Genomic DNA, 56,726 nt, shown 5'->3' with positions numbered 1-56,726 from the left:
GATCAGGTCGATCAGTCGGTGCAGCGGTGCCGGGTCGGTCGGCGGGGCCCATCGGTAGACCGGCACCTCGATCACCGTGGCGCCCGCCGCCTCCAGCGCGAGTGTGCATTCGGGCTGCCGCTCACCGTGCAGCTGCATGGCGATCACCTGCCCGGCCACGCCGCGCCGGCGCAGGTGATCGACCACCTCGTCGCAGCTCTCCGAGGCCGGCGACCACTGGTCGTGCAGCCCGGCCGCACGGATCGCGCCGCGTGCCTTCGGGCCCCGCGCCACCACGTACGAACTGGCCAGCACCGAGCGCAGCGGCTCGGCCAGCCCCCAGCCCTCGGCCGCCTCCAGCCACCCGCGCATGCCGATGCCGGTGTTGGCCATCAGGATGTCCGGCGGCTGGTCGAGGCAGGCGCGGGTCGCCTCGCGCAGCTCGGTGTCGTCGGACAGCGGCACGATCCGTAGCGCCGGAGCGAGCACCACCCGGGCGCCCCGCCGTTCGAGCAGCGCGGCCAACTCGTCGCGCCGCCGGTCGGCGGTCACCCCGATGGTGAAGCCGGCCAGTTCCTCCCGCATCAACCCTCCTGTCGCAGCCGCACCTCGACCAGCCCGTCGCGGCAACGCGCGTCGTGCCGTGTCACGGCCACCCCCGGCAGGTCGAGGCAGTGCCCGCTGCGCAGGTCGTACACCTGCTTGTGCAGGGGTGACGCGACCGTCGGCACTCCGCCGCGGCTGCCGACGATGCCCCGGGACAGCACGTACGCCCCGGAGACCGGATCGCGGTTGTCGATGGCGAACAGCCCGTCCGCCGTCCGGAAGAGGGCGACCTGCGCCCCGTCGACCAGGGCGGCGACGCCCCGGTCCGGTTCGAGCCGGTCGAGGGGGCAGACGGCGATCCAGCTCAGCGTGGTGGTCTGGGTCATCGCCGTACCTCCGGTAGGCCCAGGGTGACCGGTTGCCGGCGGTGCCCGTCGGCCAGGTGTGGTCGGGTCGGCGGAGAGCCACCCGCCGGCACCGGCTGGCCGCGTTCCCGGGCGAAGGTGATCGACGGGTCGGGCACGTCGGGGGCGTTGACGAAGGAGGTGTAGCGGCGGAGCCGGTCCGGGTCGTCCAGCACGTCGCGCCACTCGTCGGAGTACGACGCCACGTGCTGGGTCATCGCCGCGTCCAGTTCGGCGCAGAGCCCGAGCGAGTCGTCGACGATCACCGAGCGCAGGTGGTCGAGGCCACCGTCCATCGCCTCGATCCAGCCGGCCGTGCGTTGCAGCCGGTCGGCGGTGCGAATGTAGTAGATCAAGAATCTGTCGATCAGCGAGATCAGCGCCTCGGTGGACAGATCGGTGGCGAACAGGTCGGCGTGCCGGGGCCGGAAGCCGCCGTTGCCACCGACGTAGAGATTCCAGCCGGTCTCGGTGGCGATGATGCCGAAGTCCTTGCTGCGCGCCTCGGCGCACTCGCGGGCGCAACCGGAGACCGCCGACTTGATCTTGTGGGGAGCGCGCAGCCCTCGATAGCGCAGCTCCAGCGTCACGGCCAACCCCACCGAATCCTGTACGCCGTACCGGCACCAGGTCTCGCCGACGCAGGACTTCACGGTCCGCAGCGCCTTGCCGTACGCGTGGCCGGACTCGAAGCCGGCGTCCACCAGCCGTCGCCAGATCTGGGGCAGCTGCTCCACCCGCGCCCCGAACAGATCGATCCGCTGCCCGCCGGTGATCTTCGTGTAGAGCTGGAAGTCCCGGGCGACCTCGCCGATCACGATCAGCTTCTCCGGGGTGATCTCGCCGCCCGGGATGCGGGGCACCACCGAGTAGCTGCCGTCGCGTTGCAGGTTGGCCAGGAAGTGGTCGTTGGTGTCCTGCAACGACGCCTGCTCACCGTCGAGCACGTGCCCGGTGCCCAGCGACGCGAGGATCGACGCCACCACCGGCTTGCAGATGTCGCAGCCGCGCCCCCGGCCGTGCTCGGCGACCAGCCGGGAGAAGGTGCGGATGCCGCGCACCCGGACGATCTCGAACAGCTCCCGCCGGCTGACGTCGAAGTGCTCGCAGAGCGCGCTGGACTGCGTCACCCCGGCCGCGTCCAGGAGCTGCTTCAGCGTCGGAACACAGGAACCGCAGCTGGTGCCGGCCCTGGTACACGCCTTCAACGCCGGCACGTCGGTGCAGCCCTCGGCGATGGCGGCGTCTACATCGCCGCGGGTCACCGCGTTGCAGGAGCAGACCTGGGCGGCGGCGGGCAGCGCCCCGGCGTCCGCGCCGCCGCCGTCCGGGGCGAGCAGCGCCAGCGGCGCGGCCGGCAGCGGGCCACCCACGCTGGCCCGCAACGTCGGGTACGCGCTGGCGTCACCGACCAGCACCCCGCCGAGCAGGGTGTGCGCGTCGTCGGAGAGGACCAGCTTCGCGTAGACCCGGGTGGCCGGGTCGGTGAACGTGACGTCCAGGCAGCCCGGGGTCGTGCCGTGCGCGTCGCCGAACGAGGCCACGTCGACGCCGAGCAGCTTGAGCTTGGTGGCGGTGTCCGCACCCGGGAAGGTCGCCGCGCCGCCAACCAACCGGTCGGCCACCACCTCGGCCGTCGCGTACCCCGGTGCCACCAGGCCGTGGCAGGTGCCGTCGACCGCCGCGCACTCACCGATCGCCCAGATCCGTTCGTCGGCGCTGCGGCAGGTCGCGTCGACCAGCACCCCGCCGCGCGGACCCAGTGGCAGACCGGCGACCCGGGCCAGCTGGTCCCGAGGCCGGATGCCGGCGGCCACCACCACCAGATCGGTGTCGATGACACCACCGTCGGAGAGTTCCAGGGCTGCGACGCCGCCGTCCGGGCCGGGGCGGATCGCGGTGGTCGCCACCCCGAGATGGGTCCGTACGCCCAGTTCGTCGACGTAGCGGCGCAGCATCGCCCCGCCGGCCTGGTCCACCTGCACCGGCATCAACCGGGGCGCGAACTCGACCACGTCGGTGCTCAGGCCGAGCAGCCGCAGGGCGTTCGCCGCCTCCAGACCGAGCAGCCCGCCGCCGATCACCGCGCCGACCCGCCGGCCCCGCGCATACGCCCGGATCGCCGCCAGGTCGTCCAGGGTCCGGTAGACGAAGACCCCCGGCAGCTCCACGCCGGGCACCGGCGGCACGAACGCGTACGACCCGGTGGCCAGCACCAGCATGTCGTAGCGGTACTCGCCAACGGCGGTGGTCACCACCTGCCTGGCCCGGTCGACGGCGGTAGCCGGCTCGCCCAGACGCAGCCGCACCCCGTCATGCGGAGTGTGGAGGTTGAGCTCGCTCTCACTAACCCCGTCGAAGTACGCCGAGAGTCGCACCCGGTCGTACGCCGGACGTCCCTCCTCGGCCAGCACGGTCACCCGCCAGCGGCCCTCTGGGTCACGGGCGCGCAGCGCGTCGACGAAGCGCTGCCCGACCATGCCGTTGCCGATGACGACCAGATCGCCGCCGCTCATCGCGTCACCTCCACCGATTCCGCTTGGCCGAGCCAGTCGACGATGCCGCCCACCGCGTCCCGGCAACCACCGCATCCGGTGCCGGCCCGGGTCGCCGCCACCACCGCATCGACCGTCCGGGCCCCGGAGCGCCAGCTGCGTACCAGCGCGCCCTTGGTCACCGTGTTGCACTGGCAGACCGTGGCCGCGTCCGGCATCAGTGCCGGTGACGTGGCCGGAGCCGCACCGACCGCGCCGAGTGCCCGGCCCAGCAGGAGCGCCCGCCGGTCGGTCGGCACCGGGTGGCCGCGGTCGAAGAGCTGGATCACGGTGCCGACAGCCGGGTTGTCGCCGAGCAGGATCGCGCCGACCAGCCGCTCGTCCCGAATCCGCAGTCGGGCGTACGTGCCCCGGGTCGGGTCGTTGAAGGTCAGCTCCTCGCCCGGCCCGCCACCCACCGCGTCGCCCATCGCGGCCAGGTCGATCCCGGCGGCCTTGAGCCGGGTCACCACCGGCCGGGGCCGGTACCGGGCCAGCGGGTCCGTCCCGGTCAGCACGTCGGCGAGTACCCGGGCCTGCGCCCAGGCGGGTGCGACCAGTCCGGTGAGGACGCCGTCGTGCTCGGCACAGTCGCCGATCGCCGAGATGGACCGGTCGTCGGTGCGGAGCCGGTCGTCCACCACCACGCCGCGCCGCACGGTCAGCCCGGCGGCCTGCGCGAGGGCGGTGTCCGGGCGTACGCCGCAGGAGAGGACCAGCAGGTCGGCGCGCAGCGATCGGCCGTCGGCCAGGTCGAGTCGAACACCGGTGGAGTCCGCGGCCACGCCGGTCGCCGGCACCGCCAGTTGAATGGTGACGCCGAGCCCGGCGAGTGTGCCGGCGAGCACCGCACCGGCCGTCGGGTCGAGCTGCCGTTCCATCAGGTGCCCCCTCGGGTGCACCACGGTGGTGGCCAGACCCCGGGCGGACAGCCCTCGGGCGGCCTCCAGACCGAGCAGCCCGCCGCCGAGGACCAGCGCGCTGCGTGCGCCGTTCGCCGCGGCGAGGATCCGTCGGCAGTCGTCCAGGGTCCGGAAGGGGATCACCCGCTCCGGCAGGTCGGCCGGGTCGAGGCCGGGCAGTGGCGGCACCACCGCCCGGGCGCCGGTAGCCAGCACCAGGTGGTCGTAGGAGATCCGTTCGCCGTCGTCGGTGCGGACCTCCCGGGCGGACCGGTCGACCGCGGTCACCGGTACGCCGGTGCGCAGGTCGATGCCGTGCCCGGCGGCCTCGGTCAGCTCCACGTCCGGTTCGTCGATCCGGCCGCCCAGCAGTGTGGAGAGCAGGATCCGGTTGTACGCGCGGTGCGGCTCCGCCCCGAGCACCGTGACCTTCCGGTCCCCTGCCCGAGCGTGCAGCTCGCCGGCGAGGCGGGCGCCCGCCATGCCGTTTCCGACGATCACCACCCGGGCGGTCATGCCTTCTCCACCCGGACGGCGCAGATCTTGAATTCGGGCATCCCGGAGATCGGGTCCACGGCGTCGTTGGTCACCGAGTTTGCCCGGCCCGGCCCCGCGTAGTGGAACGGGGCGAACACGGTGTCCGGCCGGATCCCGGCGCTGAGCCGGGCCGGAGCGCGTAACTCACCTCGGCGCGAGGTGACCCGCACCGGGTCGCCGTCGTCGATGCCCAGCCGGGCGGCCAGGTCGGGGTGCAGCTCGACGAATGCCTCCGGGGCGGCGCGGCGCAGCGCGCCCACCCGGCGGGTCTGAGTGCCGGACTGGTACTGCGCCAACACCCGGCCGGTGGTGAAATGCAGCGGGTACGCGGCGCAGACCTCCTCGGCGGCCGGTCGGTGGTCGACGGGGTGGAACCGGGCCCGACCGTCCGGGGTGGCGAACCGGTCGGCGAAGAGGCGTGGCGTGTCCGGCCCGTCCTCGGTCGGGCAGGGCCAGTAGACGCCGTCGGCGGCGTCGATCCGATCCCAGCTGATGCCGGCGTAGTCGGCGGCCCCGCCAGCGGAGGCGCGGCGCAGCTCGGCGAAGACGGCGGCCGGGTCAGCTGGGAACCGAGCCGCAGCGGTGGCGCCCGCCAGGCTGTCGCCCGCCGGCTCGGCGGCGGCCAGCCGGGCCGCGAGGTCGGAGATGATGGCCAGGTCGGTCCGGACGCCTTGCGGGGGCGGGCGTAGTTCGCGCCGACGCAGAACCCGACCCTCCAGGTTGGTCATCGTGCCGTCCTCCTCGGCCCACTGCGCGGTGGGCAGCACCACGTCCGCCAGCGCGGCCGTCTCGGAGAGCAGCAGGTCGACGACGACCAGTAGGTCGAGGTCGCGCAACCGGCCCTCGATCCGGGTCGCCCGGGGTGCGGAGACCACCGGATTGGAGCCGAACACCAGCAACGCCCGGGGGCCGTCCGGGGTGCCGAGCGAGTCGAGCAGTTGGTAGGCCGGCACGCCCGGGCCGGGCAGCTCATCGGCCGGCACCCCCCAGACCCCCGCGACGTGCTCCCGGGCCGCCGGGTCGTCGATCCGCCGGTAGCCGGGGAGTTGGTCGGCCTTCTGCCCGTGCTCCCGCCCGCCCTGGCCGTTGCCCTGGCCGGTGAGGCAGCCGTACCCCGAGCCGGCACGGCCGGGCAGACCGAGGGCGAGGGCCAGATTGACGTACGCGGTGACCGTGTCCACGCCCTTGGCATGCTGCTCGGCGCCGCGGGCGGTCAGGATGATCACCCGTCCGCCGGTGCCCAACGCGCGGGCGGTCGCCTCCAGGTCGGCCACCGGCACCCCGGAGAGCTGCTCCGCGCGGGCCGGCCACCAGGCGGCGACGGTGCGGCGGACCGCCTCGAATCCGGTGGTGCGATCGGCCACGTACGCCCGGTCGACCCAACCCTCGGTGAGTGCGATCTGCAGCAGTGCGTTGGCCACCGCGAGGTCGGTGCCGGGCAGTGGTTGCAGGTGCAGATCGGCCTGGCGGGCGGTGGCGGTGACCCGGGGGTCGACGACGATCAGGCGCCCGCCGTTGCGGCGCTGCTCGGTGAGCCAGCGCACCAGCGGTGGCATGGTCTCCGCCGGGTTCGCGCCGACCAGCAGCAGGGTGTCGGCCCGGCCCAGGTCGGCGAGCGGGAACGGCAGCCCCCGGTCGATGCCGAAGGCGCGCATACCGGCGGCTGCCGCGGAGGACATGCAGAACCGTCCGTTGTAGTCGATGTGCCGCGTGCGCAGCCCGATCCGGGCGAACTTTCCCAACGCGTACGCCTTCTCGTTGGTCAGGCCACCGCCGCCGAAGACGGCGACCGCGTCCCGGCCGGCGTCGTCCTGCACGGCGCGGATGCCGGCGACGACCCGATCAAGCGCGGCATCCCAGCTCGCCGCGTGCAGCTCACCGGTGGCCGGATCGCGCACCAGCGGGGTGGTCAGCCGCTCCGGGTGGTCGAGCAGCTCGGCCGCGGTCCAACCCTTCTGACAGAGCCCGCCCCGATTGGTGGGGAACTGGCGGGGGTGGACCGTCACCCCGGTGTCGTCCTCGCGCAGCGCCATGCCGCACTGGAGCGCGCAGTACGGGCAGTGCGTCGCCACCTCCCGGGGCGCCCGCCCCGGTCGAGTTGCCGACCACGCACCGTCTGTCATGTCGGGAAAGCGTGCCGTCGGGCAGTTTCCAGCCCGGGTCCCTTCTGTTTCGGTCCTGTCAAGTGGGGCTCACACCGCACAGGGGCATCCGACCGGACTCAGCAATCGACCGGTCGTCGGAGGGCCGCACACTCACAGGCGGTCTATTATTTGGGAAATCTGTCTCGATATTTGGGAGTTGCGATGACTGTCGCGGACGTCTTCGACGCGGTGGCCGGCACCTACGACGAGGCCCGTCGCCGGCTCGTGCCCTGCTTCGACGCCTTCTACGGCACCGCGGTCGAGGTGGCAGCGCCTCCACTGCGCGCCGCGCTGGCTGCCGGTCGTACCCCCGAGGTGTTGGACCTGGGCGCGGGCACCGGCCTGCTCTCGCTGCTGCTCTCCGCCGCGGTGCCGGGGGTGCGGCTGACCCTGGTGGACGCGGCGCCGGCGATGCTCGCCCGCGCCGCCGACCAGTTGGACGTCCGATCCGTGCCGCACCGGACGATCCGGGCCGACCTGGTCGACCCGCTGCCGCCCGGCCGATACGACGCGGTGGTCAGCGCGTTGGCGATCCACCACCTGGACGACGCCGGTAAGCGGGCGCTCTACCGGCGGGCCGCCGGGGCGCTGGCGCCCGGCGGGGTGTTCGTCAACGCCGAGCAGGTCGCCGGCCCGACATCGGCGCTCGACCGGCGTTACGACGAGGTGTGGACGGCGCGGATCACCGAGCTCGGCTCGCCCCCGGAGGAGATCGCGGCGGCCCGGGAGCGGATGCGGCACGACCGGCCGGCGACCGTCGGAGACCAGTGCCGCTGGCTCACCGAGGCGGGCCTGACCGACGTCGACTGCTATTTCAAGGAGTGGCGCTTCGCGGTGTTCGGTGGGCTGGCCCGTTGAAGACAGCCGGAATGTGCGTTTCGACGCCGGAGGGCGAGCCGGCGGAAGCGTGGATGACTGACGGTCATACCGATGGGTAGTCTCAGCGGCATGACTGCCAAGGTGACTCTGTCGTTCACCGACGAGACAATCGAGGAGGCCCGGCGGTTCGCCAAACGCGAGGGGCTGTCGCTCTCGGCGTGGATGGACCAGGCCGCCCGGGAGAAGGCGCTGCGCGAGGTCTTCACCGCGCACGCCGCCGCCGTGGGCCGTGCCGGTCTGGACCTGGAGTCCGCCGCCCTCGCCGACGCCCGCGAGGTGGGCATGGTCAACGACCTGCTCTCCGGCGGACGGCCGCGTGCTGCGTAGGGGAGAGGTCTGGCGCATCGAGGGCGCCCGGGAACGCCTCGGGCTCGTGATCAGCTCAGACGTCTACAACTCCACCGACGTGCCCATCGTGATCGTGGTCGAGGTTGTCGAGGAGTCGCTGCTGCGCGACTCACCGCTCGCCGTGGCGATGGGCCGGTACGTGGTGATGCCCGACCGCATCTCCTCGCCGATGAAGAAGTGGTTCACCGACTGCGTGGACGTCGCCGACACCGACACCATGCTCCGGGTCGGCCGCGCGCTGCGCATCCTCCAGCAGCTCTGACCGTGGGCCGGGCGGCGTGCTCACCATCGCCACCGGCCCATGGTGCGGTCCCCGTTTCCGGGCCGACCCGCGACGGGCACTGCCAGGTAACCCGGCGTTCCTAGCGTTTCCCCTCGTCACATCGACGAGAGGGAGCCGCCGTGAGCACGCTCACCAGCACCGCAGTCACCGCCGGGCCGTCGGCCGCCACCGGGCGTGGGCGCCGGCTCGACGACTGGCGTCCCGAGGATCCCGACTTCTGGCAGGCGACGGGTGCGCCGATCGCCCGGCGCAACCTCTGGGTCTCGATCTTCGCCGAGCACGTCGGCTTCTCGGTGTGGAGCCTCTGGTCGGTCACCGTGCTCTTCCTCGGCCCCGCGTACGGCATCGATCCGGCCGGGAAGTTCCTGCTCACCGCCGTGCCGGCCGCGCTCGGTGCGATGCTGAGGCTGCCGTACACGCTGGCGGTGGCCCGCTTCGGCGGCCGCCGCTGGACGATCGTCAGCGCACTGCTGCTGCTGGTGCCCACGGTGCCGATGACGGTGCTGCTGGAACCCGGGGTGTCCTACTCCACGCTGATGGTGCTCGCCTGCCTCACCGGGGTCGGTGGCGGCAACTTCGCCTCCTCGATGGCGAACATCAACCTGTTCTACCCGTCTCGGCTCAAGGGCCGGGCCCTCGGGCTCAACGCGGGCGGCGGCAATCTGGGCGTACCCGCGGTGCAGTTGGTCGGGCTGGCGGTCCTCGCGACCGCCGGCGCCGCGTACCCCCGCCTGGTGCCGGCGGTCTACCTGCCGCTGATCGTGCTGGCCGCGCTGGCGGCGGCCCGCTGGTTGGACACGGTGCCCGGGGCGCGCAACGAGCCGGGCGCGCTGCGCGAGGCGGCCCGCGACCCGCACACCTGGGCCATGTCGCTGCTCTACATCGGCACCTTCGGCTCGTTCATCGGGTTCGGTTTCGCCTTCGGCCAGGTGCTCCAGCTCCAGTTCGCCGAGCGGTTCCCCACCCCGGTCGACGCCGCCTGGCTGACCTTCCTCGGCCCGCTGGTCGGCTCGCTGATCCGGCCGCTGGGCGGGCACCTCGCCGACCGGTTGGGCGGGGCCCGGGTGACCTTCTGGAACTTCGTGGCGATGGCGGCCGGCGCGTGCGTCGTGCTGTACGCGGCCCGGGAGCGCTCGTTCGGGCTCTACCTGGCCGGGTTTCTCGCCCTCTTCGTCTTCTCCGGCATCGGCAACGGCTCCACGTACAAGATGATCCCGGCGATCTTCCGGGCCCGGGCCGCGGACGCGGTGGCCGCCGGCCGTCGCGACCCGGAGGCCGCCGCGCGTTGGGCGCGGCGCATGACCGGCGCGTTGATCGGCATCGCGGGTGCGATCGGCGCCTTCGGCGGGGTGCTGGTCAACATCGCGTTCCGCCAGTCTTTCCTCGGCTCCGGCAACGCCGATGCCGCCTACCTGGCCTTCATCGGCTGGTACGCGTTGTGTTTCGCCGTCACCTGGGTCGTCTACCGTCGCCCACGGGTCGAACGACTCGCCGGCGTGTGAGCTGTGCCACGGCCGGTGCGTCGCCGCGCTGGACCGTACCCCCGTTTTGACCTGCGGACGGGGCGCCGGGTATCGTTGCCTGCTGTTGTACGACATCCAGAGGCGTGCCCCATCAGGTACGCTTGGTCGTTCGTGCGCGCTGGTCCGGCCTGCAAGATCTGGTCACCTCGGCGCGCGACCCCAGACCGACGACGAGACAAGGTAGACCTGTGCGTACGTACAGCCCGAAGCCGGGTGAGATCGAGCGTCAGTGGCACGTCATCGACGCCTCTGATGTCGTGCTGGGCCGCCTGGCCACCCACGCCGCCACGTTGCTGCGTGGTAAGCACAAGCCGACTTTCGCGCCGCACGTCGACACGGGCGACTTCGTCGTCATCGTGAACGCGGGCAAGGTTGCGTTGACCGGCAACAAGCGCCAGACCAAGATCGCCTACCGCCACTCCGGTTACCCGGGTGGTCTGAAGCAGATCGGCTACGACGAGCTGCTGACCAAGCGCCCGGAGCGGGCCATCGAGATGGCTGTGAAGGGGATGCTCCCGCACAACAAGCTCGGCCGTCAGCTGATCAAGAAGCTGAAGGTCTACGCCGGCGCCGAGCACCCGCACCTCGCGCAGCAGCCGGTGCCGTTCGAGATCAAGCAGATCGCGCAGTGAGCGCGGGCGAAGGAAGCAGCATGACCGACATCACCGAGACCGAGGTCGCCCCCGTCGCTCCCGAGGCCACCGAGGCTCCCGAGGTCACCGAGGCGCCGGCGCCCGTCGCCCGCGCGCCGCGTGGTGACCGCCCGATCCAGACCGTGGGTCGGCGCAAGGAAGCCATCGTCCGGGTCCGTATCGTGCCGGGTACCGGCAAGATCACCTGCAACGGCCAGGACCTCGAGGCGTACTTCCCGAGCAAGGTGCACCAGCAGCTGATCAAGGACCCGCTGGTGACCGCCGAGAAGCCCGAGATGTTCGACGTCATCGCCAACCTGCGTGGCGGCGGCACCACCGGCCAGGCCGGTGCGCTTCGGCTGGGCATCGCCCGGGCGCTGATCATCAATGATCCCGATGACCGCCCGGCCCTGAAGAAGGCCGGCTTCCTCACCCGGGACGCCCGGGTCAAGGAGAGCAAGAAGTACGGCCTCAAGAAGGCCCGTAAGGCTCCTCAGTACTCGAAGCGCTGATCTTCACCAGCGCGTTGTACTTCTGACGGACGGCCGGTCCGCCTCCCCTCGACCGGGGAGGTGGCCGGCCGTTTCGCTTTCTCCTCATCGGCAGTGCGCATCGGAGGTTGGCGAGTATGGGTCGGTTGTTCGGCACGGACGGCGTACGCGGGCGGGCAAACGCGGATCTCACTCCCGAGCTGGCGCTCGCGCTGGCCGTGGCAGCCGCGCACACGCTCGCCGAGACGGATCGCAGCCATCCGCCGCTCGCCGTGGTCGGCCGGGACACCCGGGCCAGCGGCGAGATGCTGGAGGCGGCCGTGGTGGCCGGGCTGACCAGCGCCGGCGCCGACGTGGTGCGGGTGGGCGTCCTGCCCACCCCCGCGGTGGCATACCTCACCGCAGAGGCCAAGGCCGACCTCGGTGTGGTGCTCTCGGCGTCGCACAACCCGATGCCGGACAACGGCATCAAGCTCTTCGCCGCCGGCGGGCACAAGTTGCCCGACGAGATCGAGTTGCAGATCGAGGCGGCCGTCGAGACGAACGCCACCACCGCCTGGGACCGGCCGATCGGCGCCGGCATCGGCCGTGTGCACGACCTGCTCGACGGCGCGGACCACTACGTCCAGCACCTGGTCGGTGCCGTGCCGCACCGGCTCGACGGGATCAAGGTCGTGGTCGACTGCGCCAACGGCGCCGCCTCCGAGGTCGCACCGGTCGCCTACCGGGAAGCCGGCGCGGAGGTCGTCGCGATCCACGCCGAGCCGGACGGCCTGAACATCAACGACGACTGCGGCTCCAACCACATCGAGGCGCTGCGCGAGGCCGTCGTGGAACACGGCGCCCACCTGGGCATCGCCCACGACGGTGACGCCGACCGCATCGTGGCGGTCACCGCCGACGGTGACGAGGTCGACGGCGACCAGGTGATGGCGATCCTCGCGCTGGCCATGCGGGATGCCGGCACCCTCACCCAGGACACCCTGGTCGCGACCGTGATGAGCAACCTCGGCCTGCGGCTGGCCATGTCCGCGCAGGGCATCCGGCTGATCGAGACCAAGGTCGGCGACCGGTACGTCCTGGAGGCTCTGCGTGCCTCCGGGCTGGCCCTCGGCGGCGAGCAGAGCGGCCACATCGTCATGCCCGCCCACGCCACCACCGGCGACGGGGTGCTCACCGGCCTGCACCTGATGGCCCGGATGGCGGCCACCGGCCAGACCCTCGCCGAGTTGGCCTCAGTGGTCACCAAGCTGCCCCAGGTGCTGATCAACGTGCCGGTCGGCGACCGGACCATCGGTGCCAACGCGCCGGCCGTGCGCGCCGAGGTCGAGCGAGCCGAGGCGCAGCTGGGCGAGACTGGCCGGGTGCTGCTGCGCCCGTCGGGCACCGAGCCGCTGGTCCGCGTGATGGTCGAGGCAGCCACCGAGGCGACCGCCCGCGAGGTAGCCGAGAGGATCGCCGAGCAGGTCCGCACCGCCACCCCCCCAAAGCCGTAACCCCCCCCCCGGGCCCCGCCCGCCGTGCCCCGCCGTGCCCCCCGCTCGCCCCGTTGATCTAGGGCAAATCGCTGTGATCGGAGATCAGCTCGCGACGATATGCCCTAGATCAACGGGGTGGGGGGGTGGGGCAAGGGCGGGGGTGGGGGTGGGGCGGGTCAGCTGGTTGGGGTTAGGGCGTGTAGCCGGGTGACCGCCTCGGTCAGCACCTCGGGGCGTTTGCAGAAGGCGAAGCGGATCAGCCGCCGGCCCGCGTCGACGTCGTCGTAGAAGACCTGGGTGGGCACCGCCACCACGCCGCAGCGCTCCGGTAGTGAGCGGCAAAACTCCACCCCGTCCCGCCCGCCGAGGGCGGTGACGTCGGCCGTGACGAAGTACGTCCCCTCCGGGCTGAGCACCTCGAACCCGGCGTCGGTGAGACCGCTGACGAGTTGGTCGCGCCGCTGCTGGAGCCCGTCCCGGAAGCCGGTGTAGTAGTCGTCCGGCAGGGCCAGCGCCACGGCTACCGCCGGTTGCAGTGGCGAGGCGTTGGCGAAGGTGAGGAACTGCTTCACCCGCAGCACCGCCGAGACCAGCGCCGCCGGGCCGCTCACCCAGCCGACCTTCCAACCCGTGCAGGAGAACGTCTTGCCGGCCGACGAGATGCGCAATGTCCGCTCCCACATCCCGGGCAGGGTGGCCAGCGGCACGTGCGGGCTCGCCGCGTCGGTGAAGACCAGGTGCTCGTACACCTCGTCGGTGACCGCATAGGCGCCGTGCTCCTGGCACAGTTCGGCGACCAGCGCCAGTTCGGCCGGGGTGAACACCTTGCCGGTCGGGTTGTGCGGTGAGTTGAGCAGCACCAGCCGGGTGCGTGGCCCGAATGCCGCGCGCAGCGCCGCCGGGTCGAAGGCGTACCGACCGTCGGCGGCGGGGCGCAGGGTCACCGGCCGCCGGACCGCGCCGGCCAGTGCGATCGAGGCGGCGTACGAGTCGTAGTACGGCTCGAAGCAGACCACCTCGTCACCCGGTTCGCAGAGGGCGAGGATGCTCGCCGCGATCGCCTCGGTCGCGCCCGCGGTGATCACGATCTCGCCGTCCGGGTCGTACGCCAGATCGTGGAACCGTTGCTGATGAGCCGCGACCGCCGCGCGCAGGGCGGGGATCCCCGGCCCGGGCGGGTACTGGTTCTGCCCGCCGCGCAGGGCCTCGGCGGCGGCAGCCAGCATCTCCGGTGGCCCGTCGGTGTCGGGGAAGCCCTGGCCGAGGTTGACCGCGCCGGTCCGCACGGCGAGGGCGGACATCTCGGCGAAGATCGTCGTGCCGAACGGCCGCATCCGGGCCACCAGCGGGTCGACATCGGTGCTCGTCGTCACCTGCGCCAGCCTACGGGTGCCCCCGGCCGAACCCCAGCCTCACTCGGGCGTGCAACTGGTAGCCCAGGTCCCCCGAGCGGTATTGACGACCGGCTTGCCGGCGCCGGTGACCGTGACGGTGCAGTCGAGCGGTTTCTCACCCTCATCGTCGTCCCATCTGGCCTCCACCATGACCCGGCTCTGGCCGTTGGTCCGGATGGTGGTGCGCCAGGGCAACGTCGTGCCGTCGACGTGGATGAGGTCACTCTCGGCGTCGAAGTAGGCGATGTCGGCCCGCCCGTTCCCGCTGACCTCGTAGACCACCGTCACCGGGGCCGGCCCCGAAGTCGGTCGGGTGATCGGCTGCTTGGCGGGGGTGGATGGCCCCACGGTGGGCGGCGGGGCGGCAGGCGCGGTCCAGCCGTCGTCGTCGGGGACGACCCACGGGTCTCCGGCGATCGGGTCCGGAGCGGACGCATTGAGCAGGAAGTTGCCCGCGCACAGGCAGCCGCAGAGGGCCAGGACCAGCACCACGAAGACGGCGACGACGATCCCGACGACCCGGCCGCTTCCCGTGGCCGGGCTGCCGCTGACCTGCGGGTACCCGGGGTAGGCGTACGGCGGCGGATAGCCGGGCGGTGGCCATCCGGCGGCCGGTGGCCACCCGCCGGGCGGTGGCTGTCCGGCGGTGGGCCACCCTGCTGGCGGCGGAGCGGCGGCCGGCGAGCCGGCGGGCGTGGGCCACCCTGCTGGCGGCGGCGGTCCGGCGGGCGGCGGGTCCGAGGCGTCGGGCGGGGACGGTGCCCACGGGGTCGTCGGCGGTTCGGGCGTCCATGGGGCCGCAGGCGGTTGGGGCGTCCAGTGGGTCGCGGGCGGGGACGGTGCCCACGGCGCGGCCGGCGGGGACGGCGCCCACGGGGTCGGCGTCCACGGGGCAGGCGGTGCCCACGGCTGGCCCGGGGCCAGCGGGTCGGTCGCCGGGATCGGAGCCGAGGAGGGCGGCGCCGTCGGATCCGGCGGTGGTGCGGATGGCGGGTCCGGTGGTGGGGAGGGGGACGGGTCGGGCGGGGGCGCGTCGGACATGGCTGCTCCGGGTGGGAGTGGGTATGGGACGGACGTGCGCGCCGAGCCCGCCGAGAGACTGTCGTACGCGAAGGCCCGCCGCAACCCCGTCGGCGGGGGACGGGCACGAGCGAACCTGGCAGCTCGTCCTGTTGTGACCCGTCAACCACCGATCGCTCAGATTCGGTGATTGATAACCCCGCTTTCGAGCACCCATCGTGTGCGAAACTGGGTTAGGCTGCGGGCCATGTGTGGAATCGTGGGATACGCGGGCGCGCGCCCCGCACTCGGCATCGTCCTCGACGGGCTACGGCGGCTGGAATACCGCGGCTACGACTCGGCGGGCGTCGCCATCGTCTGCGAAGACCAGCTCCTGACCGAGAAGAAGGCCGGCAAGCTGGCCAACCTGGAAAAGGTGCTGTCCGAGCGGGCCGCCGACGACCCGACCTCCTGCGCGGCCAGCCCGATCGGCATCGGTGACGGCACCACCGGCATCGGGCACACCCGGTGGGCCACCCATGGCGGCCCGACCGACCGCAACGCCCACCCGCACGTCGCCCCCGACGGGCGGGTCGCGGTGATCCACAACGGCATCATCGAAAACTTCGCCAAGCTTCGTACGGAGCTGGAGGCCGACGGCGTCCAGTTCATCAGCGACACCGACACCGAGTGCGCCGCGCACCTGCTCTCCGCCGCGCTGGCCGACCTGCGCTCCGCCGGCCAGCCGGACGGCCCGCAGTTGCTCGCCGCCGGCATGCGGGTGGTCTGCCAGCGGCTGGAGGGCGCCTTCACCCTGCTCGCGGTAGACGCCTCGGTGCCCGGTGCGGTCGTCGGTGCCCGGCGCAACTCGCCGCTGGTCGTCGGCCGGGGCGACGGGGAAAACTACCTGGCCAGCGACGTGGCCGCGTTCATCGAGCACACCCGGGAAGCGGTCGAGCTGGGTCAGGACCAGATCGTCCTCATCACCGGCGACAGCATCGAGATCACCGACTTCGACGGTCAGCCCGCCGCTGGCAAGGATTTCCACATCGACTGGGATTCCTCGGCCGCGGAGAAGGGCGGCTACGACTGGTTCATGCTCAAGGAGATCGAGGAGCAGCCGCAGGCCATCGCCGACACGCTGCTCGGCCGGCTCACCGAAAGCGGTGAGATCGCCCTCGACGAGGTCCGCCTCAGCGACCAGGATCTGCGCGACGTCGACAAGATCTTCATCGTGGCCTGCGGCACGGCGTACCACGCCGGCATGGTCGCCAAGTACGCCATCGAGCACTGGACGCGGATCCCGTGCGAGGTGGAGCTGGCCAGCGAGTTCCGTTACCGCGACCCGGTCCTCGACCGGTCCACGCTGATCGTGGTGATCTCGCAGTCCGGCGAGACGATGGACACCCTGATGGCGCTGCGCCACGCCAAGGACCAGAAGGCCCGGGTGCTGGCCATCTGCAACACCAACGGCTCGACCATTCCCCGTGAGTCCGACGCCGTGCTCTACACCCACGGCGGGCCGGAGATCGCCGTCGCGTCCACCAAGGCGTTCCTCACCCAGGTCGTCGCCTGCTACCTGATCGGCCTGCACCTCGCTCAGGTGCGCGGGATCAAGTTCGCCGACGAGGTGGGCGCGGTGGTCGCGCAGTTGCAGGAGATACCGGGCAAGCTGCGCGAGCTGCTGAGCCGGATCGAGCCCGTGCGCGAGCTGGCCCGGGAGCTGAAGTCCGAGCCCACCGTGCTGTTCATCGGCCGGCACGTCGGCTACCCGGTGGCGCTGGAGGGCGCGCTGAAGCTCAAGGAGTTGGCGTACATGCACGCCGAGGGCTTCGCGGCCGGTGAGCTGAAGCACGGCCCGATCGCCCTGATCGACAAGGGCACCCCGGTGATCTGCGTGGTGCCGTCGCCGGTTGGCCGGGGCATGCTGCACGACAAGGTCGTCTCCAACATCCAGGAGGTCCGGGCGCGCGGTGCGCGGACCATCGTGATCGCGGAGGAGGGCGACGAGGCCGTCGTCCGGTACGCCGACCACCTGATCTACGTGCCGCGTACGCCGACCCTGCTGGCCCCGCTCGTCACCACGGTGCCGCTGCAGGTGCTCGCCGCCGAGATCGCCGCCGCCCGGGGGCACGACGTGGACCAGCCCCGCAACCTGGCGAAGTCGGTCACCGTCGAGTAGGGCCGTCAGCGGCCCAGTACGACCCGGGCCATCCCGTCCAGCGCGGGGTTGCCCGGGTCCCAGTAACCGGTGTGCCCGCCTCGACCACTGCCGAAGACCCGACCGCCGAACCCGGGATCGGCCGGGTCGTGACCGAACCACAGCTCGTGCCCGGTCCGGTCGGGCCAGCCCAGCACGGCGGCCAGCGGAGTCGCCCCGAGCAGGGCTCGCCGGCCGATCTCGTCCACCGGACGGGCAGCCCGGATCACGTCGTCGGGGGCGCTGCTCGCCCAGACCTCCCCGGGTGGCACGCCCAACTCGGCGGCGTGCGACGCGCCGACTCCGGGCGAGCCGACGAAGACCAGCGCGTCGGCGGCCAGCCCGTGCTCCCGGGCGGTCACACCCACCACCAGCGACCCGTAGCTGTGCCCGAGCACGGTCTGCCGGGCCGGTGGCCCCTCGTGGCTGGCCCGCAGCCCGTCCTGAAAGCGGTGCAGTGCCGGGCCGGCGTCCCGGGCCTGGCCAGCCGAGGCGGCCTCGGTCAGGAAATCCGGAGCGTCGTAGTCCAACCAGAGCACCGCCGCGCTGCGCTCACCCGGCGCGAGCGCGGTGCACCGGTCCAGCACTCGCGCCGCCCTGCCCAGCTCGCCCGGGGCGTCGTCCAGGCCGGCGGTCATCCCCGGCACGTAGGTCAGCACGCGGTCGGCGTGGTCCGGGTCGCCGAGCGCCACCACCACCCGGCCCTCACCAGCCGGATCCAGCCCGAGCAGGTACGCCCGTGGCTCCCCGCCGGACGTCAGCCGCCCGGCCAGCGTGTCCAGACCGGCCAACCGCCCGGCCACCCCGTGCAGTCGGACCGACGCGAGCGGCCCCGGCGGCACCCGGGCCAGCAACCGTCGCCGCTCAGCCAGCAACTCCTCGCGCCAAACGCCCAGCCGCAGCCGGTTGGCCTGGTCACGGGCGGCCACTGGCACCCCGTCCAACCGGCCGATCAGGGCCGACTCGCGCCCGATGAGCCACCGTCGCTGGGCCGGTGTCAACCCCGACCACCAGGCGCGGACCAGCATCGGCGCGGCACCGGGGGCCGGCCGGCCCGGTGGTGGCGTAGACGCCCAGCCGGAGCCGGCGGCCCGGGCCAGCTCATCCAACCGGTCGGCGGCGACCCGATCCGCGGCCCCTGCCTCGTCGAGCGCGTCCCGCAGGGTCGCCGCCACCCGGGCCGCCGCCACGCCGGCCCGCTCGGTGGGCCGGACCCGCGCGGGATCGACGTGCACCCCGCCCGAGCGGTCCACCACCAGGCCGGCCGCGTCCGCCTGAGCGACCGCCTCGGTGAGCCGCGCCTTCGCCAGCGTCAGCCGGCCAGCCAACTCGGCCAGCACCTGGTCGACCTCGATCAACGCGGGCGCGACAGCCGTCAGCTCGTCACGCAGACCGGCGAGCCGGGCGTCCGCCGCCGTGGCGGCCGCACCGGACCAACCGCCCCGCAGCCGCCCGGCGGCCCCACGCAGCTCCCCGACGCGTCGATCGAGCGGCCCGGTCAATCCGGCCCAGGCGGCCCCGGCGGCCCGCCACCCGCCCGGATCGGCTGCCCACAGCTGCCGGTAGCCGACACTGCTCATCGTGGCAGGGCGGCGAACCGGTCGGCGGCCCGGTCGTCCACCGTCTCGTACGCCTCGGCCGCCGCCCGGACCCCGGCGGAGGCCGCCGCGACCTGAGCGGCCAGCCGGCAGAACCAGGCGTGCGCGGCTGTCTCCAGCCCGGCCAGAGCCGCGCCAGCTCGCCACTCGGGCGCTGCCACCAGCAACCCGGGCACTCCCGCCAGGCCCAGCGCCAGCCGGTGCGCCTCGTCATCGAGCGTGACGGCGACCGCCCGCAGCTCCTCCGGCCGGACCGCCAACGGCTCATCCGTCATGACCACACCCCCGTGCACGATCAGCATCGACGCGCTGACGTTAGGCGGGGACGGGAGGCCTCAACGTGCCCTGTGGACAGCCGGCGGTGGGCCGTACCCCGGCGTGTCCACAGGCGTTGCCCACGGCGGGCTCGACGGCTAATCTGCGGCCTCGGCCGCCGGTAGGGTGGTGTGGTGATCGTCGCTGTCGGCATCGACGTCGTCCTGGTCGACCGGTTCGCCGGGGCCCTGGCACGGACGCCGCTGCTCGCCGACCGGCTCTTCACCGAGGCCGAGCGGACCACCCGCTCCGGCAACCCGCGCTCGCCGGAGTCGCTCGCCGCCCGGTTCGCCGCCAAGGAGGCCGTGGCCAAGGCGCTCGGCGCTCCGGCGGGGCTGAGCTGGCACGACTGCGAGATCGTGCCCGATCCGGATGGCCGCCCCTGGCTGGCCGTGTCCGGCACGGTCGCGGCGGCAGCCGACGCACGTGGGGTCAACCACTGGCATCTCTCGCTGTCGCACGACGGGGGGATCGCGTCGGCGATGGTGGTCGCGGAACGATGACGTCGGCCGGGCGGGCCGATCGGCCCCACCCGCGAGCGGAATGGGACACGGTGGCATGAGAGCGGTGTGGCGGGTGGCCGACGTACGGGCGGCCGAGGCGGGGCTGATGGGCACGCTGCCGGAGGGGACGCTGATGCAGCGCGCCGCCGCCGGGCTGGCCCGTCGGGCCGCGCTGCTGCTCGCCGAGCGGGGCGGGGTCTACGGCGGCCGTGTGCTGCTGCTGGTCGGCTCCGGCGACAACGGCGGTGACGCGCTGTACGCGGGAGAGCGGCTGGCCCGCCGGGGTGTCCAGGTGTCCGCCCTGCTTCTCACCGGGCGCGCGCATGCTGCGGGGCTCGCCGCGCTGAGAGCCGCTGGCGGGCGGCTGGTGCCGCGACCGGCCGGCCCGGTCGACCTGGTCCTCGACGGCATCGTCGGCATCGGTGGCACCGGCGGGCTGCGGGCGAGCGCGGACGAGGTGGTCCAGCGCCTCGGCGAGCTGCGCGGGCGCGACGGCGAGCGTGCCACCGTGCTGGCGGTGGATCTGCCGAGCGGGGTTGCGGTGGACACCGGCCACGTGCCGCTGGCTTCGTCCGGCCGGCCCAGCGCGGTCCGCGCCGATGTGACGGTGGCGTTCGGCGCGCTGAAGCCCGCACTGGTGGTCGGGCCGGCTGCCGCCCTGGCCGGGCACGTGGAGCTGGTCGACATCGGGCTGCGGCCGTGGCTGCGAGGCACACCGGCGCTACGGGTCACGGAGTGGTCCGACCTGGTCGACTGGTGGCCGGAGCTGGGCCCGGCGTCGGAGAAGTACAGCCGGGGCGTGGTGGGCGTGTCGACCGGCTCGGCGACCTACCCGGGCGCGGCGGTGCTCTCCGTGGGCGGCGCTCTGGCGGGGCCGACCGGCCTGGTGCGTTACGCCGGCAGCGTCCGTGATGAGGTGCTGCACCAGCACCCCTCGGTCATCGCCAGTGGGCGGGTCGCCGACGCGGGCCGGGTCCAGGCCTGGGTCTGCGGCTCCGGGCTGGGCACCGGTGAGGACGCGGCGGCCGAGCTGCGCGCCGTGCTGGCCGCCCCGGTGCCGGTGGTGCTCGACGCCGACGCGCTGACCCTGCTGGTGGACGGCTCGCTCGCCGACCGGCTGCGCGGTCGGGACGCGCCGATCGTGGTCACCCCGCACGACCGCGAGTTCGCCCGACTCTGCGGGGAGGAGCCCGGCGCCGACCGGGTCGGCGCCGCGCTGCGGCTGGCCGCCTGGATGAACGCGGTGGTGCTGCTCAAGGGGGACCGTACGGTGATCGGCACGCCGGACGGCCGGGCGTTCGTCAATCCGACCGGCACCTCGGCGCTGGCCACCGGCGGCACCGGCGATGTGCTTGCCGGGCTGCTCGGCTCGCTGCTGGCGGCCGGGGTGCCCGCCGATCGGGCTGCGGCCTCGGCCGCGTACCTGCACGGGCTCGCCGGCCGGGAGGCGGCCCGGGGCGGCCCGGTGACCGCGCCCGATGTGGTGACCGCGCTGCGTCCGGTGCTCGCCCGGCTGGGCTGATCGTGTCGATCCCGGGTGTGCTGACCGGATCGCCCGCCGGGGCCGTGCGTCGCCGCCCGCGCTGATCACAGCGGAAAGTAGGCTGGGCGCATGTGGCAGGCCGAGGTACGCGTCGATCTTGACGCGATCCGCGAGAACGTGAGCAGGCTCCGCTCCGGCACCAGCGCCGAGCTGATGGCGGTGGTGAAGGGCGACGGGTACGGCCATGGCATGCTTCCGGCCGCCCGCGCGGCGCTCGACGCAGGGGCGGACTGGCTCGGTGTCTGCACCCTCGACGAAGCGCTCACCCTGCGTCGAGCCGGGGTGACCGCGCCGGTGCTGGCCTGGCTGCTCGCGCCCGGGCTGCCGCTGCACGAGGGGGTCAGCGCCGGGGTGGACCTGGGAGCGGCCAGCCTGCCCCAGCTGGACGAGATGATCGAGGCGAGCAGGCTCGCCGAGCGTCCCGCCCGTCTGCACCTGAAGATCGACACTGGGCTGTCCCGGGGTGGGGCGACCGTCGCCGACTGGCCGGCGCTGCTGGACGCCGCCGCGAAGGCGCAGGCGGACGGCCTGGTCGAGGTGGTCGGCGTGTGGAGCCATTTCGTGTACGCGGACATGCCGGGCCACCCCACCACCGACCGTCAGTTGGCCGTCTTTCATGAAGGACTGGCGATGGTCGAGCGGGCCGGGCTGCGACCGCGCTGGCGACACCTCGCCAACTCGGCGGCCACTCTGACCCGCCCGGACACCCACTTCGACCTGGTCCGCCCCGGTCTGGCCATCTACGGTCTCTCCCCGGTTGCCGGTGAGACGTACGGGCTGCGGCCGGCGATGACCGCGCGCGCCCGGGTGATGCTCACCAAGCGGGTGCCCGCCGGCACCGGTGTCTCCTACGGGCACGCCTACACCACGCCGAGCGACGCGAACCTGGCCGTGGTGCCACTCGGGTACGCCGACGGGGTTCCCCGGCACGCCTCCAACACCGGTCCGGTGCAGCTCGCCGGCGCACGGCGCACGATCTCGGGACGGGTCTGCATGGACCAGTTCGTGATCGACTGCGGTGACGACCCCGTGGCCGACGGCGACGTGGCGACGCTCTTCGGCAGCGGTGCCGACGGTGAGCCGACGGCCGACGACTGGGCCGAGGCGGTCGGCACGATCAACTACGAGATCGTCACCCGGTTCGGCAGCACTCGTGTGCCTCGGGTCTATGACGGCGAGCGGCCATGAGCTACCGCATTCCGCGTCCGCGGACCGCGGTGGGCCGGGTCGCGGGGATCGTCGGCGCCGCGGTCGGAGTGGCCGCGGCGGGCCTGGCGGCCGGCGTCGCGACCGAGCGCACCCTGGTCCGCCGCCTCAAGGCCGACCCCGCCGACCGCTACGCCGACGAGACATTCGGCGAGCAGCGGTACGACGACGCGTTCCGTCTCGAGCTGCCGGACGGTACGGACATCCACGTCGAGGTGGTCGAGCCGACCCGGCCGGTGCCGGGGCACCCGACGGTGGTGCTGGTGCACGGCTTCTGCCTGGACATGGGGACGTTCCACTTTCAGCGCCAGATGCTCGCCGCGCGCGGTGACTACCGGATCGTGGCGTACGACCAGCCCGGTCACGGCCGTTCCGGCCGGCTGGAGACCGGGGAGTACGACCTCACGGTGCTCGGCCGGACGCTGCGCCAGGTGATCGACCGAACCGCCCCGGAGGGGCCGCTGGTGCTGGTCGGCCACTCGATGGGTGGCATGGCCATCATGGCGTTCGCCGAGCTGTTTCCGGAGTTGTTCGGTGACCGGGTGGTGGGCACCGTCCTGATGGCCACCTCGGGCGGGCTCATCGCGGAGACCAAGCTGGTCGCGCCCGCGCTGCTCGGGCGGGTCGGCGGCCCGGTGCTGTACATGGTCAGCAACGCCACCCGGTACGGCGGCCCGGTGATCGACAAGGCCCGCAGGTCGACGTCGAACGTGGCCTGGCTGCTGACCCGCAAGTACGGCTTCGGCACCCGCAAGCCCAGCCCCTCGCTGGTGTCCTACGTGGAGATGATGAACTCCCGGACGTCGGCCGACACGGTGACCCGCTATCTGCGGACCCTGGCCACCCACTCGCGCTTTCCGGCTCTAGCGGCGTTGGCCGCGACGCCGGTGCTGGTGGTGGTCGGCGACAAGGACATGATCACCCCGGTGACCCACTCCGAGGAGATCGTCCGGCGGCTGCCGCACGCGGAGTTCGTCAAGATCAAGGACAGCGGTCACGTGGTGATGCTGGAGCACGCTGACGAGGTCAACGCCGCGCTGGCGCGGTTCCTCAAGACACTCGGAGAGCCGGAGGAACGGTGAGTCACGTCGTCAAGCTGCCGACCGTAGAGGACACTCGGGAGTTCGGTCGCCGCCTGGCCGGGCTGCTGCGAGCCGGCGACCTGGTGCTGTTGACAGGCCCGCTGGGTGCCGGAAAGACGGCGCTCACCCAGGGCGTCGGCGCCGGGCTCGGTGTCCGCGGGGACATCACCTCGCCGACGTTCGTGATCGCCCGGGTGCACCGGCCCGATCCGGCCCGGGGCGGCCGGGTGGCCCTGGTGCACGCCGACGCGTACCGGTTGGGTGACGCCACCGATCCCCGCGCCGAGATCGACGACCTGGACCTCGACGCGTCGGTGGACGAGTCGGTGACCGTGGTGGAGTGGGGCGAGGGCCTGGTGGAGCAGTTGGTCGACGCGCACCTGCGGGTCCGCATCGACCGCCGCGACGACGACACCCGAATCGTCGAGCTGGACCCGATCGGTGGCGACTGGGCGCGGCGCCTGGCCGACCTGGGTTAGGCCGGCGGGCCGCTGTCGTACCCGATGCCTAGAGTCGGGTGACCAACCCGCGCTGTGTGAGAGGTTCCTGATGCCCGACGACGCCCCCGCCCTGGATCTGCTGGCCCTGCTGCCGGAGCAGTGGCGTGCCGTGCTCACCCCGCACCTGGATGCGGCTCGCACCGCCGCGCTGACCGAATTCGTCGCCCGGGAGTATGCGACGCAGACCGTCTTCCCGCCCGTGGAGGACCTGTTCTCGGCATACCGGCTCTGCCCGCCGCAGGGCACTCGGGTGCTGATCCTCGGTCAGGACCCTTACCACCGGGCTGGGCAGGCGCACGGGCTGAGCTTCAGCGTCCGCGACGGTGTGACGGTGCCGCCGTCGCTGCGCAATGTCTTCAAGGAGCTGGGCGAGGATCTCGGCGTGCCGAAGCCGCGCAGCGGCAACCTCGACGGTTGGGCCGCCCAGGGTGTGCTGCTGCTCAACGCGGTGCTGACCGTCCGTCAGGCCACCCCGGGCTCGCACGCCAATGCCGGCTGGGAGGAGTTCACCGACGCGACCATCCGGGCGCTGGACGCGTCGCCGGACCGGGTGGTCTTCCTGCTCTGGGGTGGCTACGCCCGTAAGAAGGCCGCCCTGGTCACCAACCCACAGCACGTGGTGCTGGAGGCCGGACACCCCAGCCCGATGAACCCGCACGGCTTCCTCGGCAGCCGTCCGTTCAGCGCGGCCAACAAGGCGCTCGCCGATGCCGGCCTGCCCACCATCGACTGGGAACGCACGGCTGGCTGAGCGTGCCGTCGGGGTTCCGCAGCTCGCGCGGCCGGCACTGGTTCAGCCTCCGCTGGCCAGCTGCCGGTCCCGGTAGCGGCGCAACAGTTCGCCGGCGCGGGGCTCGGTCAGCTCCAGCTCGACCAGCGGCACCACCCGGTAACCCCGCCCACCGTGACGCACCTCGATCGTCTCGGGCAGGTCGTCGCACATCGTTGCCCTGACCTCGCCGTACCGGGTCGACCAACGGTGCTCGCCCGGCTCCTCGGGCTCCAGCCACACCCCGCCGAACTCACCCCAGCGGGCGTTCCACCGCTGGCCGTAGGCCGCCTCCAGCCAGCGGGTGAACCGTTTGGAATCCTGCCACCGCAGGGCAATCTCCAGTGCCTCGACGGGCACCGGCGCGCCCTGCAACAACGCAGCCGTACTCCCGGTGATCACCAGTGGGAAGTCGCTGAGCCGGTCCAGCATCCCGTTCAGGCCCAGTTCGTCGACCCGCTCGGCGATCGGCCGGGCCGCCAGGTCGTCGATCCGGGCGTCGAGGTGTGCGTCCAGAGGCTCGACCCCAACGACCAACTGGACATCCATGGCGGCGAGCAGCCGTTCCAGCACCGGGATGCTCGGCGCACGCTCGCCGCGCTCGATCCGTGTGACCGCCGCCTGGCTGACTCCGGCCAACTCGGCCAGCTCGCATTGGGTCAGCTCGCGCAGATGCCGTTGCTGTCGGACAGCGGTGCCGAGCAAGGTGACGAGGCGCGCGGTTGGCATGTCGCGATGGTGGACCAGGCCGGCCTGTGGCGGATAGCGCTGAGGCGGATTCACGACTTGCCAGCGCTCTTCCCAGATCACTGGGGCGGGTGGCGTCCGTTCGGGCGGCTGGGCGGCCGTTCCCTGATGAGCGCTATGCCTGTGAGTCATATCTATGACTCACAGGTATAGCGCTCATTGAAGGATGTTGTGTTCGGCCGGGACGTCCCGCCCGCTCGCTCGCCGTGCAGGTCGCCGAGCTGTCGCCCATGTGCGGGAAACGCGGGCTGGGCACGGCGGCGACCGAGCTCGGTGAACAGTTCGGGTGGCCGGCAGCGGCAGCGGCACAGCGCGGGCGGCCGAGCTGGGGCGGGGGTGTGACGAGGGCAGGGCATGACCGGGGTTGCGGGGCACCGGGTCGCGGGGTTGCGGGGTGTGACCGGGGCGGCGGGGCGGGGCGTGACCGGGCGGTCGCGGCGGGGCGGCTAGGCTGGCTTACCGTGCTCGTACTCGTGGTGGACAGCTCGACTCCCGCGGTGACCGCAGCGCTGGTGGAGGTCTCGGCGGACGGCGTGGTGTCCCGGGCGCACCGGTGCACGGTCGACGCGCGCGCACACGGCGAACTGCTCGCGCCCCAGGTGGATGCGGTCCTCGCCGATGCCGACGCGCGCCCGCGTGACCTGACCGCCATCGTCGCCGGGCTCGGCCCGGGGCCGTTCACCGGGCTGCGGGTCGGCCTGGTCACCGCCGCGACGATGGGCCAGGTGCTCGGCATCCCCACGTACGGCGTCTGCTCGCTGGACGCCATCGGCTACCCGGCGGCGTCCGGCGAGCCGTTGTTGGCCGCCAGCGACGCCCGGCGCAAGGAGCTCTACTGGGCCGTCTACGACGGCGCCGGTCAGCGGATCGTCGGGCCGGAGGTGTCCACGCCGGTGGTGGCCGCCGCACGCGCCCGGGAGTTGGGCGCGACGATCGCGGTCGGCGACGGGGCGCACCGGTACGCCGAGATTTTGGACCTGCCCGTTCGGGTCGAGCCCCGCTACCCGGACGCCACCGTGCTGGCGCTGCTCGCCGCCGAGCGGGTCCGGGCCGGTGCGCCCGGAGAGCGGCTCACCCCGCTCTACCTGCGCCGCCCGGACGCGGTGGTGGCGACCGTCCGCAAACCGGTCCTGCCATGACGGCGGTACGGCTCAACCCGTTCCGCTGGTGGCACATCGACGACGTGCTGCCGATCGAGGCGGACCTCTTCGGTGCCGAGCAGTGGTCGCCGGGCATGTTCTGGAGCGAGTTGGCCAACGGGCACCACTACCGGGTCGCCGTCGACGCGGACGGTTCGGTGCTCGGCTACGCCGGGCTCGCCGGGGTTCCGCCAGACGAGGTGTGGGTGCAGAACATCGCTGTCCGCCGGGACGCCCAGCGGCGCGGAGTAGGCCGTGCCCTGCTGGAGGATCTGCTCGCCGAGGCGGCCCGGCGCGACACCCGCAGCACCCTGCTGGAGGTCGCCGTGGACAACGCCGCCGCCCAGCGGCTCTACGCGACGTACGGGTTCGAGCCGATCGCGGTGCGGCGCGGCTACTACCAACCGAGCAACACCGACGCGCTGGTCATGCGGCGCGACGCCGAGCCGACCGGGGACGGACCACACGACCATGGCTGACGAACCGCTGATCCTGGGTATCGAGACCTCCTGCGACGAGACCGGCGTCGGCATCGTGCGGGGGCACACCCTGCTGGCCGACGCGCTCGCCTCCAGCGTCGAGGAGCACGCCCGGTTCGGGGGTGTGGTGCCCGAGGTGGCCAGCCGGGCACACCTGGAGGCCATCGTGCCGACCATGGAACGGGCGCTGACCGAGGCCGGCGTCACCCTGGCCGACATCGACGCGATCGCCGTCACCGCCGGCCCCGGGTTGGCCGGCGCGCTGCTCGTCGGCGTCGCCGCCGCCAAGGGGTACGCGCTCGCCGCCGAGAAGCCGGTGTACGGCGTCAACCACCTCGCCGCCCACGTCGCGGTGGACACCCTGGAGCATGGCCCACTGCCCGAACCCGCCATCGCGCTCCTGGTGTCCGGCGGCCACTCATCCCTCCTGCTCATCGACGACCTGGCCCGGGGCGTCGCCCCGCTCGGCGCCACCATCGACGACGCGGCCGGCGAGGCGTTCGACAAGGTTGCCCGGCTGCTCGGGCTGCCGTTCCCGGGCGGCCCGCCCATCGACCGGGAGGCCCGGGCCGGGGACGCCGCCGCGATCGCCTTCCCACGCGGTCTGACCGCCGCGAAGGACCTCGCCGCCCACCGGTACGACTTCTCGTTCTCCGGGCTGAAGACGGCGGTGGCCCGCTGGGTAGAGGCGCGTCAGCGTGCCGGCGAGCCAGTGCCGGTGGCCGACGTGGCTGCGTCCTTCCAGGAGGCGGTCTGTGACGTGCTGACCACCAAGGCGCTCGCCGCCTGCCGCGCCAACGGGATCGAGACGCTGGTGATCGGAGGGGGAGTGGCGGCGAACTCGCGACTGCGGGCGCTGGCCGAGCAGCGGGCCCAGAAGTACGGCATTCAGGTCCGGGTGCCCCGGCCGAAGCTGTGCACCGACAACGGGGCGATGGTGGCCGCGCTCGGTTCGCACCTGGTCGCCGCGGGGATCGCGCCGAGCCGGCTGGACCTGCCGGCCGATTCCGCGCTGCCGTTGACCACGGTCAGCGTGTGACGGGAGCGGCGGACATGATCGTACGGATGTGGGAGGCGCGTGCCGAGGCGTACGGCGTCGCTGATCTGATCACCTGGGTGTGCGACACCGCTCTGCCCGAGTTGGAGCACGACCCGCTGTACGTCTCCAGTGAGGTCTTCTCGTCCACCGACCACCGCGTGGTGGTCATCTCCAAGTGGCGCAGCAATCCGCGTCCGCTGCCGGATCCGCCTGCCCTGCTGGTGGCCCGCGCCCCGCACTCCTGGGATTTCACCCAGGTCGACCGCTGACGCGAGCCACCAACGAGGCCACCGTTGCTGGTCAGTGGCGGCGCAGCATCCGGTAGGTGGCGATTCCGCCGGTGCCCAGCGCGGCGAGGAAGACCAGCCAGACGACGGTGCTGCTGACTCCGACCTGCGGGCCGCTGTTCGCCGCGGCGGCGGCCAGCAGCCCGTCGTCACCGGGGGCGGGCAGCGCGGCCGGCGGCAGCTCCGGCCACCGGACCAACCCGGTGCTCTCCAGCATCTGCATGTGGTGCATGACGAAGCCGTTGGAGTCGTCGCAGAGCTTGCGGACGGTGGCGTCCCGGGTGCTGGCCCGCACGGCGCCGATCACCGGGAAGATCTTGCCGTGGGCGACCCGGAGCCGGGTGACGAAGATCTGGTCGAACCGGGCGCCGGAGGCCTTCTGCATTTCCGCCAGCCAGCCCTTCTGCTCGGCGGTCGGCTCGGTGGGGATCGTCGCACCCAACTTGTTGGCCGCGTCGACCACGAGCTGGTCGAGCTGCTGGTGCTCCTTGGCGATGCCGGCACCGATCTCCCGAACCTTCGCCGACTGCCCCTTCTCGGCGGCCATCTGGCCGGCTGGCATCTCCCACAACCCGGCCAGCCGCACCCCGTTGAGCAGCGTCATGTCGGCGGCGTTGAGCTGCTGGCCCCCGGCGGGCGCGGCGACGGCCACGCCGGGCAGCACTCCGATCGCCGCGACGATCGCGATGAGCAGCATCGCCGCCCGGTGGGTCCGGTTGCCCAGCCAGCGACGGGCGGATCTGAGCGATGCCATGTCTGTGGTGCCTCCTCGGTCCGGACCGAAACGCGTCTGGACCGGGCAACCGCATCCTGCCGGCTGCCCGTCCGCCCACTGGTACGGACTGATCGCGCGATCAGTTCATCGGAGGTCGACGCGGATCAGCGGGTGGCGGCGAGGAAGCCGCCGAGCAGCAGCAGGGTGAGCGCGGCGACGGCGAAGAGCACCAGCAACTCCCGACGCCCGTGCCCGACGGAGTCGCCGTCGACGGCCACGTCGGGCAGGGCCGGCAGGTCGCGGGTCAGCGCGGCCAGGTCACCGAGGGTGCGCGCTGTCCACACCGCACCGACCCGGTCGGAAAACTCGTCCAGGGTCAGCCGGCCCGCCGCGGTGTGCCGGTGCAACTCGGCGACCACCCGGTTGCGGTCGTCGTCGGAGGCACGCAGCTCGACATCCACGCCGGACAGGGTACGCGGATCAGCCCACGTCGAGGGGGTCGGCGAGGAGCCGTTCGAAGGCCAACTCGGCGGCCCCGATCAGGGGGGCGTCCCCGCCCAACTTTGGTGTACGCAGCCGGACGTGCTCCAGGCAGGCGCCGAGCGCGTTGGAGTTGAGCCGGCTGCGGATCTGGGCCGCCGCTGCGAGGTAGAGGTCCCGCATGGTGCCGCCGAAGATGACCATCTCGGGGTTGAAGACGTTCACCAGGTTGGCCACGCCGAAGCCGAGCCAGTCGCCGGCGTGGCGGACCGCCGTCTGGGCCCGGGCGTCACCCCGGTCGGCGGCGTCGAAGACGGCCAGCAGCGAGTCGCGGCCCCGGGCGTCGGAGCGTCCGGCAGCGCGGAGGAGTCCCTGCTCGCCGATCTCGGTCTCCCAGCAGCCCCGGGAGCCGCACTCACAGGGCCTGCCGTCGCGGACCACCTTCATGTGGCCGACCTCGCCGCCGTACCCACCGTGCCCGGTCAGCCGGCGTCCACCCGCGATGATGCCGGCACCCACGCCGACATCGCCGTACAGGTAGATGACGTTGTCGCAGCCGGCCGCCACGCCCCGTACGTGCTCGGCGAACGCGGCCACGTCAGCAACGTTGCCCACCGTGATCGGCACATCGATGCCCAGTTCGGCGCCGAGTGCCGCGCCGATCGGCTCGTCCACCCAGCCGGTGGTCGGGCCGAGCCGGACCAGGCCGTCGTCGCGACGGACCATGCCGCAGACCGCGACGCCGGCACCGACACAGATCGCGTCGGCCGGCACCATCTGCTGCATTTCCTTGACCGCGCCGGCCAACAGCGGCGCGGCCTCCACCGCCAGCAGGCCGCGCGGTCGGTCCAGATCACGGCGGTCCAGGACCGCGCCACCCAGCCCGATCCGTGCGGCACGCAGTCGGTCCACCTCCACCGAGTACGCGTACGCGTAGACCCGGCTCGATTCGGGCCGGACGACCAGTGACGGTCGCCCGGCCCGGCCGGTCTCCTTCGGCGCGCCCTCGCTGACCAACCCCACTGCGACCAGGTCGGCGGTGAGCGCGCCGATGGTGCTGCGGTTGAGGCCCAGCGTGGTGGTCAGTTCGGCGCGCGTGGTCGCACCGTGGACGTGCACGTGCCTCAGCAGGGCGCCGAGGTTCTGCCGTCGGACGTGGTCCTGGCTCGGTCCTGGGCGCATCGTGGTGCCACCTCCCGCGGTCAGCGGGTGCCGGTGGCTGCCGCGCGGCGGCGGGAGAGAGCGTCGACGCTGGCGGCAAGGAGCAGCACGACGCCGGTGACCACGTACTTGACTCCCGCGCTGTACCCCATCAGGCCCATTCCATTTTCGATGACCGCGACCACCGCGCCGCCGAGCACAGCGTCGAGGACGCGGCCCTTGCCGCCGAAGAGGCTGGTGCCGCCGATCACCGCTGCGCCGACCGCGTAGAGCAGTACGTTACTGCCCCCCGTGTTCGGGTCGACCGAGTTGGCCCGGCTGGCCGCCACGATGCCCCCGACGGCGGCCATCGACGAGCAGATCATGAAGACCGAGATCCGGATCCGATCGACCTCGATGCCGGCCCGGCGGGCCGCTTCCCGGTTGCCGCCCACGGCGTAGATGTGCCGGCCGTAGCTGGTGCGTTGGAGCACGAAGGTCCACACGATCAGGAGCACCGCGATGATTGGCACCACGATCGGCACACCCTTGAGGGAGCTGATCAGGACGTTGCGGCTGCGTTCGAGGTTGAGGACGTACACTGCGGTGCCGAGGATGATGGCGAGCCCGCCGATCCGCAGCGCCACCACCGCGAGCGGGTCGGTGATCAGACCGCGGGCCACCCGGTTGCGGTGGCGCAGCAGCTGCACCGCCGCGTAGCCGATGACCGCGAGGGCGGCCAGCGCCCAGCCCAGCGTGGGGGCGAGGTTGCGGTTGGCGATGGCGACCAGCACCTCGTCGCGGACGGAGATGTTGGTGCCCTCCTTGACGAGCAGCAGCACGACGCCCTGGAAGGCGAGGAACCCGGCGAGGGTGACCACGAAGGACGGGATGCCGATTTTCGCGACGAGCATGCCGAGCGTGGTGCCGATGACCACACCGGTGGCGACGGCGGCGAGCACGGCGACCCACCAGGGGTAGCCGAGCACGGTGACCACATTGGCCAGCACCGCCGCGCAGACGCCGCTGGCGAAGCCGGCGGAGAGATCGATCTCGCCGAGCAGCAGCACGAAGACCAGGCCCATCGCGATCAGCGTGACCGCCGCGCCCTGGGTGAAGAGGTTGGCGAAGTTGCCGGCCGACAGGAACGACGACGGCCGCATGATCGCGAAGACGCTGCAGAGCACGATCAGGCCGAGCACGGCTGGTAGCGCGCCGACGTCGCCACCGCGTACGCGACTCAGGTAATTGCGGACGTGGCCTCCGACGGTCGGCGCCGGTGTGACGGCCCCCGGGCCGTCCTTCCGCACGGCGGTGGTGGTCATCGGTGGCCTCCTGTGATCGACTCGGCCGGCTGCGTGCCGTCGCCGTTGCTGCCCGGGTCGGTGGCGAGGCCGAGCCCGCCCGAGCGCCCGGCGGTGATCAGCTCGACCACCTGGGCGTGGGTGATGTCGGTGGTCTTCACCTGGGCGACCATCTGGCCGAGGTACAGCGCGGCGATCCGGTCGGAGACGGCGAAGACGTCGTTCATGTTGTGCGAGATGAGCACCACGGCAAGGCCGTTGTCGGCGAGGCGGCGGACCAGTTCGAGCACCTGGGCGGTCTGTGCCACGCCGAGCGCCGCGGTCGGCTCGTCCAGGATGACCAGCTTGCTGTTCCACAGCACCGCCTTGGCGATGGCCACGGTCTGACGCTGGCCGCCGGAGAGGCTGGACACGTGCTGGCGAAGTGAGGTGACGGTGCGGATGGAGAGCCCCGCCAGGGTCTCGGCAGCGAGCTGTTCCATGGTCGGCTCGTCCAGGACGATGCCGCTGCGCCTCTCCCGGCCGAGGAACATGTTCTGCACGATGTCCAGGTTGTCGCAGAGCGCGAGATCCTGATAGACGACCTCGATGCCGAGCGAGGCGGCGTCGCGAGGGCTGCCGATGTGCACCGGTTCACCGTTGAACAGGAACTCTCCGGCGTCTGTGGGGTGGATGCCGCTGATGCACTTCACCAGGGTCGACTTGCCGGCGCCGTTGTCGCCGACCAGTGCGGTCACTTCGCCCGGGTGGACGGTCAGGGCGACGTCGCGGAGCACCTGGACGGGACCGAAGCTCTTGTCGATCCCGCGGAGTTCCAGCAGGGGGGTCGCGGACACGGGGGTCTCCTTCTTAAGGGAGGGTCGGGGCCCGTCCGGCGGCGCCGCCCGGCACGGGAGGGTGCTCCCGTGCCGGGCGGCGATGGTCGTTCCGGCGGGTACTGCGGCGTCGGTCAGCTGATGCCGGCGTCGGCGCAGAGCTTGGCGTACGCCCCGGCGCAGACCTCTTCCTTGGTCACGTAGCCGTCGGCGATGACGTCCTTGACGTTCTCCTTGTAGATGGCCTTCGGAGTGAGCAGCACCGAGGGGACGTCACGGTCGCCGTCCTTCACCGACTGGCCGGTGTCCTTCTTCTCGCCCTTGGCGAGCGCGATGGCCAGGTCGGAAGCGGCCTTGGCCTCTTCCCGAACCGCCTTGTAGACGGTCATGCACTGGTCGCCGGCGAGGATGTTCTGCAGACCCTCGGTGCTGGCGTCCTGCCCGGTCACCGGAACCTTGCCGTTGAGCTTGTTCTTCTTCAGCACCGAGATGGCGGCGTTGCCGAGACCGTCGTTGGCGGCCAGCACACCGTCGATCTTGCCGTTGGCCTTGGTGAGCTGCTGCTCGAAGATCGTCGTGGCCTGCGCGTTGTCCCACGCCGGCACCGCGTCGTCGGGGCCCTTGACGTACTCCTTGGAGTCGAACTTCGGCTTGAGCACCGAGTCGTAACCGGCCTTGAACAGGGTGGCGTTGTTGTCGGTGGGGGAGCCGTTCAGGTACGCGACTACCGGGTTCTTGGCACCCTGGTCGGTCAGGCACTTCGCCAGACCCTCGCCCTGGAGCTTGCCGACGGTCTCGTTGTCGAAGCTGACGTAGTACTGGGCGGAGCCGCCGAGGGTGAGCCGGTCGTAGTCGATGGTGGCGACGCCCTGCGACTTGGCCTTGTCGAGCACGGCCTTGCCGGTGCCGGAGTCCAGGTTGACGATCATCAGGGCGGTGACGCCGCTGGTGATCATCTGGTCGGCGATGGTCTGGAAGGCGGTCTTGTCGTTCTGGGCGTTCTGAATGTCGTACTGAACGCCGGCGGCCTTGAACGCCTCTTCCAGGAACCGACGGTCCGCGGTCTCCCAGCGGGCGGAGGACTTGCTGTCCGGGAGGATCACGCCGATCTTGGGGGTCTTGGCGGAGTCGGCCGTGCCGGAGTCGGAGTCGCTGCCACAGGCGGTCAAGCCGCCGGTCGTGAGCAGGCCCACGGCGGCGATGGTGAGGATCCCCTTACGCATGTGCAGGGTCCTTTCGGGGGTGGGGGAGGTGTTGTTTTGTTGTGTCCGGCAACGTATTGCGCACCGTCGCGAGTCCACAAGGCTGCGCAGGTGTCAAGTTCGTTGGGAGCGATAACAATTCAGCAACGCGACTGTTACTCCCCGGCTACCCAGGAGGAGTCGACCGTAATGAAAGCCCTCAGCGGGTCTGCAACGGCGCGGTGCGGGCGTCGGTCAGCGCCACCAGATCCGCCGCGGCCAGTTCGAGTTGCAGGCCGCGCCGACCGGCCGAGACGTAGATCGTCGGGAGGGTCAACGCGGAGTCGTCCAGCACGGTGGGCAGCCGCCGACGCTGCCCGAGCGGGCTGATCCCACCGCGTACGTAGCCGGTGGCGCGCTCGGCGACCGCACGGTCGGCCAGCACCGCCCGCTTGCCACCGACCGCAGCCGCGAGTGCCTTGAGATCCAGCTCGCCGGTGACCGGGACGACCGCCACGGTGAGCGCGCCGTCGACCTCGGTCACCAGCGACTTGAACACGCGCTCCGGTGCCACGCCGAGCGCGACCGCCACCAACGCGCCGTAGTTCGGGGCGTCCGGCGCCACCCGGTACGGATGGGTGCGATGCGCGACTCCGCGCTTGACCACCAGTGCCGTTGCCGGAGTGCCCTGTCCTGCCACGCCACCGACGCTAGTCGACCGGCCGGCCGACGAGCACCGTCGGTGCGCCGCCAACCCGGGTGAGCACCAGGCTCGCCGCCGCGTCGCCGGCCAACCGCAGATCCCGCCGAAGCTGCTCCGGGGTGAGCGCGGAACCGCGCTTGAGGATCTCCACCCGGCCCACCCGACGGTCCCGCAGCAGCGCCCGCAGGCGCTTGAGCGAGAACGGCAGCACGTCGGTGATCTCCAGGCAGCGCGCGTACGGGGTGCGGGTCGGGTGGTCGGCGTAGAGGTAGGCGATGGTCGGGTCGCCGAGGGTGGCGTCCAGTTCGTCGGCCAGTTCGGCGACGAGGTGCGCGCGGACCACCGCCGGGTCCGGGTCGTACAGGTAGCGGCGCGGCGGCCCGACCGGCGCCTCGTTGGCACCCGAGCCGGTGAGCTGCTGGCAGTGGGCCTCGACGCCCTCCTGGCGGTAGAGCGTGGCGCGGCGGGGCACCTCCGCCAGCTCGCCGCACCAGAGCGCGGCCTCGACCAGGTCGCCGTCCACGCCAACCCACTCCGCCTCCGCGCCGGCCGGGATGAGCGCGTGGTCCAGGCCTGGTGCCACCTTCACCACGGTGCGCGGCACCCGCTCGGCCAGCCCGGTGACGAAATCCCACGGTGGCGAGTAGGCACGGGGGTCGAAGATCCGTCGCCCGGTGCCGGTCGTGCGTCGGGCCGGGTCGCAGAAGACCCCGTCGACCCGGGACACGTCGAACCCGGTGGCATCTCCGCACTCGACCGTGAACAGCTCGGCCAGCCCGGCCGCCGCGGCGTTGGCGGCGGCCATCGCGGCGGTCACCGGGTCGGCCTCCACCCCGTACACCCGGATGCCGGCGCGGGCGGCGGCCAGCGCGTCGGCGCCGAGGCCACAGCCGAGGTCGGCCAGGGTGCGCACGCCGGCCGCGTACAGCCGGGCGGCCCGACGGTCGGCGACCACCCGACGGGTGGCCTGCTCCAGGCCTGGGCGGGTGAGGAACATCCCCGCGGCGGTCGGGCCGAACTTGCCGACCGCCCGGCGGCGCAGCTCGGCCTGGGTGAGTGCCGCCGCGGCCAGCGTCGGCGGCACCCCGGCCGCGCGCAGCGCCGACGCCGCGGCCAACGGATCACCGCCGGCCAGCCCGGCCGCCGCTGTGAGCGCGGCCGACCCCTCGGGGGTACGCAGCGCCGCCAGCTGATCGAGATCCACCCGGCCATTGTCCCGGCCCGGCCGGGCTGCCCCGACGGTGGTGTCAGTCGGTGGGCGTGGCGGCTGTTGCGGTGACGACTGGCGGAACTGTGGCGACACGGAGGACGGCGCGCTGGCACTCTCCTTGACGGAGTGCTAGCCACGGAATAACCTGCGATTAGCACTCTCACCCTGAGGGTGCCAGCTTCCGGGTCTCGCGACCCGGGTGCGCACGCCAGGCGGACCGGCACCCGCGACGACGGTCCCGCCCGGTGGCATGAGGCAATTGACGCTGGTCGGCCCCGCCGGCCAGCAACGAAACCAGTACCCCAGGAGGGTATGCCCGTGACTACGGCGACCAAGGTAGCGATCAAGCCGCTCGAGGACCGGATTCTGGTCCAGGCGAACGAGGCTGAGACCACCACGGCGTCGGGCATCGTGATCCCCGACACCGCCAAGGAGAAGCCGCAGGAGGGCACTGTCCTCGCTGTCGGCCCGGGGCGCGTTGACGACTCCGGCAACCGGATCCCGGTTGACGTGACCGTCGGCGACACCGTCCTTTACTCGAAGTACGGCGGCACCGAGGTCAAGTACGCGGGCGAGGAGTACCTGGTGCTCTCCGCCCGCGACGTCCTCGCGGTCATCGAGAAGTAAGCAACCGATCAGTGTCACTGCCCCGGTCCGGCTCGCCGGGCCGGGGCAATGGCGCTTCGAAGGGACATACATGGCGAAGATCCTGAGCTTCTCGGACGACGCCCGGCACCTGCTGGAGCACGGTGTCAACGCCCTCGCGGATGTGGTCAAGGTCACCCTCGGCCCGCGCGGGCGCAACGTCGTTCTGGACAAGAAATTCGGTGCGCCCACGATCACCAACGATGGTGTGACCATCGCCAAGGAGATCGAGCTCACCAACCCGTACGAGAACCTTGGCGCGCAGCTGGTCAAGGAGGTGGCGACCAAGACCAACGACGTCGCCGGCGACGGGACCACCACCGCGACCGTGCTGGCCCAGGCGATGGTTCGTGAGGGTCTGCGCAACGTCACCGCCGGCACCAACCCGGCCGGCATCAAGCGGGGCATCGACGCGGCGGCCGTCAAGGTCTCCGAGGCGCTGCTCGGCCGTGCCGCAGAGGTCACCACCAAGGAGTCGATCGCGAACGTGGCGACGATCTCCGCGCAGGACGCCACGATCGGTGATCTGATCGCCGAGGCGATGGAGCGGGTCGGCCGCGACGGTGTCATCACCGTCGAGGAGGGCACCATGCTCACCACCGAGCTGGAGGTGACCGAGGGTCTCCAGTTCGACAAGGGCTTCATCTCGCCGAACTTCGTCACCGACCTGGAGGGTCAGGAGTCCGTCCTTGAGGACGCGTACATCCTGGTCACCACCCAGAAGATCTCGGCGATCGAGGAGCTGCTGCCGCTGCTCGAGAAGGTCCTGCAGAACAGCAAGCCCCTGCTGATCATCGCCGAGGACGTGGACGGCCAGGCGCTCTCCACCCTGGTGGTCAACTCGCTGCGCAAGACCCTCAAGGTCTGCGCGGTCAAGGCTCCGGGCTTCGGTGACCGGCGCAAGGCGATGCTCCAGGACATTGCGATCTCCACGGGCGCCGAGCTGGTCGCCCCGGAGCTGGGCTACAAGATCGACCAGGTCGGCCTGGAGGTGCTCGGCACCGCCCGGCGCGTCGTGGTCGACAAGGAGAACACCACGATCGTCGACGGCGGCGGCCAGAAGTCCGACGTCGCCGACCGGGTGTCCCAGATCCGCAAGGAGATCGAGGCCTCCGACTCCGACTGGGACCGGGAGAAGCTGGCCGAGCGGCTGGCGAAGCTCTCCGGTGGCATCGCCGTGATCAAGGCGGGTGCGGCGACCGAGGTCGAGATGAAGGAGCGCAAGCACCGCATCGAGGACGCCATCGCGGCGACCAAGGCTGCGGTCGAGGAGGGCACCGTGCCCGGCGGCGGCGCCGCCCTGGTGCAGATCCGCTCGGTCCTCGACGACGACCTGGGCTTCACCGGTGACGAGAAGGTCGGCGTCTCGGTCGTGCGCAAGTCGCTCGTCGAGCCGCTGCGCTGGATCGCTCAGAACGCCGGTCACGACGGCTACGTCGTGACCCAGAAGGTCGCCGACATGCAGTGGGGCAACGGCCTCGACGCCGCCACCGGCGAGTACGTCGACCTGGTCAAGGCCGGCATCATCGACCCGGTGAAGGTGACCCGCAACGCGGTCACCAACGCCGCCTCGATCGCCGGTCTGCTGCTCACCACGGAGAGCCTCGTGGTGGAGAAGCCGGAGAAGGCCGAGCCGGCCGCCGCAGGCGGGCACGGCCACGGCCACCAGCACGGCCCGGGCTTCTGACCCGGTAGCGACACCCGTCCCGGGGCGCACCGCCGTATGGCGGTGTGCCCCGGCTCGTCTTGCGGGTCATCACCGGGCGCTGACGCTGACGCTGACGCTGACGTCGGCGTCGGCGTCGGCGTTGGCGACTGGGCGCGATGATCGCGCACACTGGGCCGATGAGCACCACGTCACGGCGGTACGCCGCGCTGGCCGGAGTGACCGCCGCCGCCGTCGCGATCGGGATCGCCGAACCGGTGGCAGTGCTGACCGGCCCCCGGTCGGCGCCCCTGGTCGCGGTCGGCGGGGTTGTCGTCGACGCCGTCCCCGAATCGCTGAAGCAGTTCGCCATCGACCTCTTCGGCACCGCCGACAAGATCGCGCTGCTGGTCGGCACGGCCCTGCTGCTCGGAGGGTTCGCCGCGCTGCTCGGTGTGCTGGCGGTCCGCCGGCTGGCACTCGGCCTGGCCGGCATCGCCGCGTTCGGCGCCGTCGGCGTGGCCGCCGCGCTGACCCGTTCCGGTGCGGACGTCGCCGACGCACTGCCGTCGCTGGTCGGCGCCGGTCTCGGCGCCCTGGTGCTCTGGTTGTTCATCGCCGGTCCGTTCGAGCTGGACCCCTGGTCCTGGTCCCCACCAACGCCTCCCGCAGCGCCGGTGTCGTCGTCCGGTTCACCGGCTGGTTCGTCGCCTGGTTCGTCGCCTGGTTCGTCGCCTGGTTCGTCGGCCGGGTCGTCGCCCGGTTCGTCGGCTGGTTCGTCGGTTGGCCCGTTGCCCGGTTCGTCGGCTGGTTCGTCGGCTGGTTCGTCGGCCCGGGAGGAGCTGCCAGTGCCGGTGACTCCCGCCGCGCCGGTGCCGGTGAGCCCGGCCGAGCCGCCGTCGGCGGCGGCTGAGCCGAGGGCGCCGGCGCCGGAGGTCGACCCGGAGTCGCGGCGGCGGTTCCTCACCGGCAGCGGGGTGCTGCTCGGCACGGCCGTGGTGGCCGGCCTCGGCGGGCGCTGGCTGGCCGGTCGGCGCGGAGTGTCCGCCGCCCGGGACGCGATCCGGCTGCCCGCGCCGGTCGCCCCCGCACCGGCTCTGCCGGCGGGCGCGGACCTCTCGCTGACACAGCTCGCGCCCTACGTCACCCCGAACTTCGGTTTCTACCGGATCGACACCGCACTGGTGGTGCCGCAGGTGGACCCGGACACCTGGCGGCTGCGGATCCACGGGCGGGTCGGCACCGAGCGCACCTACACCTACGCCGACCTGCTGGCCCGGCCGCTGGTCGAGCGGTACGTCACGCTGGCCTGCGTCTCCAACGAGGTGGGCGGGGACCTGATCGGCAACGCCCGCTGGCTCGGCGTACCCCTGCGAGAGTTACTCGACGAGGTCGAGCCGGACGAGGACGCCGACCAGGTCGTCGGCCGGTCGGTCGACGGCTGGACCTGCGGCACCCCCACCGCCGCACTGCGCGACGGGCGGGACGCGTTGTTGGCGGTCGGCATGAACGGCGAGCCGCTGCCGGTCGAGCACGGCTTCCCGGTCCGGATGGTGGTGCCCGGCCTCTACGGCTACGTGTCGGCCTGCAAGTGGGTGACCGAGCTGGAGCTGACCCGGTTCGCCGACTTCGACGCGTACTGGGTGCCGCGCGGCTGGTCCGTCGAAGGGCCGATCAAGACCCAGTCGCGGATCGACACGCCCCGGGGACGCAATCGGCTGACCACCGGTCCGGTGACCGTCGCGGGCGTGGCCTGGGCGCAGCACCGGGGCATCCGCCAGGTCGAGGTCCGCGTCGACGGCGGCGAGTGGCAGCAGGCGGAGCTGGCCCCGACCGTGTCGGTGGACACCTGGGTGCAGTGGTCCTGGCGCTGGGACGCCACGCCCGGCGAGCACCGGCTCCAGGTCCGGGCGACCGACGCGACCGGCGAAACCCAGACCGAGCGTAAGCAGGACGTCGTCCCGGACGGTGCCACCGGCTGGCACACGGTCACTGTCACCGTCCGCTGACGCTCGCATGCGACGGACGGTCGCCCGCCGCCCGCCCGCCGCTGGGCCGTTCAACTGATCAGCGGTCCCTCCGTGGAGATCGGACAGTTTCCGTCAGCAGCTAACGGAGATGTCCAAGGTCTGCGGCTAGGCGCCAGTTGGGGCAAGGTCATCCGCCTCCCGCACCAGCCGGCGCGTCGCTCGCAGCGCGTTCGCGCACCCGCCAGTGCGTCGTTCGCAGCGCGTCCCGGCACCGGGCCAGCGCGTCGCTTCCAGCGTGTTCGCGCGCCCCGGACAACGGCCGGCGCCCCGGGACAGTGCGTCGCGCTCGCAGCGCGTTCGCACCCCGGCCAGCGCGTCGCTTACAGCGCGTCCCCCTACCGGACCGTGCGTCGCGCGCACCACCAACCTGAGCGGGGTGTGCAGGGCGTGGAAACGCCGCTGGCCGGCATCCCCCGGGTTGGGGATGCCGGCCAGCGGTCCAGGTCATGCGGTGGCGTGTGTGGGGGTCAGCTGTTCCAGTGCTGGGCGACCAGGTCGGTGGCCTGCTGCTCCCACTGCGCGTACGCGTCCGGGTACGCCGAGACCTGCACCGTCTGCGCGGCGTCGGTCAGGGGCATGTCCTGCCACCCGTCGACCTGCTTCAGGCCCTTCAGGAATGCGGCCGTCGAGTAGGCCGGGTCGGTGATCTGCTCCGGCGTACCCCACCCGCTGGTCGGGCGCTGCTGGAACAGGCCCAACGAGTCGTGGTCGTTGGCGTCGCCGAGGTGGCCCAGGTTCTCCAGCTTCGACTCCTGCAGGCTCGTGGCGATGGAGATGACCGCGGCCCGCTCCGGCAGACCAGCCTTCTTCGTGGCGGCGATGATGGCCTTGACGTTGGCGCTCTGCTCGTCGTTCAGGGTGATGTGGGACTGGTCGCCCTGCGGCTTCACCGTCTGCACCGCGACGGGCTTGCCGTCGACCGGGTTGGCGTGGGCGGCGATCGGACCGGCGAAGACACCACCGGCGAACGCGAGACCAGCAACAGACAGCACGCTCTTACGAATGATCGTGTTCATGAGAGTTAGCTCCTTCGGGGGTAAGGACACCCAGCCGCCAAACGGGGGGACGGCGTGCCGGGTGTGAGCACCTCGTCCGGGCGCATCACGTACAAGGGGAAAAGTTTTTGGGGTCGGCGCCTTCGGCCGGGGGCGGCGTGGGGCGCCGGGGTCGGCGGCCTACGGGCGGAGGGCTCGTGGCGCCGGGTCCAGGTGTAACGACCGGGGGGCCGGGGTCATTCCGGGGGTGGCCCATCCGTCGGCACCCTCGTGGAGGCGGTGGCCGAGCGGTCGTTCGTGGGGACTGTAACGACCGGGCGGGGCCTGGCATTCCAACCCCGAGGGGTCGGCGCTCAAACCCGAGGGGTCGGCGCTCAAACCCGAGGAGTGGGCGCTCCCACCCGGGGTCGGCGTTCCAACCCTGAGGCGCGGGGTGGCGGGCCGGTGGTCCTGCGATCGTCAGGGTATGTAACGACCCCGGGCCCGCCATGATTCCAGGCCGCGGGTGCGACCGGTCACAGCCCGGAGGCCCTGCAAACCGGGACATTCGACGCGTAATCGTGCACGCTGCCGGCGGCACGGCGTTCGCCTGACGCATGGTCAACTCCAGATCGCCGACATTGGGGCATCACCCGCCCCGGACACCGCGACATCCCCGACACCGAGTCGATCACCTCGGAAGGCCGCCTGCCGTGATCGCGTGCCGGAGGTGGCCGTCGTGACCGCATTGCCGCGGGGTGCCTGCCGCGACCGATGCGAGGGGCCGCCTGCCTGGGCCGCCTGCCTGGGGTGCCTGCCGCCCCCGCACGCCGGAGGCGTCCGCTGCGACCGCACGCCGGAGGGTGCCTGCCGCCCCCCGCACACTTCGAGTGGGACGTCGGATCTGCCCAGAAATATCCGGTGAGCCTTGTCGCTCTGAGCCCGCGCAACACCACCCCGTCAGATACCCGGACAGCCGGCCGTGCCGGCGGGGAGGGGGCAGCAAACGCCCAGGGGCGGCGATCCACTCCAGATTGGCGATGTTGGGGTATCCGGCCCGACGCGATACCCCGATATCGGCGATCTGGTGTGATCGTCTGTTCGCGCTTGGCAGACGTGAAACCGCGCCTCCGAGTCGGGGGCGCGGTTTCGCGAATGTAGGGGAGTGTCGGGTCAGGCGACGTTGCGTTGGGCCGGAACGGTCGACTTGTGCGGGCGGCCCAGTCGGGCTTCCAGTCGTGCGACGTCGACTCGGGCGTGCCGGCGGTCGGCCAGGTCCTCCCAGCCGACGGCGAGCAGCCGCAGCCGCTCCGACTCGCTGAAGCCACCCCACACGCCGTACGGCTCGCGGACCGACAAGGCGTGTGCGGCGCACTCGGCCCGGACCGGGCAGGCGCGGCAGACGGCCTTGGCGGCGGACTCGCGGCGCAGCCGGGACGACCCGCGCTCACCGTCGGGGTGGAAGAACTGAGCGCTGTCCCGCCCTCGGCAGGCACCGAGCCGCTGCCAGTCCCAGAGATCGACGATGGGTCCGGGCAGTCTACGTACGTTCGACATCAGCACCCCTCCTCCCGCGCGGCTCCGCGAGAATCCTTGTGGCCGGCATCCGGGCGGCGGGCCGCGCAGGCGCACCGTTCCCGGCCTGGATCTCCGGTACCCGGGCCGTCGGCGACTCACACATCTGTGATCGAAAACGTCATCGAAATTGCCGGTTTTGCCCTATCTGTCGGAAAAGTTCGAAGGATTGCCCGGAACCCCCTCCCCAGCCGACCCCGTCATGGTCTGCTCGTTGGCGGAGAGGAGACCACAGTGCGTACCGTTCTTGTGTGCGTTCGGACACCACTCGCGGCGCAGCACCTTACTTCTGCTGCCGCGCGACTGGGGTTGTCCGCGATCGTCCGTACCGCCGTCTCCGATCCTGAGGTGATGCTGCGGTTGGCCGAGCGACCGGCCGACGTTGTGCTGGCCGACACGGCCCTCACCCGTCCGGACAGCGCCGGCTTCGTCCGTCGGGTGCTGGCCCGCGCGCCGCAGGCCGCGGTGCTGCTGCTCGGCACCGAGGAGTCCGAGGCCGCCGCGGCCACCATCAGTGCCGGAGCCCGGGGTCTCATCCAGAATGTCGACCAGGACCTGACCAGCGCAGTGGCCAAGGCTCTGCTGCTGCTCACCGCGCCTGGTCGGGCTTCCCGCCAACGGATCACCGATCCGGCCCGGGACGCCGCGGCGGTCGGTGGTTCCGGTCGTTCCGGGCCGTCGCCGCGTGGCTCCGGCGAGCCCGGTTGGACGGGCACGCCCGGCGAGGCACCGGCGGGTGTGCCGTCGGTGCCGGTGCAGCGGGGTGACGACGAGGCCGAGTCGGCGAACGGCGAGTCGGCGGCCGACCAGACCGACGTGGCCCGGCCCGCCCCGAACACCCGGCCCGTCCGGGCGTCGGTCGGGCTCACCGAGCGCGAGCTTCAGGTGCTGCTCGGCATGGCTGAGGGCAAGAGCAACGCGGAGATCGGCCGGGAGTTGTTCGTCTCGGAGGACACCGTCAAGACGCACGCCCGCCGGTTGTTCCGCAAGCTCGGTGCCCGGGACCGGGCGCACGCGGTGGCGGCTGGCTTCCGCGCCGGCCTGGTCGCCTGAGGCACGCGCCGCGCGCCGCCGTCACCTACGTGGCGGTCGGGGCGTCCGGCTCGTCCTCGGTGCCTTCGGTCAGGGTGTCGTGCACCCCGTCGGCGTACCCACGGGCGTAGTCCCAGGTCACGTAGTGGTCCGGGTCGGGGTCGTAGGCGGGCTCGTGGACCCGGGGCCGACCCGAGTTGAGCAGGTGCCGCAGGTTGCCCCGGAGCAGATCCCAGTCGAAGTAGTGCGGCTCCCGGCAGTCCTCGCATTCGATCACCAGCCCGCGGACCCCGATCGGGGCCAGCAGTGCCTGGTAGATCTCCAGGTCGGCGAGGTCTTCCAGCACGTCCTGCCGCTCGACGTCGGTCAGCGGATCCGGCGTCGCGTCGTCGCCCGGGTCGTCCAGACCCGCGGTCGGATCGGCCGGGTCGCCGTTGAACGGGTCGATGGGCTCGTCGTGCACCCCCTCACCGTAGACCCAACGCGGCGCGGACGTCCGCCCCCCGGCCTCTCGCCGGGCCGGCCCGCCACGGACAGGTCGCCCAGCTCACTGGGTACGATGAGACGACGTGCTTGCATCGTGGCGCGCTCCGGTGCCCGCCCGCGCCACCTCGCTGAAGCCCATCCGAGCAGCTCAGGGGAGCAATCGTGGAAAATTCGCCCAACAACGAGCTTCTGGCCGGCGTCGAGCACGCCGACCTGGGCGGCCACCTGCCCGAGCTGCCGGCCGGCTCTGCCCGGGTGGTTCCACTCGGTCTGACCTTCGATGACGTGCTGCTGCAGCCGGGCGAGTCGGACGTGGTGCCCAGCCGGGTCAACACCCGGACGAAGCTCACCCGCAACGTCGAGCTGTCCATTCCGCTGCTGTCCAGCGCTATGGACACCGTGACCGAGGCGCGGATGGCGATCGCCATGGCCCGCCAAGGCGGCATCGGCGTGCTGCACCGCAACCTCTCCATGGAGGACCAGGCGCTCCAGGTCGACCTCGTCAAGCGCTCCGAGTCCGGCATGATCACCAACCCGGTGACCGCCCGCCCGGACGACACGCTGCGTGAGGTCGACGAGTTGTGCGGGCGTTACCGCATCTCCGGCGTGCCGGTGGTGGACGGCGACGGCCAGTTGGTCGGCATCGTCACCAACCGGGACATGCGTTTCGTCTCCGAGCCGGACACGCCGGTCCGCGAGATCATGACCCATACCCCGCTGATCACGGCCCGGGTCGGGGTGAGCAAGGACGACGCACTGGCGCTGCTGCGCCAGCACAAGGTCGAGAAGCTACCGATCGTCGACGAGTCGGGCCGGCTGCGCGGCCTGATCACCGTCAAGGACTTCACCAAGAGCGAGCAGTACCCGGACGCCAGCAAGGACGACGCCGGCCGGCTCCGGGTCGCCGCTGCCATCGGCGTTGGTGAGGACTCCTACAAGCGGGCCCGTGCCCTGGTCGACGCGGGCGTCGACGTGCTGATCGTGGACACCGCACACGGCCACCAGCGGGCCGTGCTGGACATGGTCCGCCGGCTCAAGTCCGACGTCACGATCGACATCATGGGCGGCAACGTGGCCACGTACGCCGGCGCGAAGGCGCTGGTCGACGCCGGCGCCGACGGCGTCAAGGTGGGCGTGGGGCCGGGAGCGATCTGCACCACCCGGATCGTCGCCGGGGTCGGCGTGCCGCAGGTGACCGCGATCATGGAGGCGGCCCGGGCCGCCCGCCCGGCGGGTGTGCCGGTGATCGGTGACGGCGGCATCCAATACTCGGGCGACATCGCCAAGGCCCTGGTGGCCGGTGCCGACACGGTGATGCTCGGCAGCCTGCTGGCCGGTTGCGAGGAGAGCCCCGGCGAGCTGATCTTCGTCAACGGCAAGCAGTACAAGGCGTACCGCGGGATGGGCTCGCTGGGCGCAATGCAGTCCCGGGGCCAGGCCAAGTCGTACAGCAAGGACCGCTACTTCCAGCAGGACGTGCTCAGCGACGACAAGCTGGTCCCGGAGGGCGTGGAGGGTCAGGTTCCCTACCGGGGGCCGCTCTCCCGCGTGGCCCACCAGCTGGTCGGCGGGCTGCGGCTCGCGATGGGGTACGCCGGTGCGGAGAACATCCCCGATCTGCACCGCCGGGGCCAGCTCATCCGGATCACCGCGGCCGGGCTGAAGGAGAGCCACCCGCACGACATCCAGATGACCGTCGAGGCGCCCAACTACCACACCCGCTGACCTCCCCCACCACCCCCGAAGACACCTGGAGTTTCCATGCGTGACGTGGTCGAGATTGGGCTGGGCAAGACAGCGCAGCGCGGCTACCACCTGGACGACATCGCCATCGTGCCGAGCCGCCGGACCCGGGACGTCGACGACGTCTCGACCTCCTGGCAGCTCGACGCGTACCCGTTCGGCATTCCGTGCGTCGGCCACCCCTCCGACGCCACCATGAGCCCGTCGTCGGCGGTGCGTCTCGGTGAGCTCGGCGGCCTCGGCGTGCTCAACGTCGAGGGGCTCTGGACCCGCTATGAGAACCCGACCAAGGTGCTGGAGGAGTTGGCCGGCCTCGGTGAGGACGCCCGCGCCACCAAGCGGCTCCAGGAGGTGTACGCCGAGCCGATCCGCCCGGACCTGATCGCCGAGCGGGTTCGTGAACTGCGGGCCGGCGGCGGCACGGTGGCGGTGCGGGTCTCCCCGCAGCACACCCTGGCGTTGGCCCCGGTGATCCTGGACGCCGGGGTGGACATCCTGGTCATCCAGGGCACCATCGTCTCGGCCGAGCACGTGTCGACCACCGACGAGCCGCTGAACCTCAAGGAGTTCATCGCCGACCTCGACCTGCCGGTGATCGTCGGCGGCTGCACGGACTACAAGACGGCGCTGCACCTGATGCGCACCGGCGCGGCCGGTGTGATCGTGGGCATCGGCGGCGACGAGTGGTCGACCACCGAGTCGGTGCTGGGCATCCGGGTGCCGATGGCCACCGCGATCGCCGACGCCGCGGCGGCCCGCCGTGACTACCTCGACGAGACCGGCGGCCGGTACGTGCACCTGATCGCCGACGGCGACATCCAGACGTCGGGCGACATCGCCAAGGCGCTCGGCTGTGGCGCAGACGCGGTGATGCTCGGTGAGCCGCTGTCGCTCTGTGAGGAGGCGCCCGCCGGTGGTGCCTGGTGGCACTCGGCGGCGAGCCACCCGTCGCTGCCCCGGGGTGCTTTCGAGGTCGCCGGTGAGCCACTCGGGTCGATGGAGCAGCTGCTCTTCGGCCCGGCGGACGAGGCCGACGGTCAGCTCAACCTGTTCGGTGGGCTGCGTCGGGCGATGGCCAAGTGTGGCTACCGCGACCTGAAGGAGTTCCAGAAGGTCGGCCTGGTCCTCGACCGCTGACCTGTCCGTCAGACGCCGGAAGGCCGACCCCGCTGTGGTGCGGGGTCGGCCTTCGTCGCGTTCAGCCGGGGGTCACTTCTCGACGTAGATGGTCAGGTCGGACATGTTGCGGTAGCTGGTCGCCGCGAAGTCGAGCGACTGGCTCTTGTTCTCCGCGCCGCCGGGGGCGGTGTCCATCTCCCAGTTGGCGTGGTGGAAGTTCCGCTCGCCGATGGTCTGGAAGAACTGCTGGAAGTTGAGGTCACCCTCGCCCAGCGGGATCATCTGGTAACCGTTGGGAACGCTGGTGTCCCGGTCACCGTCCTTGGCGTGGAAGAGCGGGAACCGGGTGGTCCGGTCGGCCACGGTGAGGATCGGGTCGAAAAGGTCGGTCACTTCTTCGCCGGCCGGGTTGACGTACTTCTGGTGCTTGTAGCGGGCCACGTAGGCCCAGTAGATGTCGAGCTCGAAGAAGACGTACCGCGGGTCGGTGATCTCGAAGAAGTACTCCAGTCGGCGGATGCCGGAGGATCGGGTCTGCCGGCCCTGCGCGTCACGCGGGCCACGGTCGATCAGGAAGCTGTACGCGGTGTCGTGGTTGTGCGTGTAGAGCCGCATGCCCCGGGCCCGGGCCTGCCGGCCCAGCTCGTTCCAGGTGTCCGCGGCGGCGTCCCACTCGGCCTTGTACGCGCTGTTGGTCGGGTCGCTGCCGGTGCCGATGTTCTTCATGCCGAGTTCCTCGGCGATGTCCAGTTGCTGCTGGAAGGTGGCCGCCTGGATCGAGGCGTGGGTGCCGTTGGCGACCAGGCCGTTGTCGTCGAGGATCTTGCGGATCTCGGCCGGGGTGATCTGCCGGCCGAGGATCTCGGTGCTCTGGGTGTAGCCGGCGAACTCGATCTCCTTGTAGCCGATCTCGGCGAGCCGGGCGAGGACGCGCTCGAAGCCGTACGGCACTCCGCTGTCGTCGGGTGCGGCGGTGATCCGGTCCCGGACGCTGTAGAGGATGATGCCGCGGTTCTTCGCCGGGATCAGGGGTTCGACCCGCAGCTTGTTCTTGTCCTTGGGGTTGGCGAGCGCGGGGGTGCCGGTGGCGAGGACCGGCAGGCCGGCCGCGCCGAGCGCTGCGGCGGCGCCGGCGGAGGCGGCGAGCAGGGACCGGCGGCTGAGCCGGCTGGGGGAGGAGGCGGCGGGTGCGGTGTGGTCTGGCATGGTTCCACCTTTCGCGACGGTGGTTGCCGTCGATAACGATCAGCAGAGGTGGAGACAGACACTAACGTTGGTCTAAGCCGAAAGAAAGGATAGATCGACGGTAACTTTTGTTTGTTTGAACGAAAGTAACTGATGATCGTCAATATCGGCCGTGTGTCCGGTGGCGCTGGCTACGCTCGTCCTGACCGGGGATGCCGCAGGAGGAGTGTTCATGGTCCCTACCGGACGGACGCCCACGAGGAACCGGCTGGCCGCCACCGCCACCGCGTTGACCTGCGCGGTCGTGCTGGTCACTGCCGGCTGCACAGGCGACGACGACGGCTTCCGGTCCGGTGCCGCTGACGCGGGCGACCCGTACGTTCCGGGGCGCGGCAACGGCGGCTACGACGTCACGCACTACGGCCTGGACGTCCGCTACGACCCGTCGACCGACCGGCTGACCGGTCGAGCCGCCATCACGGCCACAGCCACCCAGGACCTGTCCCGGTTCAATCTGGACCTCATCGGCCTGGACGTCGGCACGGTGAGCGTGGGCGACGCACGGGCCGACCACCGCCGCGACGACGGCGAACTTGTGGTGACCCCACACGACGGGCTCCCACGCGGTCGGCAGTTCACCGTGACAGTCGACTATGCGGGTGTGCCCACCGCCACCGACGAGGCGCTGGGCAGTGGCGGCTTCCTGCACACCCCCGACGGTGCGGTCGCGCTCGGCCAACCCGACTCGGCCGCCACCTGGTTCCCCGTCAACGACCACCCATCGGACAAGGCCAGCTACGACCTGGCGGTGACCGTTCCGGACGGCCTGGCCGCACTGAGCAACGGGGTGCCCGGGCCGAAGAGCAGCGCCGACGGCTGGACCACCTGGCGCTGGTCGGAGCGCGCCCCGATGGCCAGCTACCTGAGCACGCTGGTGATCGGTGACTACCGCGTGCTGAATGGCAGTCACGCCGGCCGGCCGATGGTCACCGCGGTGGCGGCGAGCCTGCCGGCGACCGGCGGCGCGGCCAGCTCACTGGCCCGCACCGGTGAGATCGTCGACTTCCTCGCCAGCCGGTTCGGCCCGTATCCGTTCGACTCGTACGGCGGGATCGTGGTCGCCGACGACCGGATCGGGTACGCGCTGGAAACCCAGTCCCGGCCCGTCTACGGGCCCGCCTTCTTCACCGACGACCAGCCCAACCCGGGCGTGATCGCGCACGAGTTGGCCCATCAGTGGTTCGGCGACAGCGTGTCGCTCAGCAGATGGAGTGACATCTGGCTCAACGAGGGCTTCGCCAGCTATGCCGAGTGGCTGTGGGAGGAGCACGACGGCGGCCGGACCGCGCAGCGCAACTTCGATCTCCAGTACGCGGCGACCGACTGGTCGCAGCCATCGGTCGAGCCGGGCCGGGAGCGGATGTTCGGCACAGCTGTCTACAAGCGCGGCGCGCTCGCCGTGCACGCGCTGCGCCGGACCGTCGGTGACGACACGTTCTTCCGCATCCTGCGCACCTGGACCACCGAGCGGGCTGCGGGTAACGGGACCACCTCGGACCTCGTCGCGCTGGCCGAGCGGCTGGCGGGTCGACAGCTGCGTCCACTCTTCGACGCCTGGTTGGTGGGCGGGTCGGCGCCCACACTGCCGTGACCGAGCCGCGATCGTCGGTCGATATGCTCCCGCCTGCGACGGCGGGGAGACCCCCGTCTCGCGCGGAGCGGCACACGCCGCCACCGCCACCGTACGGGGGAGGGTTTGGGATGTTGGTGACGCGGCGCAGACTGCGGATGGGTGCCGGTCTGCTGGTGACCGGAGCACTCGCACTGTCCGGGTGCAACTCGACGACGCCTGCGGCGGCGCCGTCATCGAGTGCGTCCCCCACCCCGTCGCGGACGTTCACCGCGGGCGCACAGGGGGTCGGCGACGCCTACTTCCCGAGCTACGGCAACGGCGGCTACGACGTCGGGCGGTACGCGGTCAAGGTGCGCTACGACCCGGCGAAGGACCAGCTGACCGGTACGACCACCGTGCAGGCCACCGCGACGGCCGACCTGTCGACGTTCAACCTCGACCTGGCCGGCCTGACCGTCACCGCGGTCACCGTGGACGGCGCACCGGCAACCCACAGCCGGGAACGGAACGAGCTGGTCATCAAGCCGGCCTCCGGCCTGATCAACGGCAACGGGTTCGTCGCCGAGATCACTTATGCGGGGGTGCCGAAGCCGCTGAAGAACGAGACCCTCGGTGACGGTGGGTTCCTCCACACCGCCGACGGTGCCATCGCGCTGGGTCAGCCCGAGTCGGCGAGCACCTGGTTCCCGGTCAACGACCACCCGTCCGACAAGGCGGCCTACGACTTCGAGATCACCGTCCCGGACGGCCTGACCGCCGTCAGTAACGGGGTTCCCGGCGGCAAGGCCAGCACGGCCGGTTGGACCACCTGGAAGTGGTCGGAGAAGTCGCCGATGGCCAGCTACCTGAGCACGTTGGTGATCGGCAAGTTCCGGATCACCACTGGCCAGCACAAGGGCCGCCCGGTGTACAGCGCGGTCACCACCAAGGTGGCCAAGGGCGCCGCGGACGCGTCGATCGCGCAGACCGTCAAGGTGGCCGACTACCTGGAGAGCGTGTTCGGGCCGTACCCGTTCGACGCGTACGGCGGCGTGGTGGTCTCCGACAGCCGGATCTCCTACGCCCTGGAGACGCAGAGCCGTCCGGTCTACTCCGCCGGCTTCTTCCGGAGCGGCGAGAACACCGAGGTGGTCGCCCACGAGCTGGCGCACCAGTGGTTCGGTGACAGCGTCGCGCTGGCCAAGTGGGAGGACATCTGGCTCAACGAGGGCTTCGCGACGTACGCGGAGTGGCTCTGGGCCGAGCACACCAAGGAATACACCGCCAAGCAGGCGTTCGACATCCGGTACGCCAGGGTGCCCGCCCAGGTGTGGAAGACGCCGCCGGGCAAGCCGGGTGTGAAGGAGCTGTTCAGCGAGTCGGTCTACCAGCGCGGTGGCATGACCCTGCACGCCCTGCGGGTGGCCGTGGGCGACAAGGCGTTCTTCGAGATCGTCAAGACCTGGGCGGCGGAGAAGCGCAACAGCACCGCCACCACGGCCGAGTTCGTGGCCCTCGCCGAGCGCATCTCCGGCAAGCAACTCGACGCCCTCTTCGACGCCTGGCTCTACGGAACCAAAAAGCCCCCAACCCCCAAACCCCTCTAACCCCGGCGTCCCGCGCCCCGCGCCCCGCGTCCCGCGTCCCGCGCCCCGCGCCGTTGATCTAGGGCATATCGCCGCGAGCTGATCTCCCAGAGCAGCGATATGCCCTAGATCAACGGGGAGGGCGGCGGCGGAGGGCGGGGAGGGGCGGCGCGGTGGGGGCGGGGCGGGTCAGGATTTGACGACCAGGGTGGGGTGGGCTGCCAGGTAGGCGTCGGCGCGGCCGGCGCGGAGTTCGGTGATGAACTGGCGGCCGGTGGCGGTGAGCTGTTCGCCGCGGTAGGCGCTGCCCTTGCCGACGCCGGCACCGGGCAGGCCTACCAGCGCGAACCGGTTCTCGGGCACCCCACTCAGGGCGTACGCCACGTCGACGATCCGGCGCCCGCCCACGTAGATCAGCGTGTCGCCCAGTGCGGCGACCACCTGGTCGACGCGCTCCGGTTGCCGAGCCAGCCCTTCGTCCAGGATCTTGCGGGTCAGCGCCCGGATCAGTTGCTGCTGGTGGCGCTGCCGGGCGTAGTCGCCGCCGGGGATGTAGCGCTGCCGCGCGTAGTCCAGCGCCTGCCAGCCGTTGAGATGCCGGTCGCCCTTCTCGTAGACCATCTGTGGCCCCGTGTATCCGCCCGGCGCGCTCTCCCGGTAACGGCCGTCCGGTCGGCGGTGCATCGAGGCGACCCGCTGGTCGACGTAGATGTCCACCCCGCCGAGGGCGTTGACCAGCCGGTCGAACCCGTTGAACGTGAGCACCGCACCGGCGTCGATGCGCAGCCCCGTGTATCCGCTGACCGTGCTGCGCAGCAGCTCGTACCCCTGGGCTGTGCTCGGCTCCTTGGGTTTGCCCGGCACCCGGCTGCCGTAGCTCATCGCGTGGGTGAGCTTGGTCTTGCCGCCCTTGTAGCCGGCCTTCGGGAACGCCGGGATGTCCACCAGCAGGTCGCGGGGGAGTGAGAAGAGGTACGCCCGGCCCAACCCCTTCGGTACGTGCAGCACCAGCACGGCGTCCGAGTGCGGCTCCCATCCGGGCACGCTGACCCGGGTGTCCACGCCGACCAGCAGCAGGTTGAGCGGGCCGGTGATGTTGGCGCCCGGCGGCGGTCCGGACGGGCTGGGGCTGGGGGTGGGCGTGCCGGCCGGTGACGGGCTCGACGAGGCGGCCACCGATCCCGTCCGGTCGGGCGTGCTGTTGCCGGTCAGCCGGGTGATCACCACCGCCCCGGCCGCGATCAGCGCGACGACGGCGAGGGCCGTCAGCCCCAGCACCAGCCACCGTTGGCGCGGCGCCATCGACGCGAGGTTCATGTTGGATTTCCTTCCACCCGTATCCGAACAACGCTCCGACGGGTGCTCCAGGTTGCGGCCCGGAGGCGTCCGGTCGGTTGGCCGGTGCATGATCGCGCGAAAACGGGCGCTGGCGCGAGCGCTACTGACGAGTAATGATGCCTTCATGCGGTATGACGTGGTCGTCATCGGGTCCGGCTTCGGCGGCAGCGTCACCGCGCTCCGGCTGGCCGAGAAGGGCTACTCGGTCGCTGTGCTGGAAGCGGGCCGGCGCTTCGCCGACGACGAGTTTCCGCAGACGTCCTGGCGGGCCCGCCGATTTCTCTGGGCACCGAAGCTGGGCTGCTACGGCATTCAGCGGATCACTCTGCTCCGCCCGGCCGACCGGCGTTCCGGCGGTGGGGTGCTGGTGCTCTCCGGCGCGGGGGTGGGCGGTGGCTCACTGGTCTACGCGAACACCCTCTACGAGCCGCTGCCGGCCTTCTACACCGACCCGCAGTGGCGGGACATCACCGACTGGCGTGACGAGCTGGCCCGCCACTACGACCAGGCGAAGCGGATGCTCGGTGTCACCACGTACCCGGTGAACACCGGCGCGGACCGGGCCATGCGGTCGGTGGCCGAGCGGATGGGGGTGGGGCACACCTTCCACGCCACCCCGGTGGGCGTGCACATCGGCCGCCCCGGCGAGCGGGTCGCCGACCCGTACTTCGGCGGCGCCGGCCCGGAGCGCACCGGCTGCCTGCACTGCGGCTCGTGCATGACCGGCTGCCGGCACGGGGCGAAGAACACGCTGGTCAAGAACTATCTCTGGCTCGCCGAGCGGCTGGGCGCCACGGTGCACCCGCTGACCACGGTGACCGCCGTCGAACCGGCCGCCGACGGCGGGTACGAGGTGCACACCGAGCGCACCGGCAGGTGGCTGCGCAAGGGGCGGCAGGTGATCCACGCCGAACAGGTGGTCTTCGCCGCGGGGTCGCTCGGCACCCAGCGGCTGCTGCACGCGATGAAGGACGATGGCGCGCTGCCTGGGCTCTCGCCCCGCCTCGGCGAGCTGACCCGCACCAACTCGGAGGCCATCCTGGGCGCCTCGGTGCCGCGCCAGCGGGCCAGGGCCGAGGGCCTGGACTTCAGCGAGGGGGTGGCCATCACCAGCTCGTTCCACCCCGACCCGCAGACGCACATCGAGCCGGTCCGCTACGGGCGCGGCTCCAACGCGATGGGGCTGCTCCAGTCGCTGCTGGTCGACGGCGGTCCGCACCGGGTCCGGCGCTGGCTGGGCAGCATCGTGCGGCAGCCGGGGCTGGCAGCCCGGATGGTGTCGGTGCGCGGCTGGTCGGAGCGGACGGTCATCGCCCTGGTGATGCAGTCGCTGGACAACTCGCTGACCACCAGGTGGCGGCGCGGCGCGTTCGGCCGCCGGCTGGTCACCGGCCCGGGCCACGGCACGCCGAGCCCGACCTGGATCCCGGCCGGCAACACCGCGGCGCGGCTGCTCGCCGAGGAGATCGGTGGTACGCCCGGTGGTTCGCTCACCGAGCCGTTCGACATCCCGGTGACGGCGCACATCCTGGGCGGGGCGGCGATCGGGGCCACTCCCGCCGACGGGGTGATCGACCCCTACCACCGGGTGTACGGGCACCTCGGGCTGCACGTCGTCGACGGCGCCGCGGTCTCGGCCAACCTCGGCGTGAACCCGTCCTTGACGATCACCGCGCAGGCGGAACGAGCGATGTCCTTCTGGCCCAACAAGGCCGAGGAGGATCCCCGCCCAGCGCTCGGTACGCCGTACCGACGGCTGGCACCCGTACCCCCGCGCCACCCGGCGGTGCCGGTGGACGCCCCCGCCGCGCTGCGTCCCTGACCCGATCCTCACCTCGGCGATCTTGCGGTTCCGGTCGCCGGTAGGCGGCAGATGCGGCTTTTGGGCGGGCAGTAAGTGCAAGATCGCGGAGGGAGGGGGTCGGGCGGTGCCCGGGGTGGCCGTGACTGTCGGTAGGCTTTGTGCACATGAGCCTGCCTCGCCCCGTCCTCGTGGTGGACTTCGGAGCCCAGTACGCCCAGCTCATCGCCCGCCGGGTCCGCGAGGCGAAGGTCTACTCCGAGATCGTGCCGCACTCGATGCCGATCGCCGAGATGCTGGCGAAGAACCCCGCCGCGATCATCCTCTCCGGCGGCCCAGCCAGCGTCTACGCGCCGAACGCGCCGCAGATCGACGCGGGCGTCTTCACCGCCGAGGTGCCGGTCTTCGGCATCTGCTATGGCTTCCAGGCCATGGCCCAGGCGCTCGGCGGCACCGTCGCGAAGACCGGCAACCGCGAGTACGGCGGCACGCCGCTGCGGCCCCGCCTCCTCGACCCCGGTGTGCTGCTCCGCGACCTGCCGGCGGACCTGCCCGTCTGGATGAGCCACGGCGACGCCGTCACCGAGGCGCCCGAGGGCTTCACGGTGACGGCCGAGTCGGCGGGCGCGCCGGTGGCCGCATTCGAGGACCTGGTCGGGCGTCGGGCCGGCGTGCAGTTCCACCCGGAGGTCGGGCACACCGCGCACGGCCAGGAGATGCTGACCCGCTTCCTGTACGACATCGCGGGCATCGAGCCCACCTGGACGCCCGAGAACATCATCGACGAGCAGGTTGCCCGGATCCGCGCCCAGGTCGGCGACAAGGAGGTCATCTGCGGCCTGTCCGGCGGGGTGGACTCGGCGGTCGCCGCCGCGCTGGTGCACAAGGCGGTCGGTGACCAGCTCACCTGCGTCTTCGTCGACCATGGCCTGCTGCGTGCCGGCGAGGCCGAGCAGGTGGAGAAGGACTACGTGGCCGCCACCGGCATCAAGCTGAAGGTGGTCGACGCGACCGACCGGTTCCTCGGCGCGTTGGCCGGCGTGACCGATCCGGAGCAGAAGCGCAAGATCATTGGCCGGGAGTTCATCCGGGTCTTCGAGGCCGCGGCCCGCGAGATCGCCTCCCACGGCGACGTGGAGTTCCTGGTCCAGGGCACCCTCTACCCGGACGTGGTGGAATCCGGCGGCGGCACCGGTACCGCCAACATCAAGAGCCACCACAACGTCGGCGGCCTGCCGGAGGACCTGAAGTTCGCGCTGGTCGAACCACTGCGCACGCTGTTCAAGGACGAGGTCCGCGCGCTCGGCCTCCAGTTGGGCCTGCCCGAGGCGATGGTCTGGCGGCACCCGTTCCCGGGCCCCGGCCTCGCCATCCGGATCATCGGCGCGGTCGACCAGGAGCGCCTCGACCTGCTCCGCGAGGCCGACCTGATCGCCCGCGAGGAGCTGACCGCCGCCGGCCTGGACCGGGGCGTCTGGCAGTTCCCGGTGGTGCTGCTCGCCGACGTGCGCAGCGTCGGCGTGCAGGGAGACGGGCGCAGCTACGGTCACCCCGTGGTGCTGCGCCCCGTCTCCAGCGAGGACGCGATGACCGCGGACTGGTCACGACTGCCCTACGACGTGGTTGCCCGGATCTCCACCCGGATCACCAACGAGGTGGCCGAGGTGAACCGGGTGGTACTCGACGTGACCAGCAAGCCGCCAGGCACCATCGAGTGGGAGTAACCCCCACCCCCCCCACTCCACCTTCCGCCGATCTAGGGAAAATCGCCGCTAGTTGATCTCCGGTCGCGACAATTTTCCCTAGATCGACGGGGTCGGGGGCGGAGCTTGCGGCGCGACGCCCGCCGCATGTGGCCAGGCGGGCGCGCTGGCGGGCTCTTCGGGCATCAGGAACCACATGATCGGGTACGCGAACAGCGCGAGCC

The 56,726-nt window shown here is 71.9% G+C and carries 51 protein-coding genes and 1 pseudogene (2 of these 52 only partly in view); 28 read left to right on the top strand and 24 right to left on the bottom strand.

Annotation, left to right across the window (positions count from 1 at the left end; translation table 11 throughout):
• The 5 genes in view from ABZT18_RS06280 to ABZT18_RS06260 are tightly spaced (each overlapping or abutting the next) and all read right to left on the bottom strand, a layout consistent with a single transcriptional unit that may run on beyond the window.
• Positions 1–564: the 5' portion of a uroporphyrinogen-III synthase gene (locus tag ABZT18_RS06280; RefSeq protein WP_354995055.1), read on the bottom strand. It extends 525 nt beyond the left edge of the window; 564 of the gene's 1,089 nt are visible here — the first part of the coding sequence; it begins with the start codon at positions 562–564; its stop codon lies beyond the left edge, outside the window.
• Positions 564–911, bottom strand: a complete 348-nt coding sequence (gene nirD, locus ABZT18_RS06275) for a nitrite reductase small subunit NirD (protein WP_355250665.1) — start codon at positions 909–911, stop codon at positions 564–566. The genes ABZT18_RS06280 and nirD overlap by 1 nt, the downstream gene beginning before the upstream one ends.
• Complete coding sequence (nirB, locus tag ABZT18_RS06270) at positions 908–3,445, bottom strand: nitrite reductase large subunit NirB (RefSeq protein ID WP_355250662.1); 2,538 nt, start codon at positions 3,443–3,445, stop codon at positions 908–910. The genes nirD and nirB overlap by 4 nt, the downstream gene beginning before the upstream one ends.
• Positions 3,442–4,881, bottom strand: coding sequence for an FAD-dependent oxidoreductase (locus ABZT18_RS06265; RefSeq protein ID WP_355250659.1), 1,440 nt, complete (start codon positions 4,879–4,881; stop codon positions 3,442–3,444). The genes nirB and ABZT18_RS06265 overlap by 4 nt, the downstream gene beginning before the upstream one ends.
• Positions 4,878–7,025 (bottom strand): molybdopterin oxidoreductase family protein, encoded by a 2,148-nt coding sequence (locus ABZT18_RS06260; RefSeq protein WP_354995059.1) that lies wholly within the window; start codon positions 7,023–7,025, stop codon positions 4,878–4,880. Before ABZT18_RS06260 ends, ABZT18_RS06265 begins: the two co-directional genes overlap by 4 nt.
• A gap of 183 nt (positions 7,026–7,208) precedes the next feature.
• Between ABZT18_RS06260 and ABZT18_RS06255 the strand changes: the two genes are divergently transcribed.
• From ABZT18_RS06255 to glmM, 7 genes are all read left to right on the top strand, one after another.
• Complete coding sequence (locus tag ABZT18_RS06255; protein ID WP_354995060.1) at positions 7,209–7,904, top strand: methyltransferase domain-containing protein; 696 nt, start codon at positions 7,209–7,211, stop codon at positions 7,902–7,904.
• A gap of 90 nt (positions 7,905–7,994) precedes the next feature.
• Entirely contained in the window at positions 7,995–8,252 is a 258-nt protein-coding gene (locus ABZT18_RS06250; protein WP_088950199.1) for a DUF6364 family protein, read from the top strand.
• Positions 8,242–8,535, top strand: coding sequence for a hypothetical protein (locus ABZT18_RS06245; RefSeq protein WP_354823974.1), 294 nt, complete (start codon positions 8,242–8,244; stop codon positions 8,533–8,535). Before ABZT18_RS06250 ends, ABZT18_RS06245 begins: the two co-directional genes overlap by 11 nt.
• 140 nt (positions 8,536–8,675) lie before the next feature.
• Positions 8,676–10,058 carry a nitrate/nitrite transporter gene (locus ABZT18_RS06240; protein WP_355250656.1) on the top strand — a complete coding sequence of 461 codons (1,383 nt, stop codon included), beginning with the start codon at positions 8,676–8,678 and terminating at the stop codon, positions 10,056–10,058.
• A 209-nt stretch (positions 10,059–10,267) separates the two neighbouring features.
• Entirely contained in the window at positions 10,268–10,711 is a 444-nt protein-coding gene (gene rplM, locus ABZT18_RS06235) for a 50S ribosomal protein L13 (RefSeq protein ID WP_354995062.1), read from the top strand.
• A 20-nt stretch (positions 10,712–10,731) separates the two neighbouring features.
• Complete coding sequence (gene rpsI / locus ABZT18_RS06230; protein ID WP_354995063.1) at positions 10,732–11,223, top strand: 30S ribosomal protein S9; 492 nt, start codon at positions 10,732–10,734, stop codon at positions 11,221–11,223.
• A 116-nt stretch (positions 11,224–11,339) separates the two neighbouring features.
• Positions 11,340–12,698, top strand: a complete 1,359-nt coding sequence (glmM, locus tag ABZT18_RS06225; protein ID WP_354995064.1) for a phosphoglucosamine mutase — start codon at positions 11,340–11,342, stop codon at positions 12,696–12,698.
• A gap of 158 nt (positions 12,699–12,856) precedes the next feature.
• Here glmM and ABZT18_RS06220 read toward each other — a convergent pair whose 3' ends face one another.
• The gene (locus ABZT18_RS06220; protein WP_354995065.1) at positions 12,857–14,053 is read right to left on the bottom strand and encodes a pyridoxal phosphate-dependent aminotransferase; all 1,197 of its coding nucleotides are present in this window, start codon (positions 14,051–14,053) and stop codon (positions 12,857–12,859) included.
• Positions 14,054–14,092: 39 nt separating this feature from the next.
• A complete protein-coding gene (locus ABZT18_RS06215; RefSeq protein WP_354995066.1) occupies positions 14,093–14,566 on the bottom strand; it encodes an MmpS family transport accessory protein in 474 nt (157 codons plus the stop codon).
• Between the two features lie 775 nt (positions 14,567–15,341).
• Between ABZT18_RS06215 and glmS the strand changes: the two genes are divergently transcribed.
• A complete protein-coding gene (glmS, locus tag ABZT18_RS06210) occupies positions 15,342–17,255 on the top strand; it encodes a glutamine--fructose-6-phosphate transaminase (isomerizing) (protein ID WP_354995067.1) in 1,914 nt (637 codons plus the stop codon).
• Positions 17,256–17,260: 5 nt separating this feature from the next.
• On the opposite strand, the gene ABZT18_RS06205 is transcribed toward glmS, so the two are convergent.
• Together ABZT18_RS06205 and ABZT18_RS06200 are read right to left on the bottom strand one after the other, a co-directional pair.
• Complete coding sequence (locus tag ABZT18_RS06205) at positions 17,261–18,853, bottom strand: alpha/beta hydrolase (protein WP_354995068.1); 1,593 nt, start codon at positions 18,851–18,853, stop codon at positions 17,261–17,263.
• Complete coding sequence (locus tag ABZT18_RS06200; RefSeq protein WP_354995069.1) at positions 18,850–19,146, bottom strand: hypothetical protein; 297 nt, start codon at positions 19,144–19,146, stop codon at positions 18,850–18,852. The genes ABZT18_RS06205 and ABZT18_RS06200 overlap by 4 nt, the downstream gene beginning before the upstream one ends.
• A gap of 174 nt (positions 19,147–19,320) precedes the next feature.
• On the opposite strand from ABZT18_RS06200, the gene ABZT18_RS06195 reads away from it, so the two are divergent.
• The 6 genes from ABZT18_RS06195 to ung all read left to right on the top strand — a co-directional run bounded on the left by ABZT18_RS06195 (position 19,321) and on the right by ung (position 24,771).
• A complete protein-coding gene (locus ABZT18_RS06195; protein WP_354995070.1) occupies positions 19,321–19,689 on the top strand; it encodes a holo-ACP synthase in 369 nt (122 codons plus the stop codon).
• A 55-nt stretch (positions 19,690–19,744) separates the two neighbouring features.
• Entirely contained in the window at positions 19,745–21,211 is a 1,467-nt protein-coding gene (locus ABZT18_RS06190; protein WP_354995071.1) for an NAD(P)H-hydrate dehydratase, read from the top strand.
• A 90-nt stretch (positions 21,212–21,301) separates the two neighbouring features.
• Complete coding sequence (gene alr / locus ABZT18_RS06185) at positions 21,302–22,420, top strand: alanine racemase (RefSeq protein WP_354995072.1); 1,119 nt, start codon at positions 21,302–21,304, stop codon at positions 22,418–22,420.
• A complete protein-coding gene (locus tag ABZT18_RS06180; RefSeq protein ID WP_354995073.1) occupies positions 22,417–23,520 on the top strand; it encodes an alpha/beta hydrolase in 1,104 nt (367 codons plus the stop codon). The genes alr and ABZT18_RS06180 overlap by 4 nt, the downstream gene beginning before the upstream one ends.
• Positions 23,517–23,999, top strand: a complete 483-nt coding sequence (gene tsaE, locus ABZT18_RS06175; protein WP_354995074.1) for a tRNA (adenosine(37)-N6)-threonylcarbamoyltransferase complex ATPase subunit type 1 TsaE — start codon at positions 23,517–23,519, stop codon at positions 23,997–23,999. The genes ABZT18_RS06180 and tsaE overlap by 4 nt, the downstream gene beginning before the upstream one ends.
• Before the next feature lie 70 nt (positions 24,000–24,069).
• A complete protein-coding gene (gene ung, locus ABZT18_RS06170) occupies positions 24,070–24,771 on the top strand; it encodes a uracil-DNA glycosylase (RefSeq protein WP_354995075.1) in 702 nt (233 codons plus the stop codon).
• A 42-nt stretch (positions 24,772–24,813) separates the two neighbouring features.
• On the opposite strand, the gene ABZT18_RS06165 is transcribed toward ung, so the two are convergent.
• Entirely contained in the window at positions 24,814–25,518 is a 705-nt protein-coding gene (locus tag ABZT18_RS06165; protein ID WP_354995076.1) for a helix-turn-helix transcriptional regulator, read from the bottom strand.
• Positions 25,519–25,997: 479 nt separating this feature from the next.
• On the opposite strand from ABZT18_RS06165, the gene tsaB reads away from it, so the two are divergent.
• From tsaB to ABZT18_RS06145, 4 genes are read left to right on the top strand one after another with little or no spacing between them, the layout of a single operon-like run.
• Positions 25,998–26,675: a tRNA (adenosine(37)-N6)-threonylcarbamoyltransferase complex dimerization subunit type 1 TsaB gene (gene tsaB, locus ABZT18_RS06160; protein ID WP_354995077.1), complete on the top strand. Its 678-nt coding sequence runs from the start codon at positions 25,998–26,000 to the stop codon at positions 26,673–26,675.
• Positions 26,672–27,154 carry a ribosomal protein S18-alanine N-acetyltransferase gene (rimI, locus tag ABZT18_RS06155; RefSeq protein ID WP_354995078.1) on the top strand — a complete coding sequence of 161 codons (483 nt, stop codon included), beginning with the start codon at positions 26,672–26,674 and terminating at the stop codon, positions 27,152–27,154. Before tsaB ends, rimI begins: the two co-directional genes overlap by 4 nt.
• Positions 27,147–28,193, top strand: coding sequence for a tRNA (adenosine(37)-N6)-threonylcarbamoyltransferase complex transferase subunit TsaD (gene tsaD, locus ABZT18_RS06150; RefSeq protein WP_354995079.1), 1,047 nt, complete (start codon positions 27,147–27,149; stop codon positions 28,191–28,193). Before rimI ends, tsaD begins: the two co-directional genes overlap by 8 nt.
• A 14-nt stretch (positions 28,194–28,207) precedes the next feature.
• Positions 28,208–28,462: a hypothetical protein gene (locus ABZT18_RS06145; RefSeq protein WP_088987640.1), complete on the top strand. Its 255-nt coding sequence runs from the start codon at positions 28,208–28,210 to the stop codon at positions 28,460–28,462.
• Between the two features lie 31 nt (positions 28,463–28,493).
• Here the strand turns inward: ABZT18_RS06145 and ABZT18_RS06140 are convergent, their stop codons facing one another.
• The 8 genes from ABZT18_RS06140 to ABZT18_RS06105 form a co-directional block, all read right to left on the bottom strand.
• Complete coding sequence (locus tag ABZT18_RS06140; protein WP_354995080.1) at positions 28,494–29,234, bottom strand: DUF4142 domain-containing protein; 741 nt, start codon at positions 29,232–29,234, stop codon at positions 28,494–28,496.
• Positions 29,235–29,359: 125 nt separating this feature from the next.
• On the bottom strand, positions 29,360–29,656 hold the full coding sequence (locus tag ABZT18_RS06135) for a DUF1707 domain-containing protein (RefSeq protein WP_354995081.1): 297 nt from the start codon (positions 29,654–29,656) through the stop codon (positions 29,360–29,362).
• A 19-nt stretch (positions 29,657–29,675) separates the two neighbouring features.
• Entirely contained in the window at positions 29,676–30,857 is a 1,182-nt protein-coding gene (locus ABZT18_RS06130) for an ROK family transcriptional regulator (RefSeq protein WP_354995082.1), read from the bottom strand.
• A 20-nt stretch (positions 30,858–30,877) separates the two neighbouring features.
• Positions 30,878–32,140, bottom strand: coding sequence for an ABC transporter permease (locus ABZT18_RS06125; protein WP_354995083.1), 1,263 nt, complete (start codon positions 32,138–32,140; stop codon positions 30,878–30,880).
• Positions 32,137–32,955, bottom strand: a complete 819-nt coding sequence (locus tag ABZT18_RS06120; protein WP_354995084.1) for an ATP-binding cassette domain-containing protein — start codon at positions 32,953–32,955, stop codon at positions 32,137–32,139. Before ABZT18_RS06120 ends, ABZT18_RS06125 begins: the two co-directional genes overlap by 4 nt.
• 113 nt (positions 32,956–33,068) lie before the next feature.
• On the bottom strand, positions 33,069–34,157 hold the full coding sequence (locus tag ABZT18_RS06115; protein ID WP_354995085.1) for a substrate-binding domain-containing protein: 1,089 nt from the start codon (positions 34,155–34,157) through the stop codon (positions 33,069–33,071).
• 178 nt (positions 34,158–34,335) lie between these two features.
• The gene (gene ybaK / locus ABZT18_RS06110; protein ID WP_354995086.1) at positions 34,336–34,815 is read right to left on the bottom strand and encodes a Cys-tRNA(Pro) deacylase; all 480 of its coding nucleotides are present in this window, start codon (positions 34,813–34,815) and stop codon (positions 34,336–34,338) included.
• 10 nt (positions 34,816–34,825) lie between these two features.
• Positions 34,826–36,022 carry a methyltransferase domain-containing protein gene (locus ABZT18_RS06105; RefSeq protein ID WP_354995087.1) on the bottom strand — a complete coding sequence of 399 codons (1,197 nt, stop codon included), beginning with the start codon at positions 36,020–36,022 and terminating at the stop codon, positions 34,826–34,828.
• Positions 36,023–36,340: 318 nt separating this feature from the next.
• Between ABZT18_RS06105 and groES the strand changes: the two genes are divergently transcribed.
• From groES to ABZT18_RS06090, 3 genes and pseudogenes are all read left to right on the top strand, one after another.
• Positions 36,341–36,655, top strand: a complete 315-nt coding sequence (groES, locus tag ABZT18_RS06100) for a co-chaperone GroES (RefSeq protein WP_354995088.1) — start codon at positions 36,341–36,343, stop codon at positions 36,653–36,655.
• 70 nt (positions 36,656–36,725) lie between these two features.
• Positions 36,726–38,360: a chaperonin GroEL gene (gene groL / locus ABZT18_RS06095; RefSeq protein ID WP_354995089.1), complete on the top strand. Its 1,635-nt coding sequence runs from the start codon at positions 36,726–36,728 to the stop codon at positions 38,358–38,360.
• Between the two features lie 899 nt (positions 38,361–39,259).
• Positions 39,260–40,327 (top strand): annotated as a pseudogene (locus ABZT18_RS06090) (molybdopterin-dependent oxidoreductase); the annotation flags it as partial.
• A 488-nt stretch (positions 40,328–40,815) separates the two neighbouring features.
• On the opposite strand, the gene ABZT18_RS06085 reads toward ABZT18_RS06090, so the two are convergent.
• Positions 40,816–41,364 (bottom strand): hypothetical protein, encoded by a 549-nt coding sequence (locus ABZT18_RS06085; protein ID WP_354995090.1) that lies wholly within the window; start codon positions 41,362–41,364, stop codon positions 40,816–40,818.
• 1,131 nt (positions 41,365–42,495) lie between these two features.
• The gene (locus ABZT18_RS06080; protein ID WP_354995091.1) at positions 42,496–42,879 is read right to left on the bottom strand and encodes a WhiB family transcriptional regulator; all 384 of its coding nucleotides are present in this window, start codon (positions 42,877–42,879) and stop codon (positions 42,496–42,498) included.
• A 252-nt stretch (positions 42,880–43,131) separates the two neighbouring features.
• Between ABZT18_RS06080 and ABZT18_RS06075 the strand changes: the two genes are divergently transcribed.
• The gene (locus ABZT18_RS06075) at positions 43,132–43,950 is read left to right on the top strand and encodes a response regulator transcription factor (protein WP_354995092.1); all 819 of its coding nucleotides are present in this window, start codon (positions 43,132–43,134) and stop codon (positions 43,948–43,950) included.
• Between the two features lie 25 nt (positions 43,951–43,975).
• Here ABZT18_RS06075 and ABZT18_RS06070 read toward each other — a convergent pair whose 3' ends face one another.
• Complete coding sequence (locus ABZT18_RS06070) at positions 43,976–44,392, bottom strand: DUF5319 domain-containing protein (RefSeq protein ID WP_354995093.1); 417 nt, start codon at positions 44,390–44,392, stop codon at positions 43,976–43,978.
• Positions 44,393–44,577: 185 nt separating this feature from the next.
• On the opposite strand from ABZT18_RS06070, the gene guaB reads away from it, so the two are divergent.
• On the top strand, positions 44,578–46,140 hold the full coding sequence (gene guaB / locus ABZT18_RS06065) for an IMP dehydrogenase (RefSeq protein ID WP_354995094.1): 1,563 nt from the start codon (positions 44,578–44,580) through the stop codon (positions 46,138–46,140).
• Between the two features lie 36 nt (positions 46,141–46,176).
• Positions 46,177–47,295, top strand: a complete 1,119-nt coding sequence (locus tag ABZT18_RS06060) for a GuaB3 family IMP dehydrogenase-related protein (protein WP_354995095.1) — start codon at positions 46,177–46,179, stop codon at positions 47,293–47,295.
• Between the two features lie 72 nt (positions 47,296–47,367).
• Here ABZT18_RS06060 and ABZT18_RS06055 read toward each other — a convergent pair whose 3' ends face one another.
• Positions 47,368–48,483, bottom strand: coding sequence for a sugar phosphate isomerase/epimerase (locus tag ABZT18_RS06055; RefSeq protein ID WP_354995096.1), 1,116 nt, complete (start codon positions 48,481–48,483; stop codon positions 47,368–47,370).
• Between the two features lie 211 nt (positions 48,484–48,694).
• Here ABZT18_RS06055 and ABZT18_RS06050 point away from each other — a divergent pair, with 211 nt between their 5' ends.
• On the top strand, positions 48,695–50,113 hold the full coding sequence (locus ABZT18_RS06050) for a M1 family metallopeptidase (RefSeq protein ID WP_354995097.1): 1,419 nt from the start codon (positions 48,695–48,697) through the stop codon (positions 50,111–50,113).
• Between the two features lie 110 nt (positions 50,114–50,223).
• Complete coding sequence (locus ABZT18_RS06045) at positions 50,224–51,681, top strand: M1 family metallopeptidase (protein WP_354995098.1); 1,458 nt, start codon at positions 50,224–50,226, stop codon at positions 51,679–51,681.
• 168 nt (positions 51,682–51,849) lie between these two features.
• Here the strand turns inward: ABZT18_RS06045 and ABZT18_RS06040 are convergent, their stop codons facing one another.
• Positions 51,850–52,977, bottom strand: coding sequence for an LCP family protein (locus tag ABZT18_RS06040; RefSeq protein ID WP_354995099.1), 1,128 nt, complete (start codon positions 52,975–52,977; stop codon positions 51,850–51,852).
• A gap of 145 nt (positions 52,978–53,122) precedes the next feature.
• On the opposite strand from ABZT18_RS06040, the gene ABZT18_RS06035 reads away from it, so the two are divergent.
• Positions 53,123–54,820 (top strand): GMC family oxidoreductase, encoded by a 1,698-nt coding sequence (locus ABZT18_RS06035; RefSeq protein WP_354995100.1) that lies wholly within the window; start codon positions 53,123–53,125, stop codon positions 54,818–54,820.
• 146 nt (positions 54,821–54,966) lie between these two features.
• Complete coding sequence (gene guaA / locus ABZT18_RS06030; RefSeq protein ID WP_354995101.1) at positions 54,967–56,523, top strand: glutamine-hydrolyzing GMP synthase; 1,557 nt, start codon at positions 54,967–54,969, stop codon at positions 56,521–56,523.
• Between the two features lie 78 nt (positions 56,524–56,601).
• Here guaA and ABZT18_RS06025 read toward each other — a convergent pair whose 3' ends face one another.
• Positions 56,602–56,726, bottom strand: the 3' end of a protein-coding gene (locus ABZT18_RS06025) for a PspC domain-containing protein (RefSeq protein ID WP_354995102.1). The gene runs 160 nt beyond the window's last position; the window shows 125 of its 285 coding nt (coding positions 161–285); its start codon lies off the right edge, out of view; it ends in the stop codon at positions 56,602–56,604.

The organism is Micromonospora sp. NPDC005291 (assembly GCF_040607415.1).
Classification (GTDB): domain Bacteria; phylum Actinomycetota; class Actinomycetes; order Mycobacteriales; family Micromonosporaceae; genus Micromonospora.
Note: the sequence above shows the minus strand (reverse complement) of the source record. Positions and strands in the feature narration are given on the sequence as shown.

What these genes read in the sequence shown, in the direction of transcription:
- nirD (WP_355250665.1), bottom strand. Translation starts at nt 911, where the DNA reads ATGACCCAGACCACCACGCTGAGCTGGATCGCCGTCTGCCCCCTCGAC.
- nirB (WP_355250662.1), bottom strand. Translation starts at nt 3,445, where the DNA reads ATGAGCGGCGGCGATCTGGTCGTCATCGGCAACGGCATGGTCGGGCAG.
- ABZT18_RS06265 (WP_355250659.1), bottom strand. Translation starts at nt 4,881, where the DNA reads ATGACCGCCCGGGTGGTGATCGTCGGAAACGGCATGGCGGGCGCCCGC.
- ABZT18_RS06260 (WP_354995059.1), bottom strand. Translation starts at nt 7,025, where the DNA reads ATGACAGACGGTGCGTGGTCGGCAACTCGACCGGGGCGGGCGCCCCGG.
- ABZT18_RS06255 (WP_354995060.1), top strand. Translation starts at nt 7,209, where the DNA reads ATGACTGTCGCGGACGTCTTCGACGCGGTGGCCGGCACCTACGACGAG.
- ABZT18_RS06250 (WP_088950199.1), top strand. Translation starts at nt 7,995, where the DNA reads ATGACTGCCAAGGTGACTCTGTCGTTCACCGACGAGACAATCGAGGAG.
- rpsI (WP_354995063.1), top strand. Translation starts at nt 10,732, where the DNA reads ATGACCGACATCACCGAGACCGAGGTCGCCCCCGTCGCTCCCGAGGCC.
- glmM (WP_354995064.1), top strand. Translation starts at nt 11,340, where the DNA reads ATGGGTCGGTTGTTCGGCACGGACGGCGTACGCGGGCGGGCAAACGCG.
- glmS (WP_354995067.1), top strand. Translation starts at nt 15,342, where the DNA reads ATGTGTGGAATCGTGGGATACGCGGGCGCGCGCCCCGCACTCGGCATC.
- ABZT18_RS06205 (WP_354995068.1), bottom strand. Translation starts at nt 18,853, where the DNA reads ATGAGCAGTGTCGGCTACCGGCAGCTGTGGGCAGCCGATCCGGGCGGG.
- ABZT18_RS06200 (WP_354995069.1), bottom strand. Translation starts at nt 19,146, where the DNA reads ATGACGGATGAGCCGTTGGCGGTCCGGCCGGAGGAGCTGCGGGCGGTC.
- ABZT18_RS06190 (WP_354995071.1), top strand. Translation starts at nt 19,745, where the DNA reads ATGAGAGCGGTGTGGCGGGTGGCCGACGTACGGGCGGCCGAGGCGGGG.
- alr (WP_354995072.1), top strand. Translation starts at nt 21,302, where the DNA reads ATGTGGCAGGCCGAGGTACGCGTCGATCTTGACGCGATCCGCGAGAAC.
- ABZT18_RS06180 (WP_354995073.1), top strand. Translation starts at nt 22,417, where the DNA reads ATGAGCTACCGCATTCCGCGTCCGCGGACCGCGGTGGGCCGGGTCGCG.
- ung (WP_354995075.1), top strand. Translation starts at nt 24,070, where the DNA reads ATGCCCGACGACGCCCCCGCCCTGGATCTGCTGGCCCTGCTGCCGGAG.
- ABZT18_RS06165 (WP_354995076.1), bottom strand. Translation starts at nt 25,518, where the DNA reads ATGCCAACCGCGCGCCTCGTCACCTTGCTCGGCACCGCTGTCCGACAG.
- rimI (WP_354995078.1), top strand. Translation starts at nt 26,672, where the DNA reads ATGACGGCGGTACGGCTCAACCCGTTCCGCTGGTGGCACATCGACGAC.
- tsaD (WP_354995079.1), top strand. Translation starts at nt 27,147, where the DNA reads ATGGCTGACGAACCGCTGATCCTGGGTATCGAGACCTCCTGCGACGAG.
- ABZT18_RS06145 (WP_088987640.1), top strand. Translation starts at nt 28,208, where the DNA reads ATGATCGTACGGATGTGGGAGGCGCGTGCCGAGGCGTACGGCGTCGCT.
- ABZT18_RS06140 (WP_354995080.1), bottom strand. Translation starts at nt 29,234, where the DNA reads ATGGCATCGCTCAGATCCGCCCGTCGCTGGCTGGGCAACCGGACCCAC.
- ABZT18_RS06130 (WP_354995082.1), bottom strand. Translation starts at nt 30,857, where the DNA reads ATGCGCCCAGGACCGAGCCAGGACCACGTCCGACGGCAGAACCTCGGC.
- ABZT18_RS06125 (WP_354995083.1), bottom strand. Translation starts at nt 32,140, where the DNA reads ATGACCACCACCGCCGTGCGGAAGGACGGCCCGGGGGCCGTCACACCG.
- ABZT18_RS06115 (WP_354995085.1), bottom strand. Translation starts at nt 34,157, where the DNA reads ATGCGTAAGGGGATCCTCACCATCGCCGCCGTGGGCCTGCTCACGACC.
- groES (WP_354995088.1), top strand. Translation starts at nt 36,341, where the DNA reads ATGCCCGTGACTACGGCGACCAAGGTAGCGATCAAGCCGCTCGAGGAC.
- groL (WP_354995089.1), top strand. Translation starts at nt 36,726, where the DNA reads ATGGCGAAGATCCTGAGCTTCTCGGACGACGCCCGGCACCTGCTGGAG.
- ABZT18_RS06085 (WP_354995090.1), bottom strand. Translation starts at nt 41,364, where the DNA reads ATGAACACGATCATTCGTAAGAGCGTGCTGTCTGTTGCTGGTCTCGCG.
- ABZT18_RS06080 (WP_354995091.1), bottom strand. Translation starts at nt 42,879, where the DNA reads ATGTCGAACGTACGTAGACTGCCCGGACCCATCGTCGATCTCTGGGAC.
- ABZT18_RS06060 (WP_354995095.1), top strand. Translation starts at nt 46,177, where the DNA reads ATGCGTGACGTGGTCGAGATTGGGCTGGGCAAGACAGCGCAGCGCGGC.
- ABZT18_RS06055 (WP_354995096.1), bottom strand. Translation starts at nt 48,483, where the DNA reads ATGCCAGACCACACCGCACCCGCCGCCTCCTCCCCCAGCCGGCTCAGC.
- ABZT18_RS06050 (WP_354995097.1), top strand. Translation starts at nt 48,695, where the DNA reads ATGGTCCCTACCGGACGGACGCCCACGAGGAACCGGCTGGCCGCCACC.
- ABZT18_RS06045 (WP_354995098.1), top strand. Translation starts at nt 50,224, where the DNA reads ATGTTGGTGACGCGGCGCAGACTGCGGATGGGTGCCGGTCTGCTGGTG.
- ABZT18_RS06040 (WP_354995099.1), bottom strand. Translation starts at nt 52,977, where the DNA reads ATGAACCTCGCGTCGATGGCGCCGCGCCAACGGTGGCTGGTGCTGGGG.
- ABZT18_RS06035 (WP_354995100.1), top strand. Translation starts at nt 53,123, where the DNA reads ATGCGGTATGACGTGGTCGTCATCGGGTCCGGCTTCGGCGGCAGCGTC.
- guaA (WP_354995101.1), top strand. Translation starts at nt 54,967, where the DNA reads ATGAGCCTGCCTCGCCCCGTCCTCGTGGTGGACTTCGGAGCCCAGTAC.